The sequence below is a fragment of the Vreelandella indica genome, assembly GCF_037070225.1.
GTDB lineage: Bacteria > Pseudomonadota > Gammaproteobacteria > Pseudomonadales > Halomonadaceae > Vreelandella > Vreelandella arctica.
The window spans coordinates 57092-114762 of record NZ_JBANSO010000012.1 but is presented as its reverse complement, the minus strand read 5'-3'; the positions used below and the strand labels follow the sequence as shown (position 1 = coordinate 114762).

Below are 57671 nucleotides of genomic sequence, written 5' to 3'. Positions count from 1 at the left end.
CGGTAAAAATAGCCATACTGAGCAGTTGCCAGGGGAGCGTTAAACCTAACGCCGTAACGGCCGCCGTTAGCGCCGCGGCAATACCCAGTGCAAGCAGCACCATTGCGCCAGAGGATAGCTCTGCCAGACTTAATAGTAGGGCGAGTACCAGCCAGCTGTAAGCCGGGTTCCAATCCATAAACGCTCCAACTCCACAGTTAACCTAATAGGTCAGCGTAACCTAATCACGAGTATTTATCCCAACTGAGTAATGAGCGCCGGAGCCAGTGTTTTGGGGAAGAGTGTTATTCTTGGCGCCTTTATCGATAGCGAACATTAAGGAGAAGAGCGTGTCAGGTGTGGTCTATTGGCTGGATATGGCGGGTGTCATTGTGTTCGCGCTGTCGGGTGTGATGTTGGCGTGCAGGTCGCGCATGGACCCAATTGGCATGCTGGTGCTGGCGGCGGTGACCAGCATCGGTGGGGGCACACTGCGGGATTTAGTGCTAGGCGTAAAGCCGGTGTTCTGGGTGACCGACCCAACCTATTTATGGGTGATTTTAGCCACCGTAGGCGTCTCGCTGATGGGGTTTCACTATATCCACCGTCTCTCAAGGGGCTTCTTGCCGATTGCCGATGCGTTCGGGCTGGCGCTGTTCACCGTTATTGGCGCCCATAAAGCACTGCTGCTGGGCACGTCTGGCATGGTGGCGGTGTTGATGGGCATGATGACCGGCGTGGCGGGCGGCATGATCCGTGATGTGCTGGCGCAACGAGTGCCCATGGTATTGCGCGAAGAGATCTACGCCACCGCTGCGATGGCGGGAGGTATCGTTTACGTCGCGCTGCATGCGCTGGAGGCACCGCTTACACTGGCGATTGCCGCCTCGCTAAGCGTCACTCTTGGGCTTCGTTTGGCGGCCATTCATTGGCACTTGGCATTGCCGGTGTTTGCCTGGGTCACGGTGCCCGCCAAAACCCACGATGAGGCGGCGGCACCGCTCTCCACGCCGCAAAAAGCCAAAGAGCGGGTGAGGATGATTCGCCGTGAGCGCAAAAAACATTAGGCAACGTTTATGTGTATTACCTGCCATTGGCTTTTCGCCAGCGGTTAAACCAGCGGCGCGGTTGAATAACGTGCAAGGTTGGTTCGCTATCTTCAAGCTCAACGCCTATTCCAACCACTCCAAGGTGCGCATAGAGCGCGCCGTTGGCACTGCGGTCTGCCAGAGCGATGTCCGAAAGCAGTAGCAGCGGGCCACCGGTGAGCGTCAAGTCGCTAAGGCTAATAAGCTCGCCGTTGATCTCTAGTTGCGCCGTGCCCTCGATATCGTGAACATTCAGCAGGCGCCCGAGCCAGTCGCTATCCCTGGCGCGGGCGAGAAATAACCGGGCGAGTAATCCCGTGTCGCGCATCTCCAAACGTAGTTGGCTGGCTAGGCGAACAGGGTCTTCCCACGCTAACTGCGCATCAAACATTGAAAGTTGCACCCACCAACCCGCATCCGATGAGCCGTTTTCACTCTGAAGGTTAACGTTTTCCAGGCGTAGGAAAGAGTCATTAGCAGTAAAGCGGCGTGTATTCAGATCGCCGTCGGTGAGGTGCAAATACAAGTGCACATCGCCCCGTAGGCGCTGATCCAGTAGCGCCAGCTCGGCACCAAAGGCGCGCAGCGTTATTTCTCCTTGGGCGTTCAATCCTTCCAGCAGCCATTCGCTGGTTAGGCTGGCTTGCCCATCAAGCAAGGTGATACCCGCCCCTTCTGGCAGGTAGCGGTTGTAACGGGTGAAGTCGGGCACCTCGGTAATCGGTAGCGCAATACGCGTGGTGAAGTGCTCGGGCTGGGGGGATTCAAGCACTTCGCTAAACTGCTTGGTTTGCGTGGTGAGGGCAAAGTGGCGCCCCTGCACGTGTGGGCTGTCATCGTCTTGGCGCTTTAAGTCAAAGCGGGGAATGCCAAGCGAGAGCTGGGCCTGCTCGGCGCTATCCAACTGGGCGGTGAGTTCGCCGCGTCCGGTGGCGAGATAGTCTAAAAAAGTGACTTCTAACTGGTCGGCATTGACCCGCAATCGAGTCGGTGCCAGCAGGCGGTTATCGCGAAAGGCGCCCTGAGCAAAGAGCTGGCCTTCGCCAGCAATGGCCAAACCATGGGCGTCAGGCAAAAACGCATTTAAAAAGCCTAGCCGTTGCACACTACCTTCAAGTGCAAACTGACCACTAGGCACGCTATTGCGGCGCTGAAAACGTCCGTCGGTTAACACTAATACGCTCTCTAGGCGCTCGCTAGGTCGGTCGATATCGGCCACTTGCCAGCTCAGCCGGGTGCCGCTGATGTTCAACTCTGAACCATCCATCGCTACTTGCTGGAGTGGCAGGAATAGCTGCATATCACTGGTTAACGTGCCTGCCTGTTCGCCGTGCTGCCAGCGAGTCGCTAGCCCGTTTCCAGCTAAATGCACCTCACCGCTGAGTTGCTCTGACGTCATAGTGAGCTGGCCGTGACTCGTGGCTTGGCCGCTAAGCAACTGCAGAGGTGCAGGGGTGGGTAAAATAGCCGCTAAATAGCTCTGTAACACGCTAACATCGGGCAGGCGAGCCGCTTGCCAACTGAGCGTGGCAGAGGCTTCATCAGGCGCTTTTTGCGGATTAATAGGGCTTGTGGCGATAAGGTTGATGTCAGCGTCGTCAAGCAGCAGGCGCTCTTGGTGATGGAGCGTGGCATCGTTAAAGTTGAGCGTGGCTTCCATTATCTCTTGCGGTGTTAACCGTGCATTGAGTGAGCCGCTGCCTTGGGCGATAAAGCCGAGCGTATCGGCTGCCAGTTCCGGTGCTTGAATGTTCAGCTGGGCTTCAAAAGGGCGCGAATCGCGAATACTGGCTGAGGCATCCATTTGGCCATGGCCAGAAAGGCGGATGCCCTGTTCGTCAGCATACGCCGTAAGATAACGGTCAAGCATATCCAACCGAAGGATATCGCCCTGTAAGGCCAGGGTAGCCGCTGTGGGAAGGTCGAGCTGATCCAGGCGTTGATTGGGAATTTGGGTCGCAAGGCGAAGTTCAGCATGCTCTGCATAGGGGCGCTTCTCGGCCAGTTCTACTTCAGCCAGTTCTACATCGCTGAGCTGGGTCGAAAAATGCAGTTGATCGTTCTCAATCGCCAAGCGAACCTGGCCTTTACCGGTGGCGGTGTGACGTGGTGGTGGGTTGTCAGCGATTAGCCAGCGGGGCGAGTCGCTTGAAGCTCGTAAACGCTGCTCATCTACCGCTAAGCGTAACACTGGTGCGTCCAGCATTAATTCGCTACCGGGCTGTAACTTACCAGCGGTTAGCTCAAGTGTGCCGGTGAGTGCCCCGCGCCCCTCCAGGGTTAGCCAGGGCAGGGCGTCTAAATAGGGCATGAAGACATCCCAGGCATCCGCTTGGGCATTCAACTGAAGCTGTGCCGAAAGCGCCGCCAGCAGGTTGGGGTTAAGTTGGCCACTGGTGGCGTCGACGGGGGTTATCGTGTCGAGTGTCGCATCAGCGGTAAGATCAATATCGTGCACTAGGGTTGCTTGATCACTCAGGCGAACTAAACGACCATTAGTAATGGCGAGCGAAACATTAGGGATAGCTAGGGTGTCGCGACTCAGTGTGGTCTCCGCTACGTGTAGTTGGCCTTCCGCTTCCAGCGCGATATCACCGACGATCAGGCGGCGAATGCCCTCAGCATCGAGGGCATTAATATGTAGCTCGCCGCGTAGCAGAGCCAGCAAAGAGAGCGAAAGGGTCGCGCGTTTGGCTTCAATAGAGATGGGTAAGGCTTCATCTTCACGTGCGAGATACAGCCCCTCGACTTCCCAACGCCCAGGGTGTCGGCTGGCGCCTTGCTCCCAGCGGATGTCGATGCCTTCAAATTGGGAAATGCGTTTGGGTAGCCACTGACTATTAAGCAGCCAATAGCTGCCCGCTACCCAGGTCAGGATGATAAACAGTAAGCCAATCAACACCCTGGAAAGCAGGCGGGGTAGGCGATTTTTACGAGTGTTCGCGTCTGGCATAGTGGCTTCCCTGGCAGATTACTCCTGTTGGGGCGTGTTTTATGGCATTATGCGCGGCGTTGGGCAGTGACGGGTTTTCGATTTCAACGCTAGGCAGGCAACAAACGCCATGTTCAAGGATTTTTATACGCAGCGTGGAGAGTATGTGGTGATCTCCGCAGAGCAGGCCAGTCGCTTCGCCAAAGGCGTGGCGGGTGACTACAACCCTATTCATAATCCGGATGCACGCCGCTTTTGTGTGCCCGGTGATCTGCTGTTTGCATTGGTGCTCACAAAGTTTGGGTTGTCGCGGCAAATGGAATTTCGCTTTACCAACATGGTGGGCGCCGATACACCGCTAAAGTTCAGCGAAGAAGACGACGGTACACTGCATGTCTGTGATGAGAGCGGTAAAGGTTACTTGCAGGTGGTGCGCAGCGGTGACATTACCCATGATCCCGCTGTGGTGGAAGCCTTTGCACGCTGTTATGTGGCGTTTTCAGGCAAGAATTTCCCACACTATCTCAAACCACTCATGGAGCAGCATGGGGTCATGTTTAACCCTAAACGCCCGCTGGTGATCTACGATAGCATGGGATTTTCACTCAAGCGGTTGGATGGCTTTTCACCGGGCTTAACGCTGAATCACTCTTCGCTAGAAGTTAACGGCAAACGTGCCGATGCACGGCTGGAATTCTCGATAGAGTCCGCCGGTGAAGCGGTAGGGGTGGGCTCCAAAAAGCTCGTGGTGAGCGGCCTGTGCGATTATGACGCCGATGAAATGGCCGCTATTGTTGAAGAGTTTTATCGACTTAAAGCCGCTTACGAATCAGCCTGATGGCTATCAGGCATTAATAATTATTAATGTTTTAGCTCGCCAGCGGCATGACATCGACTTCAACTTCAAGACGATGCTCGCCGCCGCCGTTCATAACCCCTTTGAGCGGCGCGACATCTGCATAATCACGCCCCCAAGCCAGCACGGGGTGTTGTTCACCGGCCACTGAGCCATTGGTGGGGTCAAGCGCCAGCCAGCCCCATTCAGGGATCCAGGTCGCCAGCCACGCATGGGAAGCATCCGCGCCGATCAGGCGCGGCTGCCCGGGCGGTGGCTGGGTTTCCAGATAACCGCTGACGTAGCGTGCGGCGAGCCCTACCGAACGCAGTGCGCCAATCGCCAGGTGAGCAAAGTCCTGACAAACACCTCGCCGGTTGGCAAGTACCTCGCTTAACGGTGTCGCCAGCGTAGTAAAGCTGGGGTCGTATTCAAAGGTGCTATAAATCAACTCATTCAGCGCTAGCGCTGCTTCAATAAGTGGCCTGCCCGGGGTGAAGCAGCTGCGGGCAAAGGCCGCTAGCTCGTCGTTACGCCGGATAAACGGTGAGTCCAACCGGTAGAGTTGAACGTCAAAACTGTTGTCTTGGCTCAGCAGCTGGGCCACGTTTTCCCACGCTGGTGAAACAGTTGGCAGTGCGGTGAGCGGTTGAGTATTCAGTGGTGTTACCACGGTGACATCCAGCGTTTGATGTACCTCTTCCATGGCGAAATAGAGCACCCGGTTGCCGAATATATCGCAGCGCTCCTTTTGTACCTGCGGCGCAGGGCTAATATGTAATTCCGAAGCGCCACACTGCTGATGGGGCGTTTTGCGTGGAAGCACCCGCGCTTCACTATGGCACAACGTTACCGGAGCGCTGTAGTGGTAGCGGGTGGTATGCCGCAACGTATAGTTCATGCATCGGGCTCCATACTAACTAGCTGGCGAGGTCGTTCCACATGGCTGAAATGGCTCTGGCTAATGGCTTCAGAAAGCGCACTCAGGGGCTCAATCAGGGCGTCCAGCAGTTGTTCTAACGCCTCTTGCGCCTCGGGGGTATCCGCTAAATGGCTCAAACGATCAATATCCGCAAGATGGAGCGCTGCATTCGCCTGAATCAACAGCCTGCGTTCGGCGTTACGGTAGGGGGATGTAGTGCCTGGCAGTCGATCCATCTGACGCTCAATGCGCTTGAGCATATAGCCCACCGAGCGAGGGTTAGTCTCGTCGAACAGTAGTAGGTCAAGAATCGCCGCTGGATGAAGCTCGCTGCGGTAGCGGCGACGATAAGCAGTAAAGTTATCGGTGGTGGCAAGCACGACTTCCCACAGTGCCAAGCCCGGCGAATGCGGCGCATTAAGGGTAAGTTTAAGCAGCGAGAGCAAGCCCAACACACGATCCAGAAAGCGGCCGATATCCATAAACCGCCAGCCGTAATGATGCGGCATGGTTTCGTTGCAGAGTCCGAAAAACGCAGCCAGCTGGGCCGATAGTCCTTCGCAAGCGCGCCGCGCCGCGCTGGCTCCCAAGCTGGGGTTGAAGGTGGCCATGCGTTGGCGCAACTGGTGCACGACCCGCCAGGAGTCGTCGCCTAAATGGTCGCGCACGCTGCGTGCATTACGCATTAATTGCGAGAATAGTGGCTGCAGCGCTTGGGGCTCCACGTCATCGAACTGCGCCAATAGTGCCGCACGCTTCTGTTCAAAACCGATCAGTGGCGCTTGTAAGCGGTGCTCGTCGTCTTTGTTGAGCGTGGTGATATCCAGGGCTAGCAGTAGCTCATCCAGCAACTGGTCGGCGATCGCGTCCTGGTCGTACTCCATCAGCCTTAGCAGTGCTTCACGCAGCAAGCGGGCGCGGGTGTCTAATCGCTCACCGTAGCGGCCTAGCCAAAACAGGCTTTCAGCCACCCGGCTGGGTAAATCCGTCCCATCCCGTGTCGCCACCACCGGGCCGCGGGCCTGGCGCAGCTGGCTGACATGCGGCTGGGGTGAAGCTGCGGTGACCCATACATCTTTGACAATGCTGCTGCTCAGCGAGGGCGAACCCGGCGCACCGACCCAGGCCAAGCCGCCGGGCATCACCTGGTATTCGTCCGCCGTGCTGCGGTTGACGGTAGCCGTGCTGCGGTTGACGGTAGCCGGGGTGTGGGTCACAAAGCAGCGCAGGTTTAACGTAGTGGGCTCAAGTCGCTGCAGGTGGCTGTCAAATATCGGTGCGCTGGCCGGTTGCGTAGAGGCATCGGCGTTGGGTAGCAGCAGGGTCTCACCCAGTAAGTGTTCGCACAGTGCTGGCAAGTAGTCAGCTAATACCGGGGCTTCTAAAATGCCCACACCCAGTGCGTTCGATAACGCCACGCCGCCTGAACGCATAGCTTGTAACAGCCCCGGCACACCGAGCTGCGAATCGCCGCGCAGCTCCAGCGGGTCGCAGTAAGCGTCATCGCAATGGCGCAAGATCACATCGACCGGCTGCAAGCCGCCCAGGGTGCGCAGCCAAACCTGCGTATCGCGCACCACCAAATCCTGCCCTTCTACCAACGCGATATTGAGGTAATTAGCCAAATAGGCGTGCTCAAAATAGCGCGGGCTCGCCGGCCCCGGCGTTAATAGAATCAGGGTGGGGTTATCGCGGTGTTGGTAGGCCATGGCGATGAGCGTTCGGTGATGCAAATCCAGGAAACCCGCCAACCGCTTTAAGGGCGCGTTACGGTACATACCGGGGAGGGCGCGGGCCATCAATATGCGATTTTCAAGCGCAAAGCCCGTACCGGACGGTGCCTGTAGCCGGTCGGACATAACCCGCCATTGTCCTTGGGTGTCCTGAATAACATCCACACCGTGAAAACCGATCGGCGCACGGTCGTTGGGTAGTGAACGATGGCAGGGCAGCAAGAGAAGCGGTGACGCAAGCAGTTCCTGAGTCGGCAACAGACCTAGGTCAAAGAGTGTTTTGGGCCCGTATATGTCGTTATAAAGGGCGGTCAGCAGGCGGCTGCGCTGGGTAAGCCCCGCCTCCAGCGCTTGCCACTGCACTTCATCAATCACCCAGGGCAGCGGGTCGAGCCGCCACGAACGCCCTTGGGTTTCATCGTGCATATTAAAGATGACGCCGTTTTCGGCTAGCAGGCGCTGAATCTCTTCATGCTGCTGCAATCGCCCCGTGGGGCCCATGCCCTCCAACGAGCCCAGTAAGCTTTCCCAGCCAGGGCGTAACTGCCCTTGGCTATCGAGCATGGCGTCATACGTGCCGGGCTGTCCCTTGCCTAGCTGGTTCAAGTAATCCTCAACGAGCCCGTTAGCCACGGGCGCGAGAAGTGAGGGTGAGACAGGGGCCGTCATTATCCTTGTAATCCTGAGAGGTAAGGGGGCGGATTATCCAGCACTGGCTACTAAGAGAAAAGCATTAGCTTAGAAACCCGCTGATTAACTATTGCGCTTGGCCATACGGCGTTAAAAATCGCCTCAAAATGCTCATTTACACCCTGTAAATTCGCACGCGAATCCGATCCTTTTTTCGTTAATTTTTGCCTTGTCTGGCCTTCGCTCATTACGTTAATCAAGGGCTCCTTAGTTAAAAACATTAGCTAGGCGTCCAGCGCAGATCGAGCGTTTGTGGCAGTTCCAGGCTGGGGGTTTCCAGCTTGGGAGCTTGGTGGCCATGACTATGACCACTGGCACTAAAACGCCCCAGTCGACGGGCTTCGGCTTCAAACGCATTGACCGGGAAGGTATCGAAATTACGCCCGGTCGGATGCACTACGTAATAGGTACAACCTGCCACAGAGCGCTGGTTCCAGGTATCAATCACATCAAACACCAGAGGTGCATGAATAGGAATCTGCGGATGCAATGCCGAGGGCGGCTGCCAGGCGCGGTAGCGCACCCCGGCGACTGCTTCCCCGTTTCTGCCGGTGGCTGAAAGCGGCACCCGGCGCCCGTTGCAGGTCACCACGTAGCGGTCACCGCTCATGCCGCTGACTTTGACTTCCAGGCGCTCCACCGAGGAGTCCACATAGCGGGCTGTACCGCCAGCCGAAGCCTCTTCACCCAGCACATGCCAGGGTTCGATGGCTTGGCGTAGCTCGATATCCAGCATGGGCGTATGCAGGCGACCATGCAGCGGGAAGCGGAACTCCAGGAAGGGGGCGAACCACTCAAGATCAAAATCGAAGCCGTGGTGGCGTAGATCACTGAGCACATCGTCAAGATCATTCCACAAATAGTGAGGCAGCATCCAGCGATCTTGCAAGGCGCTGCCCCAGCGCACCGGTTTGGCCCGATAGGGTGATTTCCAGCAGCGCACGACAAGAGCGCGAATCAGCAGCATCTGCATCAGGCCCATGCGCGCATGGGGCGGCATCTCAAAGCCACGTAGCTCCAGTAAGCCGAGTCGGCCGCTGTCGCTATCCGGTGAGTAGAGTTTGTCGATACAGAACTCGGCGCGGTGAGTATTGCCGGTTAGGTCAGTTAACAGATGGCGCAGTAAGCGATCGACCAGCCAGGGTTGTACTACGTCACCTTCGGGCATTTGCTGTAACGCGATTTCCAATTCATAAAGTGCTTCGTGACGCGCTTCGTCTACCCGCGGCGCTTGGCTGGTCGGGCCAATAAAGAGACCCGAAAACAAATAAGAGAGGCTAGGGTGATGCTGCCAATAAGTCACTAAGCTGGCGAGCAGATCCGGGCGGCGTAAGAACGGCGAATCGTCAGGCGTCAGGCCACCTAGCGTGACGTGGTTGCCGCCGCCGGTGCCGGTGTGCCGACCGTCGAGCATGAATTTTTCGGTGCCCAGGCGAGTTTCTCGTGCCTCGGCGTAGAGCCGTTCGGTTTGCGCGACCAGGGTTTGCCAGCTGGCCGCAGGCATAATATTCACTTCGATCACGCCTGGGTCGGGGGTGATCATAAAGTTTTCCAGGCGCGGGTCTCTGGGTGGTGAGTAGCCCTCTACCATCACCGGGCAAGCGAGCTCTTTAGCACACTCTTCAACGGTACTGAGCAGGTCAAGGTAGTGCTCTAAGCTGGTGAGCGGCGGCAGGAAAACATGCAAACGGCCCTCTCGAGGCTCCACACATAGACTGGTGTGAATAATGCCACTCTCGCGGTCGTTTTCTGCCCGTTGCTGCTGCTGGACATCTTCGCCTTCAGGGTGCGATGGGCTGGGGTGGCTGGATCGCCCCAGGCGTTCGGCATCGCTGATATGCAGTTGTTCAGCGTTGCGGCGGGCGACTTCGCCGTGAATGTCGCCCAGTGCCGGGCGGGGAGCGAATAGCGATTCGGGCTGGGGCTGCTCTTCCGGGTCAGCCCAGGGCAACGCCGAAAGCGGTAAGCGCAGCCCCATGGGGGAGTCGCCGGGCACCAGGAAAAGATGGTCGCGCTTGAGTGGCCACCGGCCGCTTTCCCAGCGGTGGGCTTGGCTGATCGAGTGGCGCAGTGGCAGAGCGTAACCAACGACTTCGTCTAAGCCTTGTTCCAATAGGCGGGCTAAGCGGTGGCGCTCGGCATCGTCTTTGAGGTTGGCTTCGCGCGGGTCAACGTTGACCGGCAGAGACTGCTCTTTCCAAAGGTAGTAGTAGGCATCCTCAAACGCCGGAATCCAGTAACGTTCGGCCACACCCAGCCGCTCGCTGAGCGCCTTGGTAAAGCGTTGCGCCATGGTGTTATCCACGTGCACTTTCGGGGCAGCCTCCAGGCAGGCCAGCCACTGTGGGTCGCGCCATAGCGGCACGCCATCTTTACGCCAGTAGCAGGCCAGCGCCCAGCGGGGTAGCGGTTCGCCGGGGTACCACTTGCCCTGCTGCTGCTGAATCGCGCTGCCGGGGGCGTAGGCGGCCTGAAGGCGCGTCAGTAGTGCTTCGGCCCGCTCGCGCTTGTGCTCACCGAGCGCTTCGGTATTCCACTGCGGGCTTTCCATGTCGTCGACCGATACAAAGGTAGGTTCGCCACCCATGGTCAGGCGCACATCTTGCTGAAGAAGCTCGGCATCCACCTCGTCGCCGAGGTTGCAGATACGCTGCCACTGCTCATCGCTATACGGCTTGGTGACCCGTGGGTCTTCGTGAATACGCTCCACTTCCATGGTCACATCGAACGTGACTTCGCACTTATCCGAAAAACCGGTAATGGCGGCTGCGCTACCCGTGGTGGGGGTTGCGGCCAACGGGATATGGCCTTCGCCTGCAAACAGGCCCGAGGTGGGGTCAAGGCCTACCCAGCCTGCACCAGGTAGAAACACTTCGGTCCAGGCGTGTAAATCGGTGAAATCTACTTCTGTACCGCTGGGGCCATCGAGTGCTTTGACATCGGATTTAAGCTGAATCAAATAGCCCGATACAAAGCGTGCCGCGAGGCCTAGATGGCGAAAAATCTGTACCAGCAACCAGGCGCTATCGCGGCACGAGCCACTGGCCAGGGACAGGGTCTCTTCACAGCTTTGTACACCTGGCTCCAAGCGCACCAGGTAACCGATATCGTCTTGTAGGCGCTGGTTAAGTGCGACCAGGAAATCGACGGTGGTGGTCGGTTCGCGGGGCACGCCCTTGAGCCACTCCATCAAGCGCGGCCCGGACTCGGTGATTTCAAGATAAGGGCCCAGTTCCTGGCGCAGCGCTTCCGGGTAATCGAAGGGAATCTGTTGCGCAATGTCGTCCAGGAAGAAATCGAACGGATTAATCACCGTCATCGGGGCGATCAGCTCGACGGCGATGGTTAGCTCTTTACGCGGTTCTGGGAACACCACGCGGGCGTTGAAGTTGCCAAACGGGTCCTGTTGCCAATTTAAAAAGTGGTCATCACCTGAGAGCTTGAGCGAGTACGACTCAATATGGGTGCGGCAGTGGGGCGCCGGACGCAGCCGAATAACATGGGGTGATAGACGCACCGGGCGGTCAAAGTGGTAAGTCGTACGATGGTACAAGGCAACGCGAATGGTCATGGGCCACCCTCAAGAGAACCGTTATCAACCGGATAGTCGGCTGGGTTAGGGAATAACCGAACGTTTCGCAAGTATCGTTCCACTTTTACTTTTTTGCAGCCGCTATATTAAGTAAGGCGTTTAACTAAAGTGGAAATGGCGTTATGCACCAACTTGAAGCCAACTGGCCGCACCAAAATAAAGCGTAAAAGGGTTTTGTTGGGCGCTGATGCTCTGCCAAGTAATGTTTGAGTAGTGTTTAAGTAAGCGAACGTTGAAATATCGCAAAAGATGGTACGTATTTTGCTCTCAATTGTTTGATTGTTTTGCACGCGGCAGGCCTACACTGAGCATTGAGGAAGTTGCCGCTTCCACCCCAGCGCCAGGAGAGCGCCCATGAGCCAAGTGAATTGGAATAACTATGCGTGTCGTGATTTTTACGATGAGCTGATGGCCGCGCCCGGTCAGCCACGCGAGTCAGCGGGTGAATTGTGCAACATGTTGGCAAGGTTTAGCGCAGAAGAGTTAGCAGAGCGGAAAACGGCGGCGGAGATCGCTATCCGTACCATGGGAATTACTTTCACCGTTTATTCAGAAGGGGCAATGATCGACCGTGCCTGGCCGTTTGATATTGTGCCGCGCATTATTCCCGCCAATGAGTGGCGTAAAACCGAGGCGGGGCTCAAGCAGCGCGTGCAGGCGCTAAACTTATTTATTGATGATCTCTACCACGACCAAAAGGTGATCAAGGACAAAGTGTTACCCGCTGAGGTATTGGCGCAGTCGGTTAATTTTCGCCCTCAGTGTGTAGGCATTAATCCCCCTCACGGCGTGTGGGCGCATGTTTGCGGGTCAGACCTAGTGCGCGATGGGGATGGCACGCTCTATGTGTTGGAAGATAACTTACGCATTCCTTCCGGCGTCTCTTACATGCTTGAAAATCGCAATGTCACTAAGCGAGTGCTGCCGGAGTTATTCGCCTCAGGCAAGATTTTGCCGGTTGATGATTACGTGGCTCAGCTTTACGACATGCTAGCGTCGATGTCGCCGCGCCCCGGCGATGACCCGCAAATTGTGGTGCTGACCCCAGGGATTTATAACTCTGCCTACTTCGAGCACGCCTATCTTGCCCAGCAAATGGGTGTAGAACTGGTGCAGGGAAGTGACCTGTTAGTGGATGACGATGATGTGGTGTATATGCGCACCGTCGAGGGCATGCGCCGCGTGGATGTTATTTACCGCCGTGTTGATGATGAGTTTCTAGACCCGGAAGCGTTTAATCCTGAGTCAATGCTGGGTGTTGCGGGCCTGATGCGCGCTTGGCGGGCGGGTAAAGTCGCGCTGGCCAACGCGCCGGGCGCTGGGGTGGCGGATGACAAGGTGGTTTACGCTTTCGTACCTGCGCTGATTCGTTATTACCTCGATCAAGAGCCGCTGTTGCCCAACGTGCCGAGCTACCTGTGCATGTTTGAAGATGACCGCCGCTATGTGCTCGACCACCTGGATGAATTGGTAGTCAAGCCCGCCAATGAGTCGGGCGGCTACGGCATGTTGATTGGCCCGCGCTCAACCAAAGAGACCCGCGATGAGTTTGCGCAGTTGATCAAGGCAAATCCACGCAATTATATGGCCCAGCCCACCCTGGCGCTTTCTACTACGCCTACGCTAGCGAATGGGTTGCCGCAGCCGCGCCATGTGGATTTACGCCCTTTCATACTCTCAGGGCCTGAAATTCATGTCACGACCGGTGGTTTGACGCGGGTGGCTTTGATAGAAGGATCGCTGGTGGTGAACTCTTCACAAGGCGGCGGCAGTAAAGATACCTGGATTGTAGAAACCGACGATAAGGCGGCAGCGGCCGCGGTGAAAGGAGCCTAACGCCATGCTGTCACGCGTTGCTGAAAATCTTTACTGGATGGCGCGTTATATTGAACGAGCGGAAGATACCGCGCGCCTATTGAGCGTTAACAGCCACCTTATGCTGGATTTGCCGGGACGCTTGCCGTTAGGTTGGGCCCCACTTATCGAAATGACCGGCAGCCTGGAAGCCTTCACCGCACGCCATACAGACTTCGATGAGCGCAATGTCGTACATTTTTTATGTGCCGATACCGAGAATGATATTTCGATTATCTCCGCCCTCGCCAGTGCTCGCGAGAACCTCAGAACCACCCGGGATGTGGTGCCTCGGGAGATTTGGGAGGAGGTTAATCAGCTCTATCTGAGCGTCGTCGACCATGCTGAACATGGCGTTAGCCCGCGCCGCCGCGATAGCTTTCTCAAAAGCGTGATTCGTGGTTGCCAAGCGTTAACGGGGCTCATTGAGGGCACCTTGAGTCATGGCCCGGCGCGTACGTTTATTGAATTAGGGCGCCAGTTGGAGCGGGCGGATATGACGACGCGCATCGTGGACGTGCGCTCTGCCAGCTTGCTGCCGCAAAACCCTGAGGAGCTGCTGCCATTTGAAAACCTGCAGTGGATGAGTGTGCTTAAATCACTCACCGCGTATCAAATGTACCGTCAGCAGGTGCGTTTACGCGTACGGGGGCCGGATGTGCTGCGCTTTTTGCTCCAAGACCCCAACCTGCCACGTTCGATTGCCTGCAGCCTAGAAACGCTAGGCCATGAGCTTAACTTGCTACCCCGCCAAGACCGCCCCGCGGCCACGGTTTCGCTGGTTCGCGCGGACGTAGTCGATGCCGATATCCAAGCGCTTGCCCATTCGCCGAGCAAGCTGCATGCCTTTATCGACGAGCTGCAAATTGGCTTTGCTGCCATTCACGATACGCTTAGTGCGACCTACTTTGTGAATGACGACACTGTTCCCCGAGTGGCACAAACGCAAAACCAGACACAAAGCCAAAGCCACGCAGGGGACAACGACAACGATTGACGGGCTAGCGCTCAACAGGGCTGGCGGCTTGGATCAGTTGATGCAGGTACGCCAGTTTATCGCGCACGGCGGGGGCGAGCACCGTCGGCGAAAGGTCGAGTAGCCCCATATCCCGGTTGAGTTCGTTCACCGCCAAGCCGACCTGATGAAAAGCCATCAACATGCTGTCCAGGCTACCGTCATATTCGACATGGGTAATGCCCATGTGCAGTGCGGTATCCAGCACGGCCACCATATCCAAGTAATAGGCGAAGGTTTCGGCGAAGTCTTCCCAGGGGTGCATGGTGGCGTAGGCAGAGATAAAACGCGCAGGCCAGTCGCTGGGGGCGCCCTGCTGATAGTAACGCTCTAGCGCCTCGGCGTAGCTTGGTCGATGGTGGTTGCCAAATACCGCGCGGCAAGCCTCTTCATCGCGATCCTTTACCAGTACATCCCAATAATAGTGGCCAATTTCATGACGGAAGTGACCGATGAGCGTGCGGTGTGATTCGTTCATATCGACGCGCAAGCGTTCACGCTCAACGTCATCGGCTTCTTTGACGTTAATGGTGATATGGCCCGAGGCATGGCCGGTATAAACCTTCTCTTGCTTCGCGGTAGAGCGCCATAACCCCTGGTCGGGGAGGGCGTCGGCCATAAATGAAAAGCTTAGCGGCACGTTAATAGCATCGTCTTTGGTGCCGTGTGGCAGCTTGAGTAGATCGAGGGTATGAAATAGCCGCCGCTTCGCTGCTTCAAGCGCCGCCCAGCGTTCACGATGACCTTCAATATTGAGGTCGGGAATTACCTCGTTATAACGACAGCAATCGCATAGGGCATCCGCTTGGCCGTGTTCCATCACCACCATGCGGTTACAGACGTTCTCAACGGCGTAGTTGTGGCACTTCATCAGCGCTGTATCGCAACCAGGGTGGGCGCAGCGATAGCCACCGTTGTCCAGCGGCTCAATCGCGACAATATTGCTACAGACGGGGCACCAGCCGACGTCTGACTGGCAGGTAAGGCAGTGGGTGTTTTCATAGAAAAGTGGATTGCCACAGCGGCAGCTGAAGGTCTGCATCGTTAATTCCCTGTGCTTAAACACGTTATGCGTAGCGTTTGCCGTGAACGGTTTGAAAAGCCACGGCGCCCCTGATTAGCCGAAGCATAGCCAGCACGGCATAACAATGGAAAGGCTAATTGACGCCATACGGCAGATTTTGTTTACTCGTAGGATACTTGATTGACGTTAACGTCAACTTGCTGCTATACCCTGTGTTCTTGCTTACCGCGATGCGCAGGCAATCACTGCTTTATGACAGCAATCGCAGCCATAACAATTACAGCCATAGCCACAACCATCACAGCCACCACAACCAAAACTATAAACAGGAGCAACGTTATGTCCGTTCGCGAAATACCCATGTATATCAATGGTCAGCCCGTACCGTCGCAAAGTCAGGAATGGCGCGATGTGGTTAACCCCGCTACACAAGAGGTCGTTGCGCGGGTGCCGTTTTGCACCGCTGACGAAGTTGAGCATGCCATCAGTAATGCCAAGGAGGCTTTCAAGGAGTGGCGAAAAGTGCCGCTTGGCAAGCGAATGCGCATCATGCTTAAGCTTCAGGCGTTGATTCGTGACAATACTGCAGAGCTGGCGGCACTGATTACCGAAGAGCACGGCAAAACCCTGCCGGATGCGGAAGGTGAAGTAGGCCGTGGCCTGGAAGTGGTGGAGCACGCTTGCTCGATTACCTCGCTGCAACTGGGAGAGCTGGCTGAAAACGCTGCCAACGAGGTGGATGTTTACACCATGCATCAGCCATTGGGTGTGGGCGCAGGGATTACCGCGTTCAACTTCCCCATTATGTTGCCGTGCTTTATGTTTCCGCTGGCGATTGCCACCGGCAATACCTTTGTTCTCAAACCCTCAGAGCAAGATCCTAGCTCCACTATGCGCTTAGTCGAGCTGGCCCACGAAGCCGGTATCCCGCCCGGCGTGCTCAATGTGGTACACGGTGGTCCGGATGTGGCTAATCAAATTGCTGATCATCAGGATATCAAAGCGCTCTCGTTCATTGGCTCTACCCACGTGGGTTCGCTGTTGTATAACCGCGCCGCCGCAGCGGGCAAGCGGATGCAGGCGATGATGGGGGCCAAGAACCACTGCGTGGTGATGCCGGATGCTAACCGCAGTCAGGCGATTAACAACCTGTTGGGCTCAGCCTTTGGTGCGGCTGGCCAGCGCTGCATGGCCAACTCGGTGGTGGTGCTAGTCGGTGAGGCACGCGAATGGCTAAGCGACATTGTTGAGGCGGCGCGGGCAATGAAAGTGGGGCCGGGCATCCAGTTGGATGCCGATTTAGGGCCACTGGTATCGCCGGCTGCTCGTGATCGTGTGCTGCGTTTAATCGATGCAGGCGAAAAAGAGGGCGCCAAACTGATGGTCGATGGTCGCAATGTTCAAGTGGACGGCTACCCCAACGGTAACTTCGTGGGTCCCACTCTGTTTGCGGATGTGACTGCGGATATGACCATTTACCGCGAAGAGATTTTTGGGCCTGTACTGTGCGTGGTCAGTGTTGAAACCCTCGATGAAGCGATCGAATTTATCAACGCCAACCCCAACGGCAATGGCACCTCTATCTTTACTAACTCTGGTTGGATTGCTCGCCGTTTTGAAACCGATATCGATGTGGGCCAGATTGGTATTAACGTGCCCATCCCCGTGCCTGTTGCCTACTTCAGCTTCACCGGTTCGAGGGCATCAAAGCTGGGGGATTTAGGGCCTAACGGCAAACAGGCGATTGCCTTCTGGACGCAAACCAAAACCGTCACAGCGCGTTGGTTTGAACCAGAGAATGTTTCTAGTGGCATTAATAGTACGATTTCGCTTGGCTAAATGAAGCGCTATTAAATGCCTGTTGCTGGCCCCGCATTAAGCGGGGTCAATTGATAGCAGGCGAGGCCAAAGCCAAGCCGATGAACCGACATATCGTGATTTAAAAGTTATCAAACAACGGCAAGCTTTCTTCCAACAGTTGTTCAATGGGGCCAAGTTGGCTTTCATGCAGCACCAGCAGGGAGTGTTCGTTCATGAAGTCCTGGGCAGGCGGCACCAGCAGCGCGAACTCACCTTCTTCGAGGTGAAACTCATGTATTTCGCGCAAACCAAGCGGCGTCATGCATTGCGAGCAGCGGTAGGTGTCATCTTCGCCATAAATCAGGCGGTGGTACATTTTAAACAGCGTATAGAGTGCCAAGCCGCCTTCAAACGCTGGCCAGCGCGCTGGGGTATGACGAATGCCGTTGGTGAGGTCTTGGCCCTCGGCTTTCGCCTCTGCAATCGCATCGGCTAGCGGGGCAGCAAGAATGGCGGTTTGGTCAGCAGGTAAAGGCGTGTTGTGCTTGGAGGCGTCTTCAAAATCCTGCACTGCTCGTTTGAAGTCTGAAACGTCACTGAGGGTGTAGTCGACATGCTGCAGGTCGTCGGGCTCAAACCCACCATTTTCCCAGCCATGAATGACTCTCAAGGTCATTTGGCCCCGAGTCATTGGGCGGGCAAGTAACATATGTAGCATGATCCGAATATGTAGCTGGCGTTCATCCGTATCATTTTCAAACGCTTGGTAGGGGTCAGCAAACAGTTCGTTTAGACGACCGGAGATGTGTTCTTTTGCTTCGTTATGGCTCATGTCAGTGTCCCTTTGAACGAACTGATTATTAAGCGTTAGGCGCGCGGTTCGTTTATGCCAGCTATTGCAGGTCGTTACGTCAGTATGGCGAGCAGGGCCGCTAATTAAAAGTCACTTAAGTTAGCGTTTTGTTACGTAAAGGCTAAGCCGTTTTTATGAGATGGTTAAACTTAACAATAAAGAGGTGATTATGTCTGCTTCATTAAGCCGTTTTAAGGTACCAGAAACGTTAGATGATCTGCCCGACGATATTCGCCACGCTATTTTGGCCGTCCAGGAAAAGGCAGGGTTTGTGCCTAATGTATTTTTAATGTTGGCCCATCGTCCTGCTGAATTTCGTGCTTTCTTTGCCTACCACGATGCGCTCATGGAGCGTGAATCTGACTCGCTCACTAAAGCCGAGAAAGAGATGATTGTGGTCGCTACAAGTGCGCGGAATCGCTGCTTGTATTGCGTGGTGGCGCATGGGGCACTGGTGCGCATCTATAGCAAAGACCCGCTGCTTGCGGATCAGGTCGCCATCAACCATCGTGTGGCGCCGATTAGTGAGCGCCACCGCGCCATGCTCGACTTTGCCATGCACTGTGCCATTGATGTCGGTGAAATGACCGATGAGTGGTGCACACGCCTGCGGGAAGAAGGTTTTAGCCAAGAGGACTGCTGGGATATAGGCGCCATTGCGGCATTTTTTGGTTTGTCGAATCGACTGGTCACCCTGGCGGGTACGCCGCCCAATGAGGAGTTCTATCTGATGGGGCGAGTGCCCCGCGCTGAGGCTGTCAACACACCTTAAACTTTACTAAGACGCGTTTTTGGTTGACGATACCGTCTTCATTCACTGTCGCCAGGGGAGCCCTGCTTGCAAGGGCTGAGAATGCGCGCTGCGCAGACCCTGGAACCTGATCCGGTTCGTACCGGCGGAGGAAGTGCGACATGCTATATCTGACGTCAGCCGTGCTTGGCGCGGCGCTGTGCTGCTTTGCTTTTTTAGGCCTACGGGCTCGCTGGGTGGATGGTCCCGTTGATGACTATGTGACGGCCCGCAACTCACAAACGGCTTCAACCCTGGGCCTCTCCTTTCTTGCCTCCGGCATGGGGGCGTGGATACTCTTTGCCCCGCCTGAAATTGGCGCCTTTGTTGGCCCCCTCGCATTAGCAGGTTATGCGCTCGGGTCGGCACTGCCGTTTATTGTATTAGGACTCTACGGGCCAAAAATTCGCCGTGCGTTGCCGGAAGGGCGCAGTATCGCCGAGTTTGCAGAGGCGTGCTATGGCCCAGGCGTGCGGCGCTGGGTAACGTTGGTTTCGGTGGGCTATATGGCTTGCTTTCTAGCAGCGGAGCTCACCGCCATTGGGGCAATCACCGCGCTATTGTCAGATGTGCCGCCCGCGCTGGTGATTATTGGCGTTGCCCTCACCACCCTGGTGTATACCGCGGTTGGCGGGTTGCGTGCCAGCCTTGCCACAGACCGATGGCAGGCATGGCTGTTGCTAGCGCTTCTGTTGGCGGTGGGTAGCGTTACGTTATGGCGCCTACCCACAATGCCTAGCGAGGCAACGCTGCCTTCCATCCCCGTTACCAGCGCGCTAAGCGTTGCGTTAACGCTGGTCATCGCCGTCACCGCAGCGAACCTTTTCCATCAAGGGTATTGGCAGCGCGTTTGGGCGGCGAGGGATGATCAAAGCCTGGGCCGTGGCGCTTGGCTAGGCGGCGGTATGACCGTCGTCGTCGTGATGCTAATTGGTGGTTTGGGCATGCTGGCGACAATGAGTGGGGTTCCCCTTGGCGAGCCGCCGATGCCGTTTTTCGCCCTGCTAACGAAGGCCCCAGCTTGGCTGACGCTACCTGCCTTAGTGCTGGCAGTCACCTTGGTGGCCTCCAGTGTGGATACGTTACAAAATGGTATCGCTTCCCTGGTGGTGTCGCGCAGCGAACAGCGGGGTGTTTCCATCGCCGCTGCCCGCTGGGTCACGATTGCATTGATGATACCGGTGGTAGTGATTGCTTTGCAGGGGCTGTCGGTACTGCGGCTATTCCTGATTGCTGACTTACTGTGTGCTGCCATTGTGGTGCCTGTGCTGCTAGGTCTGTGGCAGCGCATGACCCCTTTTTCGGCTGTTGCGGGAGGCGTTGCAGGATTGCTGGGTGCCATTATTCCAGGGTGGTTCGGTCAGGGCAGTCTCATCGCGGGAGTGGTAGCTGCCAGTTTTCCAGGCAGTATTCCTACGCTGGGGCCGTTTGTCGGCGCGATAGTCGCCTCTACGCTGGTTAGTGTGTTGCTCGCGAGTATGAGTAAAAATAATAAGCAGTAAGCAGAAAAGTGCTGGTCGCGATATGCTGGTAGACCTACACCTCCCTGAATGGGTGACATGACAATGAGCTACCCCATAGCATCTAATGAAGAGGCGCGGTTAGCCGCTCTTTATGAGCTTGAACTATTAGATACCCCGGATGAACCGGCGTTTGATCGCGTCACCAGGTTGGTTACCCAGTTACTAAATGTGCCTATCTCAACGATCACGTTGATTGATGCTGAGCGTCAGTGGATTAAGTCGCGCGTGGGCGTGGAAACCCGCGAGACAGGGCGAGATGTGGCTTTTTGCGCTTATACAGTGACGGCCTCAGAGCCGTTAATTGTTGAAGATGCACGCAAGGATCCTAGATTTGCGCAAAACCCCCATGTGACCGCCCCGAATGGGATTCGCTTTTATGCGGGTATTCCGCTGTGCACCTCCAATGGACTTGCATTGGGATCCCTCTGCGCGATTGATATTAAACCTCGTACTCTTAGTGAGCAGGAACTGGCGGCTTTGAAAGATTTAGCGGCGATTGTGACTGATGAAATTCGCCTGCGTGAGCGGCTGATCCGAGAGAGAAAAAAAGCACAGGAATCTCAGCGAGCGTTGAGCGAGCTTCATTACAGTATGGAGTGCCAAATTGAACGGCGCACCAACGAGCTCAACCTGGTCATTGAATCCGCCTATGACGCCTATATCAGCGTTGATTCACAGGGCGTTATTCTGGATTGGAATCGAGCGGCTGAGCTAATGTTTGGTTGGCCACGCAAGGCGGTGCTGGCAAGGCCAATCACACAACTACTCTTTCCGAATGGCTTGCCAACTGAGAGTGATCAAGCCCCTATCACCTTTACAGCGCGGTGCCATGATGGCAAGGAACTGCCCGTCGAGGTCCGCATCAAGACATTGACCATTGATGGCCGCGAACGACGCAGTCTTTTTATCCATGATATTACCGAACGGCAGCAGCTAGAGCGCTTGCGCGATCAACAGGCCCGTGAAGACGTATTAACCAAACTGCCGAATCGACGCGCCCTGGATGAACGCCTGCCTGATGCGATGGCCCGCGCTCGGCGTACTCAAAAGCCCTTAGCAGTTTTATTCATGGACCTGGATGGTTTTAAAGCGATTAACGACACTCATGGCCATGCCATGGGGGATGAGCTGCTGCGTGTGATGGCTAAACGATTGGCGGGGGCCGTCCGTGAAACCGACTATATAGCGCGGTGGGCCGGAGACGAGTTTGTCTTGCTATTAGAAGGCAGTGAGTCCATGGCGATTGAGCCGTTGGCTAAAAAATTAATACAGGTGATTGAAGAGCCGTTTGCTGCTGGCAATGCGGCGCTGAATATCAGTGCAAGCATAGGTGTTGTCATGTACATGCCGACTAGTGCTGAAACGGCCAACGAGCTATTAAAGCGAGCCGATGTTGCCATGTATGATGCCAAGCGCTTGGGAAAAGCCCAAGTTCGTATAGTGCAGCCTTTGGATAGTGCTTCTTAGGCTTGGTACGAAAACTGCTTGCGCTCGCCCATACGTTGTTAAAAATCGGCTCAAAATACTCATTTACACTCTGTAAACTCCGTTTTTTCGCCTATTTTTGCCTAGTCTGGTCTTCGCTCAGCGACTTTTCGTACAAACCCCGAGACCGGAAATATTCAAGGACGATCATGATTCGAACTATTCTGACCACGCCTGAAGGCGAGACCCATGAGGGCGGTGAAAGCCTGATAGCTGTGTGGCGGGCTACGCCGGGAAGCCATATTTGGATTGATATGCAGGGGGAGACCCAGCAGAGCGAACGGTCGATTTTAGAGGCATTCGAATTTCACCCGATGGCGATTCAAGATGCCCATAAAGAGCGTCATCCGCCTAAAATAGAAGAGTTTGATAACCATACGCTGATTATTTATCGCGGCATCTCCTCATTCGATGCCGAGCTGAACTATTTGCCTCAACAGGTCTGTTTTTTTGTGGGCGAACGGTTTTTGGTTACGCTCCATCCTGGTGAAGCGTTAAGCATTGAGCGGCTATTTAACGAGCACGGAAGAGCACTTTTGGCGCATTCGCCGGAGCAGGTCGCGCTGCGCGTTATGTATATCTCAGCCGGATTTTATATCGATAGCCTGCTTGAGTTTGAAACTGAATTAAGCGATCTAGAGGATGAACTGTTAGAAGACGGCAACGATGTCTTGATGCGCAAAATCATTACTTATCGCTCTCGATTGGTCAAAATGCGCCGCATTTTTAGTTACCACAAAGGCATTACTCAAGAACTGACGGCTTATGACTACGAGCATCTGCCCCGAGAAGAGAGCGAAACCCTGCACGCTATTAACGATGTGGCGGACCGCTTTGAACGTCTCTATACCTTGACCCAAATGTACTATGACATTTGTGGTGACTTAGTCGATGGCTATATCTCTATTTCTTCTCATCAGCTAAATATCACCATGCGTGTTCTCACCGTTATTACCGCAATTTTTGTACCCCTGACATTTATTGCTGGGATTTACGGCATGAACTTCGAAAATATGCCCGAGCTGCGCTATGAGTACGGCTACTTTTTTGTATTGGGAGCAATGCTGGGCATCGGCGGCATATTGATTTGGTTATTTAAACGCAAACACTGGTTCTAAGCTCGTCAGTGAACGATTCGCCAGGAAACGAAAAGTTGACGCATGCATAGGTGGTTGAGGGGTGAGTGTGGCATCCTCTGCAGCGACCAAGACTATAAGGCATCAAGCCGTCGACTAGCATTTTCACTGGGAGCATTTTTCATGACCATTATGATCATCGGGCTGCTGATTTTTTTAGGCAGTCACTCTGTACGTATCTTCGCTGAAAATTGGCGTCAGCAGCAAATTGCCAAATTCGGCGAAACCACGTGGAAAATAGCCTACTCGGCAGTGTCTGTGATCGGTTTGGCAATTGCCATTTACGGCTTTGGCCAGATGCGCCTTGACCCCATTTATGTGTGGCAACCACCCATGGGAATGCGCCATGCGGTCGCGCTGCTCATGCTGCCTGCCTTTATTATGCTAGTGGCGGCTTATGTTCCCCATAATGCTATTAAGGCCAAGCTTGGCCACCCGATGATGCTGTCAGTGAAAATATGGGCGTTTGCTCACCTGCTAGCCAACGGCCGCTTAGGCGATATTATTTTTTTTGCAGCCTTTCTTATCTGGGCAATCCTGGCGTTTAAAGCTGCCAAAAAGCGTGGTCGTTTAACGCCAGCTGCGCCAGTTAGCACCACGAAAATGGCTACTATTTCTACCGTACTCATCGGGCTGGTGGCGTATGTCGTCTTTGCTTTTTACTTGCACACCGCGTTGATTGGTGTCCCTGTCTTTAGCTAATGCTTATGTTTAATTAATATCTGTATTGGCTAATATTAATAAGTGTGCTTTGTTCTTCTGGCGGCCTCGCAACCACGCGTTGCCGCCATTGCCGCTTATATGGCTTTTGAGACTCGGCAAGAGTTTGTTATTGTCATTTGAGCGCCAATATACCCATATTAAGGAGTCAGCTCATGGCCGAAACTGAACACACGGTGCCGCCGACGATGGCCGCCATGCTATTGACTGGACATGGCGGTATCGACAAATTGGAGTACCATCCGGATGTCGCTACACCTAAGCCCAAGGCGGGCGAAGTGCTGGTACAGGTGACTGCTACGGCAAAGAACAATACTGACCGAAAAGCGCGTGAAGGCCTTTACCCCACCAAAGATAAAGGTGATGTAACTTCCTTTGCCATGGGCGGCACCCCGACGCTTACCTTCCCGCGTATTCAAGGGGCCGATGTGGCAGGTCGTATCGTGGCGGTCGGAGAGGGGGTCGACGCAAAGCGCATTGGCCAGCGAGGGCTGCTCGATTTTAATATCTACGCCGACGAGCGCCGTGATATTAACCTCACCCCTGACTACTACGGCCATGGCGCCGACGGCGGTTTTGCTGAGTATATCGCTGTCCCTGCTGATCAGTTTTATCACGTGCCCAACCCTGAGCTGCACGATGCAGAGCTTGCCTCAATGGGCATGTGTTCGTATCAAACTGCTTACCACATGATGACCGCCGCCAAGGTGAGTGCTGGTGAGCGCGTGTTGGTCAGTGGTGCCAGCGGTGGCGTGGGGACCGCACTGATTCAGCTCTGCCGCGTTGTGGGCGCTATTCCCTATGCGGTAAGCCAGCTAGACAAAGCTGACGCACTCAAAGCACTAGGCGCAGAAGCGGTGATTGACCGTGGCGACTTGCCGACGTTTGTGGATCGCGTGCTGGAAACGACCAGCGGTAAACCGATCGATGCGGTGATGGATCTGGTCGGCGGTGAAATGACCAATCTATTTATCGACACCATGATTGTTGATATGCAGGGGCGCAAGAGCTACCCGCGCCTTTCCATTGCTGGTGCCAGCGGTGGCAATCTGAGCGAAATGATGTGGACGCGCGTTTATCTGTACCAAGTGCAGATTTTTGGCGTTTCCCACGGCACCCGTGAAGAGGCTGAACAGCTTGTGGCATGGATACGCAGCGGTGAATTAAAGCCTGTGCTTCATGCGGCATTTAAGCTTTCCAATCTGCATGCGGCCGAGCGCTATTTTGTTAATCGGGACAGCAACTATCTGGGTAAAATTGTGCTTGTTCCCGATGCCCAGTGGGCCTCTCATGGTGCTCCGTTCGCCCTCGAAAATTCCTCTTCTGACGCTCAGGAGCGCCACTAGTGCCTAACCTCCATACCATCCAGTTAATGGATACTCACGCCGGTGGCGATGTTAGCCGTATTGTCACCGGTGGCATCGATATTTTGCCTGGCGCCACTGTGCGCGAGCAGATGGAGTACCTGCGCGATGACGCCGACGGTTTACGTCGCTTGCTGCTTGAAGAGCCCTACGGCATTCCAGAAATGTCAGTCGATTTGTTAGTGCCTCCCAGCCACCCGGAAGCGGTCGCGGGATATATCATTATGGAAGTAATGGGCTATCCCATTTACTCTGGCTCTAACACCTTGTGTACCGCGACAGCTGTGCTGGAGAGCGGTATTGTGCCCAAGCAGGAAGGGATACAGCGCTTTAAGCTGGAAGCGCCGGCAGGCTTGGTGCAGATCGAAGCCAAAGTGCATAACGGCGTGGTGGAGTCAGTTACCTGTGGCGGCTTGCCCAGCTATATCGACACCTATCGCGATACGATTGATGTGCCGGGCATTGGTGATGTCACATACTCCATCGCCTACAGCGGTGGTTTTTATGCGTTAGTGGATGCCACTGAATTGGGCTTTAAACTGACGCGTGATGAAGAGCGTGCGCTATCCGAGTGTGCCTATAAAATCGTCGAAGCGATTAAAGCGCAGCGAGGCTTTTCCCACTACACGCTGGGTGACGTAGGGCCACTGCCGTTTTTGCACTTTATGGGACCTGAAGAGAAGGTAACGGAAGGTTATATACGTTCACGCTCAACCACCTATGTTCATCCTGGCGTTATTTGCCGTAGTACAACGGGTACTGGTACCTCGGCACGCCTGGCATTGATGAACTATGAAGGGCGTTTGAGTATAGGCGACAAACTAGAGACGGTTTCACTGCGTGAAACGGGGTTTATCGGCACCTTCATTGGCACGCATCAGGAAGGCGCTTACCAAGTGGTGGAAAATACCATTACCGGCCGCAGTTACGTGTTGTCGCGCTCGGATATTGTGATCAACTGTGATGACCCGATGGTGGCGTGCGGTGAGTTGCATCATATCTTGAGTGACCGTCATCAGCCTGCGGCATTGTCTTTAGAGTCGTAGTCTGTGAAAACTTAGTCTTTGGAAACGTAGTCTTTAGAAACATGGCCATCAGAGACATAGCCTTCGCTTTCCAAGCGTTCCCATACCGGGGCTTTTTCGGCCTCGGTCATGGCGCCCCAGACAGCAATTTCATCTAGCGTACGGCCGCAGCCATTGCACAATGAAGTGGATGGCTCGATCTGGCAGATCTGCACGCACGGCGAGAGTGGGCGGACGGTAGAATATGTGCTCATTAAGATAGGCTCTGAAGAACTGGCTGGCGCATTATGACGCCGACACTTTACCGCGCAATGACTTAATTTTTCCCTTACGGGTTTTGTGATCAACACGACGGCGCTGCGAGCCTTTGGTGGGCTTGGTGGGGCGGCGTACTTTTTGCTGCTTGGTGGCACTCTGAATCAGCTCTTTTAAACGTGCCAGCGCATCCTCTTTGTTGAGTTCAAGCTTTCGATGGCTCTGGGCTTTAATAATTACCACGCCCTCTTTGCTAATGCGCTGATCCGATAACGCCATTAAGCGCTCTTTATACAGAGGCGGCAGCGTAGAGCTCAGAATATCAAAGCGTAAATGTACTGCTGAAGCGACTTTATTGACGTTCTGGCCGCCAGCACCCTGGGCGCGAATTTGGCTGATATCAATCTCCCAATCAGCCAGGGTAACGTTATTAGAAATGGTGAGCATTAATGGCCCCTGTGTTACTTGTGAACCCATAAGGCTAGCACAATTGGCACAGAGACGGGGATGGTTAGCCTACTTAGCGCGCTCCGTTAGCCCGCTAAATTGTTAATCGGTTGACCATCCATGTAAGCTAGCAGGTTGCTAAAGGCATCGCCAAAATAGAGCTCATAGCTATCTTTTTCTACATAGCCAAGGTGAGGCGTGGCGACTAAATTAGGCAATGCCAGCAACGAGTTTTCAATGACCGGTTCCGCATCGAAGACATCCACCGCTGCCTGACCAGGGCGCCCAGCTATAAGCGCCTGCTCAAGCGCACCGGGCACCACTAACTGTGAACGACTAGTATTTACCAGCAGAGATGTAGGTTTCATCTGGGCGAGTGATTCATCAGTGACGATACCGCGGGTTTCGTCGTTCAAGCGAAGGTGCAGGCTTAGCACATCTGAGCGCTGAAACAACGCAGCTTGGCTTTCGGCTACTTCTAACCCGGCTTCAGCGGCGCGTTGGCGGGTGCCTTCCCGACCCCACACCAACACGTTCATTTCAAACGCCTGACCATAGCGTGCCACTAGGCTGCCGATTTTTCCGTAGCCAAAAATGCCTAGTGTGCGTCCTTTAAGGCCGGTACCTAACGTGCACTGCCAGCGGCCCGCTTTCAGGTTCTCAACTTCTGCCGGTATATGACGCATTGCCGCCAGGACTAAACCCCAGGTTAATTCTGCCGCTGCATAAGGCGATCCAGTGCCCGCCATGACAGTGACGCCATGGCGGCGACAAGCCGCCATATTCACATGCGCTGCACCGCCACCCGTTTGGCTAATGACTTTCAGGTTGGGCAAGCGCGCCAGTAGGGCTGCCGTGATAGGCGTGCGTTCACGAATCAGCACTAACGCCTCGGCGTCCTGGAACCGTTCACTCAGCCCGTCTAGGTCGGTTAATGTGTCGTGATACACCGTCACATCGTGGCCTTCTAGCTGCTTGAAGGCATCTAAACGGCGCACGCAGTCCTGGTAGTCATCGGCAATGACAATCTTCATAGAGAGGATTCCTTAAACTGGTCGCATCGGTAATAGTAAAACAGGGCCTAGTGGGCCTTGTTGTTATAAAGTGATACTAACCTGAACACTAACCGTCAAGGAGCCCAAAATGAGTAACTATCTGTTAGATGATTCCCCCCTAAGCCCCGGTGTTATTTACCGCTTGTTATCTGGCGTTGTTTGCCCAAGGCCCATTGCCTGGGTGTCTACCCAGGATAAGCAGGGAAATACTAATTTAGCACCGTTCTCCTTCTTCAATGTCGCTAGCGTCAACCCGCCGGTGCTGGCGTTTTCACCACTGCTCAATGGCAGCGGTGAGCTTAAAGATACGGTGCGTAATTTAAATGACGTTGCAGAATGCGTTGTGCATGTGGGGAGTGAAGCGTTAATTGAAGCGCTCAATACCACTAGTGCCAGCCTGCCGCCAGGAGAGGATGAGTTTACCCTGGCCGGGCTTGAAAAGGCTGCTATGCCGGGCGTGAGCGTTCCGCGGATTGCTAATGCGCCTGTGGCGTTTGGCTGCAAACTGTTCGATATGATTCGGTTCGGTGACCAACCCTTGGCAGGTACGTTAGTACTGGCGCAAGTGGTTTCTATTCATATTGATGACGCGCTATGGGACGGCCGCCATGTGGATATGGATCTTCTCAAACCAGTAGGTCGCCTAGCGGGCAGTGATTACATCCGCATTAGCGATCGTTTTGCGATAGAGCGTCCTGATTAGCAGCTGCTTAATTTACATAATATTATGATTTTTAATGTTATTTTTCTATTTTTTCCCATTATGTCAATGCAGTTACACAGTGGGTAATAATAATTACTTAGCAATTAACGATAACTAACCTTTAGTCGTATATTCTGCTGCCGATAGTAATAGGTAACAGATCGGTAATGTAGGAGGCATGCGATGGTTCCCATTGTCTGTTTTTCAACATGCCATTTATAGGGTGGAGAAGTGATCTAGCTAGCAAGGAGCAGATCAATGCAACGACTGGGAACGCTATTGTTAATAAAAAAATGTTTTAAAAAACAAATGATTAAAACGAGGTTGTTGAGGATAACGTTATTCGCTGGGCTGTTGGTTTCACCATTGACGCAGGCAGAGCTTACGTTTGGGATTGTCGCCCCTTCCAGCGGTGGCGCTGCGCCTTTAGGGCTGGGTATGCAAAAAGGTATCGAGACCTATTTTGCCGAGGTTAATGCAGCAGGCGGGGTGAATGGTGAAACACTTGCCTTGATCGCGCGCGATGATCAATACCAACCACTTAAAGCCGCCAGCAATACCCGCCAACTGATTCAAGAAGATGACGTGTTGGCGGCGATCGGCAACGTGGGTACGCCGACGGCCACCGTTACCATTCCCATCTATAACGAGTATGAAACGCTGCTTTATGGTGCGTTCACAGGTGCTGGCGTATTGCGCAAGACACCGCCCGACTGCTATGTGATCAATTACCGGGCCAGCTATGTGCAGGAAACCGCCGCGATGGTGGATGGGCTGCTGGAAGCGGGTGTTCTGCCCGAGGAAATTGCCTTTTTTACCCAGAACGATAGCTTTGGCGACGCAGGATACAATGGCGCTATCCAAGCGTTAACCTCCCATGGCGTTGAAAATACCGCTGCGCTGGCACATGGACGATTTACCCGTGGTACGCGCAATATTCACCAAGGGTTGGCAACCATTCTGCAAGCGCCGGTGACGCCTCGGGCGGTCATTATCGTGGGCACTTACGGGCCCGCGGCAGATTTCATTCGTGAAGCACGCAACGACCTACCAGATGCCGTGTTTCTGAACGTCTCTTTCGTTGGCAGCCAAGCGTTAATGGATGAACTTGGCGAATTGTCAGAAGGCGTGATTATTACCCAAGTCGTGCCGCCTCTGGATGCCGACCTACCCGCTGTAGAAGCCTACCGCCAGGCGCTAGCCACGCATTCACGGGGAAGTGAGCCTGACTTTATTTCCCTTGAAGGCTACCTGGCGGCGAAGCTGTTTGTGGAAGGTGTCAAGGCGGCGGGTGCAGAGCCAGATCGTGACGCTATTGTGGATGGCTTGCTTGGTCTGGGTAGCATCGATATTGGCTTGGAAGAGCCGCTCAGCCTTGGGCGTAATGATCACCAAGCCAGCGATGCAGTATGGCCAACCATTATCACAAACGGCCGTTTTGAGTCGGTGGAGTGGGCGAGCCTGTTACCGTAACAGCGTCCGCATTTAGGCTTAAGTTACCTGTAAGACCCTGACACAAGTGAAATCAGATAATGAAAAAAACGTTAAGTATTAGAGCCATGTTGATCAGCCTGTTCCTAGCGGCAGTGCTTGGCGCCGTGGTGCTAGCAGCAACAGGTTGGACTACCAACCAACGGCTCATCGACTCGCAGCGCTATATCACCGGTGAGGTATTACCGCTTCAGGATGCCAGCCGGGGCATGGTGCTCACCATGGGCGCGTTTGGTCAGCGCCATGCGGATCTACTTGCCGCTGAAAACGCAGCAGGCCTTGATGAAGTCACCACACAAACCGCATTGGATGAACGCTTTCATAACGCCCGCCAAGGGCTGAGCGGGGTTGATCACGCCGAGAGCCTGAGTGAGTTGGATAGTCATTATCAGGCGTTACTGGCTGGCGATACGGCGCTTGAGGCGATTCGCCGTGAAGAACTGAGTTTGCAAACGCAGATGGCTGAACGCATTAGTGCCATGCAAACGCTAGTCTCGCAGGTGATGCTTAGCGCTGAAGATATTGCCGGTCGTACGGCATTAGCCCAGGTGCGCAACGACCGTGAACAGCGTGAGTTAATGGAAGCTTGGCGTGAAGATGGTATGACCACGCTGCCTACTCAGCTACTTGACAATATGTTTACCGCGCAAGCAGATGTTGGACGCTTAAGCGGTAACGCGCGCATGGCATTAGCGCAGCTATCGGATCTTGGCCGCCAAATGATGCAAATAGAGAGCTCCGATGCGCTGGTCAATTTGCGTCATAATGAAATTGCCCAGCAGGTCGGGCTTGCTCGTCAGTCGTTGGCGGCAATCGCCAGCGCCCCCAGTACCGAAGTAGAGCAGCGTGCGCTAATTAATAACCTTGATGAGGTTATTGTCGAGCTGCAAGGGCTGATGGTGTCTGATGATAACGCTGTCTATGCGCTTCGTTTGCAGCAGCTTGCACTCCATGAACAAGTACAAGCGGCGCTCACCAATGTCGCTCAAGCCATGGCGCAGATGCGCTCGGCGTTAAGTGACGTTGAAGCGTATACCGTGGCACAGGCTGACAGTGCCGCGACCCAGGCGGAAACGTTAGCCAATGCTGGCCGTTCGTTACTGATTATGGTCACACTGATTGTGATTGCGCTGCTTGCTATCTTTGGCTGGCGCACAATGGTGCGTGTGTTGGGCCCGCTCGTGGCAATGCGCCGCCAGATGGAAAGCATCAGTGGCGCTGCTGGCGAGAACGCTGATCTTTCCAAGCGTCTTGAGCTTAAACGCAACGATGAAGTAGGCCAGACGGCTCAAGCGTTTAATAACATGATGGATACCTTTGAGAGCATGGTGGCGCAGATACGAGAAAGCGCCGAAGCTATCGCCACCAGCAGCCGTCAAATTGCAGCAGGTAATGAAAACCTCTCCCAGCGTACCGATCAACAGGCAGCGTCGCTGGCTGAAACGGCCTCAAGTCTTGAACAGATTACCGCTACCGTGAAGCAAACGGCTGAGTATGCTGACCAGGCGAAAGACGCCAGTGGCAACGTTGATCAACGTGCACGTGCCGCAGGGGATGTGTCAACGCGTACCACGGCAGCAATGGGCGATATCCGTGAGGCGAGTGAAAAAATCACCTCTATTATTAAAGCCATCGACGATATTGCCTTCCAAACTAACTTGTTGGCGCTAAATGCCTCCGTGGAAGCCGCCCGGGCTGGCGAGCAGGGGCGCGGGTTTGCTGTGGTGGCTCAGGAAGTACGTAAGTTAGCGGGACGCAGCGCTGAGGAGGCGGCCCAAATTCGTCATTTAGTAGACGACAGTGTTGCTAAGGTGAGCGAGGGCGAGCAACTCGTCAACGCATCCAGTAAGCACCTTCAGGAGATCATTGATAGCCTGGGTGAGGTGACGCGCTATGTTACCGAGATCGCTGGGGCGACCCACGAACAGTCGGCAGGCATTGACCAGATCAACCAAGCGATTTCGCAATTGGATCAGGTGACGCACCAAAATGCCCGCTTGGTACAAGAAGCCACGACAGCCAGTCATACACTGGATGATCGTGCCGGTGATATGCATTCACTGGTAGGGCGCTTTCGGGTAAGCGATACGGCAGGACAGCGTCATCTGTCACTCCCACAGAAGGAAGAAATTACAACGTAGTAAGCAATTACTACCTGCTGGTGGAAAGCGCTTGCTAGTCTCATCTCACACGCCTCGCGTGTGCTCACACACTCGATCAATAACCATAAGATAAATAGGTAAAAGGAGTACTGAGATGAGCAGCAAGCGTATTTTAATGATCACCGGCGATTTCACTGAAGACTATGAAACCATGGTGCCGTTTCAAGCACTTATGGCCGTCGGCCACCAGGTAGATGCTGTCTGCCCTGGTAAAGCCTCGGGCGATACTGTGGCAACCGCGATTCATGACTTTGAAGGTGATCAAACCTATTCTGAAAAGCCTGGGCACCGCTTCGCACTGAATGCTGATTTCGCCAGCACTAACCCTGCCGATTACGATGCCCTGGTTGTACCGGGTGGCCGCGCACCGGAATATCTTCGTCTCAACAAGGAAGTCCTGACGATGGTTCAGCACTTTTTTGAGACCAACAAGCCCGTGGCGGCCATCTGCCATGGTGCGCAGCTATTGGCTGCTGCAAAAGTGCTTGAGGGCCGGCAGTGCTCCGCTTACCCGGCCTGCCAGCCGGAGGTAGAACTTGCTGGTGGTCACTTCGCCAATTTGGAAGTGACGGATGCGGTGACCGATGGCAACCTGGTCACCGCTCCCGCGTGGCCTGCCCACCCGGCATGGCTGGCGCAATTTATGGCACTGTTAAATAAGTAAAGCTAGCCGCACTATCATAATTACCTTTGCGCCCAGCCCCGGCTGGGCGCGCTATGTTTTTCCCCGCTATGCTTGTAGTTTGAACACACGTTTGAACAGATTACGCTGAGAGGCAACACCCATGTGTAAACTCTTTATTCAAGCTAACCCCGAGCTGTGGCGCAGTGCGACGCACTCGCTGCGTATAGATGGCATGGTCACCAGTGTGCGGATGGAAAACTATTTCTGGCACATTCTCGAAGAGATCGCCCAGCGAGATGGAATGAATACCGCCCAAATGATTACTCGGCTGTATCATGAATCGATCGATGCTGGGCACGATTTGGGTAACTTCACCTCGTTTTTACGCGTTTGCGCCCTGCGTTACCAAGCGCTTCAATTGAGCGGCGATATTCCAATCCAGCACCAGGTACCCATCGCCACCCTGGACGCGGAGCAAATTTTAGCGCGTGAAACTTGCAACAGGCAGGACTCCTTACATTAAAAACGGCGGCTGATAAGGGGGCTGGAAAAGAAGTAGAGCCGTTATTCGAGCCGTGCTTCCAGCGCACTTAAAAATTCTTCAATACGTGCTGCATTGGTGCCCACATCGCTTGCGCCCAGGCGTGATGCCGAGCGCATATCGACCTGCACACCATTGTCCAGCTCGGTTAAGCGAATAACCACGTCATCCTCAAAGCCAAACCAGCGCGTGGTTGCGGTGGCCTCTATGTGATTGTCGGTAATTCTGGCGATACGCCAGCCAGACTCTTCCGCTGCTGCTTGGGCAGCTGCCAGTACGGTTTGCGGAGAGTCATCTACGATTATCGGCTTGAGGTGAGGGTAGGCTGCTCGCTGTTGCTGGGCGGTTGCCTCACCAGGGTAATCGACCGCGTTAGGGGCAGCACGCCGTGCGTTGGCTAAGGCTTCAAAAGCAGGTGGATTCTGGGTGTCGGTGGTGATGTCGTGAATGGCCGGTACCTCTTGAGCACGTTGCCAGTGCTGCCAAGGCACAAAAAGCAGCGCCGCCGCAGCGATAATGACCAGCGAGGCCATCAAGGCTGATGTGAAGCGACGAGCCAGTATGCTCAGCAGCAGCGTAACGATGCTGACTGCCACCGCTCCACCCGCCGCATAGACGCCGTTACGTAGTAAGTTAAACGCCTCGCCCAGGCTGATAAGTTCGCCCCGATAAGCCGGGCCAGCGCCCGCCATCATCAGTACCGCCACTACAAGCAGCAGAATGGCTAAACCTGCCAGTATACCTGGCCAGCGGCCACCGCGTGGGTGTGACGCTTTCAGTTGCATTGCCATGTTCTCTCCTTGTCACATCGTATTCAGCGATTCTTTTGAGCTATCCTTTCCAGCTATTCTTAGCACAAATACAACGCCAATTGGCAATCTGAACGTTTAATACCTGACGATAGGATATACATGACCGATCACGTAACCGCTTTACGTCAGTTGCTTCTCAGCGCACCGCAAGAAGCCCTGCCAATGACCTACCAGCAGGTGGCCACCGAGCTGGGGCTGACGCCGCCGCGCACCATTGGGCAAGTTACCCAAGCGCTTGAGCAGTTAATGCGTGAAGACGCCGCGCAACAAACACCTTTTATCGCCGCCTTAGTCGTCAGCCGCCGGGGCGATGGGTTACCCGCTACGGGCTTCTTTGAGTTAGCTGTCGCTTTAGGCCGTTTTCCCAAAGACCCGACCCTCCACGAGTCGGCTTACCGGGCTGAGTTTCAGAGCGCCCTCAACGAGCGCGAAGATTGCCAACGTTAAGTTTCGCCGCGCTGGCTGGGCGTTTTACGCAGTGGGTCAAGCAACGGGCCAAGCCCGTTGTGATCGATTTCATGCATTAGATGAAGCAGCTGGCCAATCTCGCCAGAAGGAAATCCTTCCCGGGCAAACCAGTTTAAATAGGGGCCGGGGAGGTCGGCGATCAGGCGGCCCTCATACTTGCCAAAGGGCATGGTACGGGTGACTAGCTTTTCCAGATCCTCTGGTTTCATGCATTAACTCCTGTGGCTTTGATTGCGTGCTAAACACAATTATCAGGTTGTTCTGCCGTTTCGCCAATCAATTGGGCAAGCGCTCGGGCGGGTTCGCTCAAATGACCACTGGTAGGATGGATCAGCCCTATATCACGATGAAAGGTACGCTCGCCTAAATCAATCGCACGCACGCCGGTTGGCCAGCGTGAATGGGCGATGGCCTCGGGAACCAGCGCCACGCCTACCTCCTTGGCGACCAGCTTAATGATCGCTTCCAGTTCGTCGACTTCGCATACCTCGCGCACATTGCAGTGGTTATCACGTAGAAAGCGCTCTACCTGTCTGCCCCCAAAAGAGGCACGGTCATAGCGGATAAACGGTTGGTTGGAGAGCAGTTCCCGCCACTGGTCGCCGTTGATATTCGGCGGCACGATTAACCGAAAAGGCTCGTGAGCTAGGGGTGTCCAGCGCAAATCACTGTGTAGCGAAAAGGGCGGGCGAATTATCACTGCCATATCCAGTTCGCCAGCGTCGACCTGATTGACCAGTTCCATGGAAAGCCCCGGTACCACGTGGGTACAGCAATCGTGATAAGCGTGATGAAAGCGCGCGAGTGCATCAGGCAGTAGCGAGCGCTGGATGGAGGCGATGGCGCCGATATTGATCCGTTGTGTGGCTGGCTGGCCTGACATGGATACGCCCAGCGTGCTATAGAGCGTCAGCAGGGCGTGGGCTTGCTTCAACGTCTCTTGCCCTCGCTGGGTCAATATGGCGGCACGCCCTTTGCGTTCAAACAGGGCAAGGCCTAGTTCTCCCTCAAGGCGTTTCATCTGCGCACTGACCGCTGCTTGAGTCAGGCCAATTTTGTTACCCGCTGCGGCAAAGGTGCCTTCCTGGGCAACCGCGATCAGCGTCTTTAGCTCACGGATCATTGATAAATCCTTTTTGTGAATCAGCCAAATAGTTATTGATTTTATTTTCCCATGCGTCGCCCTAGGATGAATACAGCGTGGCAGCACAAAGTGTCACTCAATCCCCATAAACCGACTTAAGCTGGAGATGACGATGAGCCTTTCACCTTTCCATTTGGCGATTCCTGTTTACGATGTTGCGCTGGCACGGGCATTCTATAATGACGTTTTTGGCCTGGAAGAGGGGCGTTCCAGTGAGCAGTGGGTCGACTTTAATTTCTTCGGCCATCAGTTAGTCATTCACGAGCAACCCAAAACGCCGGGACAAGAGAGCGCTCATACCAATCCCGTGGACGGTCACAACGTTCCAGTACCGCATTTCGGCGTGATTTTGCAGTGGGATGAGTGGGAAGCCCTGGCCGAGCGACTGAAAGCGCGGGATACACAATTTGTGATTGAGCCTTACGTACGTTTCAAAGGCGAAGTGGGCGAACAGGCCACTATGTTCCTGCTCGACCCTTGCGGAAACGCCCTGGAGTTCAAGGCGTTCAAAGATATGAGCCAGATCTTTGCAAAATAGACTTTGCCAAGTAATCAGTAATGACTGTAAAACGCTATGGCGCCCCGATGTCCGGCCTGTAACGCCTGTTCCTGTCGACGGTGTTGAAGCGGAGGCTCGCCAAAATAGCGCTTATAGTCGCGGCTAAACTGAGGCACGCTGCGGTAGCCAACCGCCGCAGCGGCCTGATTGACGTTGTGGTTGTCCTGCAAAAGTAACTGCTGGGCTTTGATTAAGCGCAGCCGCTTTAAGTACTGAGCCGGTGACGCACGGGTAATTTGCTTAAAGTGCTGGTGAAATGTCGACGGACTCATATTGGCCTGGGCTGCCAGCTGTTCAATGCTAAAGTCTTCAGCAAAATTGGCATGAAGCCTCGAAAGCACCTGCACGATGCGCGAATAGTTGCCATGCCCCAATACCAACGCCCTTAGCGCTTGGCCTTGCTCCCCCTTTAATGCCTCGAATACCACGTCACGAATACGCGCCGTGCCCATCGTTTTGCATTCAACAGGCGCATGCAGTGTGCGCGCCAAACGCTGTACGGCGTCTTGCATACCATCGTTCATGGCGACTGATGCCATTGGCAGTGGCGTTTGGTTCTGTTGTACCGCCTCGCCCATGGCGGTCACCATCTCACTCAACAGTGCCGGATCCAGGCGTACCGATATACCCAGCAACGGGGCTTCCGGTGAACCGTAAGTTTCGCACTCAAACGGCATGGGCAGCGTTTGAACTAAATAGTGGCCGGGGTCGTAGTGGATTTCACGATCGCCCAGATACCCCATCTTTTGCCCCTGGGCAATAATGGTCAGGCTTGGTTCATAGAGAAGCGGCGTACGCACTTGGTGGCGGCTTAAACAGAGTAACGATACGCCGGGCAGAGTCGTTTGACTGATACCGTCGCTTTTAATGAGTGGTGCAATAACAGCAGCCAGCGCATTGCCAGCCTGAGCGGTGGAGGCCATGGGGTTCTCTCTGGTTTCTGGTGGCTTTTGCATAATCATAGCGATTTTAAGCTATTTTTTGTTATTTTATTACGTGCTATCGGAGTAATTGGCAAAAATGGCGTAGCTTCGTTCATCGCTATCCTTACGGATTAGGCCAATACTGTCGGCATACCTCGCACGCGAGGAAATGTCTGCTGATTTTGAAAGTTGGTTTTGAAAAAAACAGCTTTTAAGTCTAGTTGCGAAGTCAAGATGGAGCCCCACCGATGAGCCAAGCCAAATCCTATGCAGCATTTGCTGCGGACAAACCGTTAGCACCGTTCAGTTTTGACCGTCGCCAGCCGCGCCCGGACGACGTGGCGATTGAAATTCTCTACTGTGGCGTGTGCCACAGCGACCTTCACTTTGCCCGCAATGACTGGGGAATGAGCCAGTACCCTGTCGTCCCCGGCCATGAAATTGTCGGCCGCGTGACCTCGGTCGGCGATAAGGTTTCACGTTTTAAAGCCGGTGATTTAGTCGGTGTTGGCTGCATGGTGGATTCGTGCCGTACCTGTGCCGCCTGTAAAGATGGCGTAGAGCAGTACTGCCTGGAAGGCTTCACCATGACCTATGGTAGCGAAGACCGCCAAGACGGCACCATAACCCAGGGTGGCTACTCCGACGCCATCGTAGTGAGTGAGCACTTTGTACTGCAGATGCCTGATGGTATCGATCTAGCCTCAGCAGCGCCGATTCTTTGTGCCGGTGTGACGACCTATTCACCGCTCAAGCACCATGGCGTCGGTCAAGGCCATAAAGTTGGTGTGATTGGTATGGGTGGCTTAGGCCATATGGGCGTTAAACTGGCTAAGGCGTTGGGTGCGGAAGTCACCGTATTCACCCGCTCAGATGCCAAGGTTGAAGAAGCTAAGCGCAACGGTGCTGACCACGTGGTGGTTTCCAGCGACCAGGCGCAGATGGATGCCGTGGCTGATACCTTCGACTTTATGCTCGACACCGTACCCGTACAGCATGACCTTAACCCTTACCTGAAGTCGCTGAAGTACGACGGTACGCACATTATTGTCGGTTTGCTTGAACCTATTGAGCCAGCCATTGAAGCCTTTAACTTGGTCTTCAAACGCCGTGTGGTTGCCGGTTCGCTGATTGGCGGCATTGCCGAGACCGAAGAGCTGCTCAAGCTGTGTGCTGACCAAGGCATTACCTGTGATATCGAGATGTTGGATATCAACAACATCAACGAAGGCTTTGAGCGCATGGAAAAAGGCGATGTACGCTATCGCTTTGTGATTGATATGGCGACGTTGAAAAACAGCGCTGCCTAATCTTTTGGCATTCACTTGCCCATAGCGCTAGCTTGAAACAACGAAATGGCCCGCGTCCTACAAAGGACGCGGGCCATTTTGCTACGGGCGAGTACTATGTATCAGATTTTTTACGTATCAGCTTTTTACGTCACGTTTGCTGCGCGCGGCAACGACGCCGGGTAAAAGCAACAAGCCTGCTAGCAGCCAAGCGGGCCAACTGCCTGTGCGGGTAAACGGTGTCAAACCTTCCATGGCGTAGAACTCACCGGTTATCAGTGTGGTTTCGAACTGCGGGGCGCGCTCCACGATATGGCCTTCGGGGTCGATAATCGCCGTAATACCGTTGCTGGTAGCGCGGACCACATAGCGGCCATTCTCTAGCGCTCGCAGACGGGCCATCTGCAAATGCTGGTGGGGGCCGATTGAGGCACCAAACCAGGTGTCGTTGGAGACCGTCATGATGACACCGCTGTCTTGCGCGCGGCGGGCAACTAACTGCGGGTAGATAATTTCATAGCAGATCGCATTGCCTATATTTATCCCCGCGGCCTGCATGGGTGTTTGCTCGTGCTCGCCTTTGGTAAAGGTCGACATTGGAAGGTCAAAGAAATCGATCGCCCCGCGGAGTACGCTTTCCAGCGGCAAGTACTCACCAAAAGGCACTAAGTGCTCTTTCTGGTAGCTGCCCTCTACATTGCCTACGCCAATGACGCTATTGAAATAGCGCTCTTGGTCGTCGCGCTGAACGATGCCGGTGAGCAGGGCGACATCGGGCGGTAGGTTAGATTGCACTCGTTCCAGCACTGGGCGGGCCTGGGTTTCCATCATCGGCAGAGCGGTTTCAGGCCAGATAATCAGGTCAACGTCGTCGGCAACTTCGCGAGTTAGTTCGCTGTAGGTGTTAGCGGCCTCCCGTTGCCCTTCAGGGGTCCACTTCAACAGCTGCGGCAGATTACCTTGTAACAGGGCGACACGAGTGGGCTCATCTACTGGCGTGGTCCACTGCTGAGGCAATGCCAACGGGACTAGCCAAATCGCTGCCAGTGGTGCGAGTGCCCACCACCGACGGCGCAGCAGTAGTTCAGCACCAAGCGCACCGCTAAGTGCTACTAATAGAGAAAGCAGATAGACGCCACCAACGGGTGCCCAGGCGGCTAGTGGCGAATCGACATAGCCAGAGCCCAGTAGCAGCCAGGGAAAGCCGGTAAACAGGTAGGTTCGTAGCACCTCGCCCAATACCCAGGCGCCCGCAAAGCTGATAAACGCGAGCCGAGCGGATGTGAAGCGGCGATAGAGCCAGAAGGTGCCGGCAAAAAACAGCGCCAAAATCGTCACGAACAGCACAGTTAGGAAAACGGCCAGTGGTACACCGGTATAGCCATAATCGTGAATAGAGACATACACCCACGAAGTGCCGCTGGCGAAGAGCGCCACGCCATATAGCCACCCCTTTAGAGCCGCCTGGGCGGGGGTTAACGTGTGCAGGCCCGTGTAAAGTAAACCAATCGCTACCGGGCCAAGCCACCACAGTTCAAACGGTGAGGCCGTTAGGGTGGTGAATCCACCAGCAACCAGGGCGGCAAGCAGCTGTAACAAAAACGCGGGGGGTAAACCCATAGCGATAACCTATCTACGGTAAAGTGCGAGAAAGCGGATAGAGAGCAGAGTGACGATCAGCGACTAGGCTGGCTTGTTCTCCTGGTCATCGTCTTCTTCGTCATCACGACGCGTGTCACGGTAGGCTTCGAGTAGACGAATGCGCCGGGTGTCAGCATTGAGGATCACAAATCGCCAGCCACCAAGAATGGTATGTTCTCCGCGCCGAGGCAGATGGCCGAACTGCTGCATTACCAGGCCGCCAACCGTATCGAACTCATCGTCGGAGAACTCAGTGTCAAAGCGTTCGTTGAAGTCTTCGATGGGGGTTAGCGCGCGAATGGCAAAACGGCCATTTTCGATCTCGCGGATATCATCCTCTTCGTCGGTATCGTGTTCATCTTCGATGTCGCCGACAATCTGCTCAAGGATATCCTCAATGGTGATAATGCCCGCAGTGCCGCCGTATTCGTCAACGACGATGGCCATGTGATTATGGGTATCACGAAACTCTTTGAGCAGGCTGTTAAGGCGTTTTGACTCAGGAATAAACATCGCCGGTCGCAAGATATCATCAAGCTTGAAAGCGTCACGCTGGGCCTGCGTTTGGGAGAGTAGCGGTAACAGATCCTTTACCAGCAGAATACCTTTCACATCATCCAGGTTTTCACCAATCACCGGGTAGCGGGAGTGGCCGGTTTCCTGAATGAGGGGTAGGTAGCCGTCGCTGGTTTGATCCAGCGCGATGGCGGACACCTGGGAACGCGGTATCAGCACTTCGCGTACTTGCTGGTCGCTGATTTCAAGCGCGCCTTCGATGATCATGATGGCGTCTTGATCCAGCTTTAGTTTTCCTGCGGTATGGCGTAAAAACGTCATCAGCTCATCGCGTGAGCTGGGTTCGTCATTGTCTCCGGAAAGGGCGCCAAAGATTTTCTCGAGCCAGGATTTTTGATTGGGGTTGCTCGATCGGTCTTCGCTCATGCGTCAATTCTCTCGTTTGCGGGCAGACAGTTGCTATCTTATTTACGGCGTTGTCAGGTAGCTGTTTTATCACCGATGCGGGGGATAGTACCAGATTCGTTGTTACCTGAATTAACGCACCCACTATCAAATAATAAAAACCCAAAGCGTTTAGCCATTAATGCCATCGGAGGTAGTGTCAGCATATGGGTCGGGAATGTGCAGCTCAGCCAATAGTTCGCGCTCGAACTGCTCCATTTCTTCTGCTTCCTGATCATCAATATGATCGTAGCCCATTAAATGCAAGATGCCATGCACGACCATATGAGCATAGTGATGCTCAAGCGGTTTACGCTGCTCGCGAGCTTCCTGAGCCACCACGGCGTGACAAATCACGAGATCACCCAGTAGCGGTAATTCAACCCCGGGCGGGCTCTCAAAGGGAAACGACAGCACGTTAGTGGTTTTGTCTTTGCCCCGGTAGTCGCGGTTAAGCGTCTGGCTCTCGCTCTCATCCACAAAGCGGATAGTCACTTCCCGACGCTGGTCATCCGGGTGGTGCGCAAAAACACAGCCCACCCAGTGGGTGAGCTGTGTCAGAGAGGGTAGCAGGGGTTCGTTGATCGCTGCCTGACGATCAATTATTAGCTCATCAATCGTAGGCTCGTTCATCGCGAACTATCCCAGGAGCCTTCTCGCGATTGCATGCGGGCATCACGTTCTTGCTGGCGCACTTCACGGCGAGCACGCTCTTCCACTTCTTGCTGAGACTCGAACATGTCGTAGGCTTCGATAATGCGCTGAACCAACGGGTGGCGAACCACATCCTTGGCGGCAAAGTGGGTAACGCCAATGCCTGGGGTGTCTTTCAATACGTCGAGCACCTGAATCAGCCCTGACCGCTGCCCCTTGGGTAAATCGACCTGGGTCACATCGCCGGTAATGACGGCGGTAGAACCAAAACCAATCCGGGTTAGGAACATTTTCATCTGTTCTGGCGTAGTGTTCTGGCTCTCATCCAGAATGATATAGGAATTATTAAGCGTGCGGCCACGCATGTAGGCCAGCGGGGCAATCTCAATTACCTGACGCTCAATCAGTTTGGCCACCTGTTCAAAACCGATCATCTCGTACAGAGCGTCATAAAGAGGACGTAAGTAGGGGTCGATTTTTTGGGCCAGGTCGCCGGGTAGAAAGCCAAGTTTCTCACCCGCTTCAACGGCAGGGCGCACAAGCAGAATGCGGCGTACTTCCTGTTGATTGAGCGCTTCAACCGCCGCAGCGACCGCTAGATAAGTTTTGCCTGTGCCCGCAGGGCCAACACCAAAATTGATATCGTGTTCGCGGATGCTGGACACATAGCGCTGCTGATTAAGGCCACGCGGTTTGATCATGGTGCGCGGCGTGCGCATGATCACTTCGTCGCTGCTACCGCTACCATCTTCTTCATCTTCTATCGCTTCAAGCCCCGATTCCTGTAGGAATAAGTGGACGGTATCGGCTTCAAGTTCGCTGGATGCCGTTTCGCGGTAGAGATGTTCCAGTACGTTTGCCGCTGCTTTAATGCGATTGGCGGGGCCCGCCAGTTGGAACACATTGCCTCGGTTGCGCAGCGTCACGTCCAGGCGGCTTTCAATCAGCTTTAAATGCTCGTCCTGCTGGCCGCAAAGGCTAGCAAGGCGCTGCGGATCATTGGGTTCAAGGCTTAAGGTGATGATGCGATTGGCCTGAGGTGTTGGCTGGCTCAAGAGTGGGGAACCCCTCGTTAGTGTGTGTATCGTTCAGCTTACTGCCCCGCCTGAAGCGGGGCAATGACCTGTGTTAATGGCGGTGCAAAGGGAACGTTTAATAGCGCTCGGGTGAGGCCAGTTCACCGCGCAGCGAATTGGGGAAGGCCTCGGTGATCTCCACATCGACAAAGTAGCCGATTAGCTCGGTGGGGTTGGCGGCACGGAAGTTCACCACGCGGTTGTTCTCGGTACGCCCTGAGAGTTGGCCGGGGTCGCGGGGCGAAAAGCCGTTAACCAGTACACGCTGCGTGCTGCCGACCATACGGCGGCTAATTTGCGCGGTTTGCTGAATAATCCGCTCCTGCAGAATTGCCAGGCGCTGCTTTTTCACGCTTTCCGGTGTTTCATCCGGCAGGCCAGAAGCAGGTGTGCCGGGGCGGGCGGAGTAAACAAAGCTGAACGAGTGGTCGAAGCCAATCTGGTGAATCAGGTTCATCGTCGCTTCAAAATCTTCTTCCGTTTCGCCGGGGAAACCGATAATGAAGTCTGAAGAGAAGCTGATATCCGGGCGGTTGGCGCGGATACGCTCCATCTTTTCAATGTACTCCGCCGCCGTATGACCACGCTTCATAGCGTTAAGAATGCGGTCTGAACCTGACTGTACCGGCAGGTGTAGGTGGCTCACCAGCTCTGGGATATCGGCGAAGGCTTCTACGAGACTGTCGGTAAACTCAACCGGGTGCGAGGTGGTGAAGCGGACGCGATCGATCCCGTCTACAGCCGCCACACAGGCAATCAGCTCGGCCAGGTCGATCTCGTCGCCAAGCTGATTTTCACCGCGATAGGCATTCACGTTTTGGCCCAGCAGATTGATCTCACGCACGCCCTGATCGGAAAGGTGGATGACTTCATCCATAACTGCTTCAAAGGGGCGTGAAACTTCTTCGCCACGGGTGTAAGGAACCACGCAGAAGGTGCAGTACTTGGAGCAGCCTTCCATGATCGATACGAATGCAGTGGCGCCATCGGAGGAGGGCTTGGGCAGATGGTCAAACTTTTCAATTTCAGGAAAAGTGACATCCACAGCGGCAATCTGATTATTGCTGCGGGCATCCAGCATCGAAGGAACGCGGTGGAGGGTTTGTGGCCCAAATACCATGTCCACATGCGGTGCGCGCTTGCGAATGGCTTCGCCTTCTTGGCTGGCCACGCAGCCACCTACGCCAATCACTAGATCGGGGTTGGCATCTTTAAGTTTTTTCCAGCGGCCCAGCTGATGAAAAACTTTCTCCTGCGCTTTCTCGCGAATCGAGCAGGTGTTTAACAGAATGACATCGGCTTCACGCTCATTATCAGTGAGTTCGAGCTGGTGAGATTCGCCGAGTAGATCCGCCATGCGGGAGGAGTCGTACTCGTTCATTTGGCAGCCGTGCGTTTTGATGAAGAGCTTCTTCGCCATCGGTACCTGTCATCTATGAGTCGTCAAGGGACGAGGATGAATGGAGTGTCGGATAGTGGGCCATGCCACTTTTAGATATCCCCATTATACGGGCACAAGAAACCTGGGGCTAGCATTCGGCCATAATCGATACTTGACCATCACATTTCAATGGGTATACTACGCACCGTGTTTGAGCAGTTCCTCGATAGCTCAGTTGGTAGAGCAAATGACTGTTAATCATTGGGTCGCAGGTTCGAGTCCTGCTCGAGGAGCCAATCTTCGCTACCGCTTTAAAGCGAAGGGCTTTGCTTAAAACACGACAACTTATGATGTTCCTCGATAGCTCAGTTGGTAGAGCAAATGACTGTTAATCATTGGGTCGCAGGTTCGAGTCCTGCTCGAGGAGCCAAGTTGTAATATCGTTAGTACCTCTTTAGCTGCCTTTTTACGGCGTATCGTTCTGGGTAGTGCATGATTCCTCGATAGCTCAGTTGGTAGAGCAAATGACTGTTAATCATTGGGTCGCAGGTTCGAGTCCTGCTCGAGGAGCCAATTAATTCCCCCTGCTTATTTGCTTTTCATTAGCGCCTAGTTTTCTCTGCGTTGACTGAAAGCGTTCATTTCTAGTGTTTCCTTTTCTCTTTTGCTATACCCACTGCCAGCTAATGTATAGGCGGTTTTGTTGTGTCTGGCGTGTGAGCTGGTTCACCATTAGAACTATCGGTGCTTACCGTCAACCGATTTAGTGACGTAAACTACATTGATAATCCATTAGTTTAGGAAGTTTATGGTGGGCAACGTGACTGCGCCCCAGGCGCTGCAAGTATTTAAGTGTTTAAGCGATGAAACGCGTTTGATGCTGGTGCTGCTAATTGCTCAAGAGCAGGAGCTGTGCGTGTGTGAAATGACCCATGCGCTGCAGGAATCGCAGCCCAAAGTATCACGGCACTTGGCTCAGTTACGTCAATGTGGGTTGCTTAGCGATCAGCGCGAGGGGCAGTGGGTCTATTACCGCCTTGCCTCTCAATTACCTGCCTGGGTCCACGATATTGTTCAGGCGGGCACCCAAGGCAGCGCTGTGCAATTAGCGGCACTCACGCAGCGCTTAACGCGAATGGGTGATCGGCCTGCCCGCCGAGCGGCGCTGTGTTAACGCGATGCTGAGGCAGGCTAGGTGATTAAAATAGCGTAATAAAAACGCCGACCCTTATAAAGGGGTCGGCGTTTTTTCTCAGCGTGCTTTAACCGTGCGTGTTAACGCTTAGCCGCTAACCGCTGAGAATCCTGCAAATGGACGTAATCGAGAAGTATCTCTGCTGATTCCAACACGTAGGCGCGATCGACGGCCAGTGCTTCATCCTCTTCGCTTTCGCTCTCTTGTGAGGCAGCAGCATCATCACTCTCTTCGCCGCCTATTCCTGCCGTGGCGTCTGTCCGAGCGTCCATCCACTCATCCAGCTCTTCCATGCCCAGCGCACGGCGGCGTTGGTTTTCCAATGAGAGCTGTTCGGCTTCCTGGGCTTCCATTTCACGCTCGCGCTGTTCGCGGTTTAAGCTCACGCTGGTGTGCTGTTCGCGTAGCTGACGAGCAAGTGTGGACTGGCGTTCAAGATAGCGGAAATTGGCATTATCCTGCGCACGTGCATCATGTTGGGCAATGAGTTGCTCCAGCATGTTTTCAGGTTCGCCATAGCGGCGATACTGAACGTTCTGAACGGTATCCCACGCTAATGCGTTATCCAAGCTGCTTTCACCAATACGCTCGGGGTCAATCAGGCTGGGGAAGTCGATATCCGGCTCTACGCCGCGGTTCTGGGTGCTATCGCCAGAAATACGGTAGAACTTGGCGCGAGTTAGCTTGATCTGGCCATGGCTCAGATCATTAAGCGTTTGCACGGTGCCTTTGCCGAACGTAGGCGTACCGAGCACTAGGCCGCGACCGTAATCCTGAATAGCGCCAGCGAAAATTTCCGATGCAGAGGCAGAGAGGCGGTTCACTAATACGCCTAACGGGCCGTCATAGAGCGTGCCTGCTTCGCTGTCGCCGTAGAGCTGGATGCGGCCCTGGGCGTCGCGTACCTGTACGGTGGGGCCGCGGTCGATAAACAAGCCGATCAATGAATTGGCTTCCTGCAGGGCACCACCGCCATTGTTGCGCAGATCAAGCACGATACCTTCTACGCCCTCTTCTTTAAGGCGTTCGACTTCTTTGGCAACATCGCGTGTGGTACTGCGGTACTCCTCTTCACCGGCTTGCCAAGCGTCGAAATCAACGTAGAACGTGGGCACGTTAATGACCCCAAGGCGGTGCGGCTCGCCGTTGCGCTCGACTTCAATGATTTCGCTACTGGCAGCTTGATCTTCAAGGCTGACGGTATCGCGGGTAATTTCAACGATCTGCGAGCGAGTCATATCGACTGCTTGGGCAGGTACCACATCTAAGCGAACGATGGAGCCTTTAGGACCACGAATTAAGTCAACCACGTTATCCAGACGCATACCGACGACATTAACCATCTCGCCTTCTTCCTGGCCAACAGCGATGATGCGGTCTGCTGGTTCCAAAACGCCTGCGCGCTCTGCTGGGCCACCGGGTACTAGGCTTGCAACCTTGACGTACTCGCCGTCCGATTGAAGCAGGGCGCCGATCCCTTCAAGCGAGAGGCTCATCTGAATATCAAACGACTCACCCTGGCGGGGGGAGAGGTAGCCGGTGTGCGGGTCGATGCTGCCCGTGACCGCTGCCATGAGTACGCCAAACACGTCTTCAGGCTCGGTTTGCTCCAGGCGGGTCAGTTGGCCTTCATAGCGCTGACGCAGATTGGTTTCAATCTGTTCGCTGTCCTGGTCGGTTAAGGCCAGGGTTAAAGCGTCATTTTTGAGCCGTTTGCGCCATAGCTCGTCGAGTTCGCTTTGCCGGGAGGCCCAGGGGGCATCTTCACGATCAATCTCTAAGCGTTCATTGCTTTCAAAGTTAAAATCAAGGCCTTCGTCGAGCTGAGTAAGTAGCGACTCAACGCGAGTGCGTTGACGTTCACTAAACGCGTTATACAGATTAAAAGCGTCGTCTAGATCGCCATTAAAAATGGCGTCTGCCATGCTGGTTTCTAGATGGCGATAGGCTTCGATATCACTGCGCAGTAGGTAAGCGCGCTGACCGTCAAGAATGTCCAAATAGCGTTGGAATGTGTCTTGCGACCATGCTTCGTCAAAATTTACGTCAGCATAGTGTCCGTAGCGGAGCGAGTCCGCAATTTCCACCGCCGCCTGGCGTTGTTCGTCGGTCGGCTCGAGTTGCGCCAAGGCGGCTGGGCTGGAAACAACCAGCATGACAGCCAGGGCGACCGAACGCGAAAGCGTTGCAAACAAGCTCATCAGTCAAGCTCTCCCGGATTTGTGTACACTCATTCTTCCCTAGACACGCAATGTGACCCATGAGTTGCGTAGGTCGAGGGAGTATTGTAGCAGGTCGCCTGCACTATGAGACTCAATCATTACTGTTAAGAGGATTTCCATGTCCGAGACTTTCAACGCTGATCGTTTAACACGTCTCTGTGACTTTCTGCGTCAATCACCGACACCCTGGCATGCTGCAGGCAATATGGCCTCGCGATTGGAGCAAGCCGGTTTTCAGCGGCTGGAAGAAAAGGCGAATTGGCAGCTAACGCCGGGCAAACGCTACTACGTTACCCGTAACGACTCAGCCATTATTGCGTTTCAATTACCTGAGTCTAGATTAACCGAATTGCGCATGATTGGTGCGCATACTGATAGCCCCGGCCTGCATTTAAAGCCCAACGCCACGCAGCGTTCTGCGGGTTGGCTGCAGTTAGGCGTGCAGGTATACGGCGGTGTGCTGATGGCGCCTTGGTTTGACCGTGACCTAGGGTTGGCAGGGCGCGTACATGTGCGCCACGCTGATGGGCGCTTGGAAAGCGTACTCCTCAATGTCGACCGTGCTATTGCCACCATACCGAGTTTAGCGATCCACCTTGATCGAGACGTGAACAGCGGCCGCCCGATAAATCCGCAGACACAAATGGCGCCGGTATTGATGCAAAGTGAGGCAGCCACGTTAGCCGAATTGGTGGCGCAGTGGCTAGAGCAGCAGCACGGTCTGAGTGCCGTAGAAGTGGTTGACTTTGAACTGGGTTTTTACGATGTACAGCCGCCATCGTTGGTGGGCGTCAAGCAGGAGCTAGTGGCTAGCGCTCGGTTGGATAATCTGCTTTCCTGCTTTATGGGGTTGGAAGCGCTATTAGGCAGCGATGGTCGTCAGGGCGCCCTGTTAGTAGCCAATGATCACGAGGAAGTGGGCAGTGCCAGCGCCAGCGGCGCTCAAGGTCCTTTTCTGGCGGATGTGCTAAAGCGCATTAATGGTCAGCTGGGAGGCAAGGGAGGTGAGAAGGGCAGTGATGAGTCACTGATTCAGCTGATTCAGTCGTCGCTGATGATCTCTTGCGATAACGCCCATGCGCTGCATCCCAATTTTCGCGACAAGCACGATGAGCGCCACGGCCCGGCGATTAATGGCGGCCCGGTGATCAAGGTTAATGCGAGCCAGCGCTACGCCACTAATAGCGTTACCGGCGCGCTGTTTCGTGATGTGTGTCGTGAAGCGGATGTCCCGGTGCAGTCGTTTGTGACCCGGGCAGATATGGGTTGCGGCAGCACGATTGGGCCGATTACCGCGACCGAGTTAGGCGTACCCACTATTGATGTTGGTATCCCGCAGTGGGCGATGCACTCCATTCGAGAAACTGCAGGTACTAAAGATGTGGAGTACCTTACTCGCGCGCTGACGCAATTTTTAAACCGCACCACGTTGAGTTGATCGTGTTGCGCCCATAGCCACAGCCGAGTTAAAGCAAAAAAAAGCCCGCTGACAGAATCAGCGGGCTTTTCAATAAGCTTTGGTGGCTACGCCCTGATTTGAACAGGGGACCCCATCATTATGAGTGATGTGCTCTAACCAGCTGAGCTACGTAGCCTTTCAACGGGGGCGAATGATACTGATAACACTGATTTTAGTCAATGTTTTATTGCTGAGAATGTTGGCGCGGCCGTTTATACGTTAAAACGAAAGTGCACTACGTCGCCATCTTTAACAATGTACTCTTTGCCTTCCAGGCGCCACTTGCCGGCATCTTTAGCGCCTTGCTCGCCACCCAGTGAAACAAAATCGTCATAAGCGACGACTTCGGCACGAATAAAGCCTTTCTGGAAATCGGTGTGAATGACGCCTGCTGCTTCTGGGGCTGTTGCGCCTTCTTTCACTGTCCAGGCGCGAACTTCTTTAACACCAGCTGTGAAGTAGGTTTGCAGACCTAGCAGGGAGTAACCCGCACGAATCACGCGATCAAGGCCCGGCTCGTCCATGCCCATCTCGCTCAAGAACATGGAGCGCTCTTCATCGTCCAGCTCAGCGATTTCGGCTTCCAGCTGATTGCACACCGGCACTACCAACGCGCCTTCTTCGGCGGCAATCTCGTTAACAATATCCAGGTAAGGATTGTTCTCGAAACCGTCTTCGTTGACGTTGGCGATGTACATGGTCGGCTTCAGGGTTAAAAAGCCGAAGCTTTTCACCTGACGCTGCTCTTCTTCGCTCAAACCAAAACTGCGCAGCGGCAAGCCTTCCGCAACGTGGGGCTGAATACGGTCAAGAATCGCCTTGGTGGCAATGGCGTCTTTATCACCCCCTTTCACCGAACGAACCAAGCGTTGGCTAGCTTTTTCGACAGTATCCAGGTCGGCCAGCGCCAATTCTAAATTGATCGTTTCGATATCGGCACGAGGATCGACTTGATTTGCCACGTGGATAACATTGTCGTTATCGAAGCAGCGCACCACATGGGCAATCGCCTGGGTTTCACGGATGTTGGCCAGGAATTTGTTGCCCAGCCCTTCGCCTTTGGAAGCCCCGGCGACTAGGCCAGCAATGTCGACGAACTCCATGGTGGTCGGCAGTACCTTTTGCGGCTTGACGATCTCGGCGAGCTTATCAAGACGCGGGTCCGGCATCGGAACGATACCGACGTTTGGCTCAATGGTGCAGAAAGGGAAGTTTTCTGCATCAATGCCTGACTTCGTCAGTGCATTAAATAGCGTGGACTTGCCGACGTTAGGCAGACCGACGATGCCGCAATTGAAACCCATAAAATATTCCTGAAAATAAGGTGGTAGGGCGTAAATATAATCGCCATTCTACGAGATGCACTAGCCGTCAGCTACCGGCGTCACTAGCCAGTTTTCGACAGCGTTTATTCTGACTTAAGGCTGTGTAACTGGTTCATCGCTTTGGCCCAGTCTCCCGCTAGCGCTAATGGCAGCGTGGTGATGCACTCATCAATGGCACGAGTGATCGCTTCTTGTTCGGCCTTGCCGGGCCGCCCTAGTACATAATTAGTGACTTGGCGTGCCTCCCCAGGATGGCCAATGCCGATACGTACCCGGTGAAACTGCTTTTGATCGCCTAGCGCGCTAATGATATCGCGTAGGCCATTATGGCCGCCGTGCCCGCCGCCAGTTTTGTAGCGTGCCTGCCCAGGCGGAAGGTCAAGTTCGTCGTGGGCGACCAGCAAATTGTCGGGCGTCAGTTTGAAAAATTGGCTTAAGGCCGCTACTGCGGCACCACTGCGATTCATAAAGGTGGCGGGGTTGAGTAGGTGCAGCTCATGGTCGCCTAGGCGGACTTTGGCGTAGTGGCCAAAAAACTTCTTTTCCGGGCGCAACTCTGCATGGGCGCTGCGCGCAATTGCATCGACCAACCAGAAGCCAGCGTTATGGCGAGTGGCGTCATACTCCGCGCCGGGGTTTCCTAATCCAATAATGGCCGTTACCTGGCTCATATTCCCACCTCATACCCATTTCTAGGAGAAATTTTTGACATCGCGCCAGCGTCAGCCCTAAAAAAAATCAAGCGCCGAGGCGCTTGATTCTAACATCATGTCAGCATCATGAGGGCCATGCAGGCATGGCCCTCATAGGATGCTTAACGGGTATTTACTCGGCGCTGGAATCTTCTTCGCCTTCGCTTTCACCGTCTTCATCTTCTTCAACACGGACTTTCACTTTGGTGATGCTGAGTACTGCATTGTCGTGCTCTTCACCGTGGGACAGGTCAACAGAGGTGACGCCAGCCGGCAGGGTAAGGTCAGACAGGTGCAGCGTAGTGCCGAGTTCAAGTGCGCTAATGTCGACTTCAAGATAGTCAGGCAGGTCTTTCGGCAAGCAGCTGATCGCCACTTCGTTGGCCAGTACGTGCAGTTCACCGCCTTGGTCTTTAATGCCTACACACGTTTCTTCGCCGGTCACGTGCAGCGGCACGTTCATGGTGATTTCGTGGGTAGCGTCAACGCGCAGGAAGTCGGCGTGAGTTAGCAACGGCTTGAACGGGTGACGCTGCAGGTCACGAACAACCACTTGCTCTTCTTTGCCTTCGATCATCAGTTTGATGACCGAGGAGAAGAAGGACTCGTCTTCAATCGCTTTGTAGAACGCGGTTTTTTCTACGGAGATAGACTGCGCGCCTTTTTCGCCACCGTATACAACGGCAGGTACTTGCTGGTTCGCACGACGCAGGCGGCGGCTCGCACCTTTCCCCAGGTCGTTACGAACGCTGGCTTTCAGGATAAAATCAGACATGGAATTGCCTCTTGGTTTAAGTAAGGAAGACGCCATCGACCGCGACCAGACGATGGCGTTTCCGTGGCCCCAAAAGGGGGCTATATCGTCAGGCGTTTAGTGGAACATCGCGCTGACAGATTCTTCGTTGCTGACCCGACGAATCGCTTCCGCGATAAGGCCGGCAACGCTCAACTGGCGAATTTTTCCGCTTCGACGAGCAACGTCAGAGAGCGGGATGGTGTCGGTCACCACCACTTCATCCAGTACGGAGTTGGTAATATTATCAACCGCTGGGCCGGATAAAATCGGGTGCGTTGCATAAGCCACGACGCGCTTGGCGCCGTGATCTTTGAGCGCTTCACCGGCTTTACATAGCGTGCCTGCGGTATCGATCATATCGTCGACCACGACACAGGTACGGCCTTCAATCTCACCGATAATGTGCATCACCTGGGCTTGATTAGCCTGGGGGCGACGCTTATCAATAATGGCGAGATCGGCGTTCAGCTGTTTGGCGATGGCGCGTGCACGAACCACACCACCCACATCGGGGGAGACTACAACGAGGTCGCTATAATTCTGACGCTCGATGTCATCCAGCAAAATGGGTGAGCCGTAGACGTTGTCGACCGGGACATCAAAGAAACCCTGGATCTGATCAGCATGTAGATCCATGGTCATCACACGGTCAACGCCTGCCTTGACCATCATGTCGGCAACCACTTTGGCGGAAATAGGCACACGTGCGGAACGCACACGGCGATCCTGGCGTGCATAGCCAAAGTAGGGCAAAACAGCGGTGATACGAGTTGCCGAGGCGCGACGCAGTGCGTCGACCATCAGGATCAACTCCATCAGATTGTCGTTTGTCGGTGCACAGGTGGATTGCAGGATGAAGACATCCTTACCGCGCACGTTCTCATTGATCTCGACTGCAATTTCGCCGTCGCTGAATTGACCCACCGTCGCGTTACCCATACGGCTGTCTAAGCTCTCGGCTATTTTTTGAGCGAGTGCGGGATTAGCATTCCCGGCGAAAACCATCAATTTTGACACGCGCAGCCACCTTTGCAGTGTTGGGAATCAGGGGTAAAAACGCAGGCCATTGTTGGGTTGGCTGGGGTACCAGGATTCGAACCTGGGAATGCCGCTACCAAAAAGCGGTGCCTTACCACTTGGCGATACCCCAGCAATAACCTAACGCGCTGACCGGGCGCTTTTAACTGCCCAGAGCGGGGCTGTAATAGCCCAGAGCGGGACTATAAACTGCCCAGAGCGGGGTTATAAATAGCCCAGAGCATCATGTAGGGGAGAGGTGTTGAGCCCGCGTGCTACCCATGTCGGCCAACGTTGACCCGCTAATTGCGCGATTGCCTGTGCTGCTTGCTGCGTCTCAAAAGCAGCAAACAAACAAGCGCCCGTGCCGGTCAACCGACTAGGTGCGTGCTGTTCGAGCCAATCAAGGGCTTCCGCAATTGGCGGATAGCGTTCCTTTACGACGGCTTCACAGTCGTTGCGCCACTCCGGCGCTCCCCCCTGCAGTGCGCGCGCCATAGTAATGGGGCGGCTGTCACGTGTCAATTGCGGGTCTTGAAAGACGTCAAGTGTGGACACACTTATGCCGGGATGAATAATGGCGAACCAAGGGGTATCCAGCGTCACTGCGGTAAGCTGCTCGCCTACCCCTTCAGCCCAGGCACTATGGCCGTGCACAAAGACAGGCACGTCGGCCCCCAGCTGCAGGCCTAAGCGTGCCAATTCGTCTAACGATAGATGAAGCTGCCAGAGGTGATTGAGCCCCACTAGCGTGGTAGCCGCGTTGGAACTGCCGCCACCCAAGCCGCCGCCCATAGGCAGCTGTTTTTCAATAGAAAGGGTCGCCCCTAGTCGAGTGCCGCTGTGACGCTGCAATAAACGGGCGGCACGCACAATCAGATTGTCATCGTGGTTTACGCCGCTGACCTCATGGGTTAGATGGATCTCTCCATTATCGCGGGCAGCCAGCGTAAGGTGATCATTAAGATCAATAAATTGAAATAGCGTTTGCAGTGTGTGGTAACCGTCTTTACGACGGCCCACGATATGCAGCATGCGGTTAAGCTTGGCCGGGGCGGGTAAAGTAAGTTGCGCGTTCATTTAAACGGTTTACTCGTCGCTGGCTTGCCACTGATTAACGACCAGCGTGATGCGTACATCGTCGTAGTTCATGATTAACCGGCGTGGCAGCCACATGCCTTCAAACTGTTCCCAGTCGCGGTAGTCAATTTCCCAACCGTCTTGTGTCAAGTGGCTGGGGAAGCCGAGTTCATCGGTTTCCATCTGATAGTTGTCATTTTCGCCGGGTAGGCCGCGTACCCAGTCAGGCATTGCGCTAACGGGCAGTGACCAGCCAAGCTGTTCTTCCATTAAGGCTTCCGGCGTTTCTGCTTCAAAGCGTCCGTCACTATTGGAGAGTGAGAAGCGACCTTCACGACCCTCAAGCACATTGCGCCCGCCACCAAACGGCCCGCTGATCAGCATACGGAAATAGTAAGGGGTCTGATTCCAGTCCAGGTTGGCGCTGACGTTCTCTTGGGGGGTGCGCAGTCCGGCTTTGCCGACAAGTGTCCAAGTCTCGAATGCTGCTACATCACCCTGTTGACGCTCCCACTGACCCGCTTGTCTGCCGCTTTCATCCACTGGGCTCTGTGAGGCACACCCTGCTAAGAACAAGAGGGCAAGGCCCAATACCCACAAGCGCGTATAGGCAGGGAAAGAAGGTGAGCGTAGCGGAAAGGACATCAGTGTCGGCATAAACGGGCTCCATGTTGGGTAATGACGGCGCAAGCGTAACATGATGGGGCGCCGTCGGGTGACGTAGCGTTAGGGTGCCACCGGCGGTGTTAGTTCAGGATAGCGCTCAAGCAAGTTGTCGATCTGAGGATGCAGGTTGGTGCGCTGCATAATCTGTTGGATCAGGCGGCGTGCCTCTTCTTCACGCCCCAGCGCCTGCAATACCTCGGCTAAATGGGCAGCGACCTCTTGGTCGGGTAGTTGGGTATAAGCGCTTTCAAGCCAGAGAAGCGCTTCTTCGGGCTGGCCCAAGCGGAAGTACACCCAGCCCATGCTATCGAGCACGGCGGGGTTGTCAGGGTCGGCTTCGTAAGCGCGCTCAATGAGGTCAAACGCCTCTTGCAGGCGCCCAGGCAGGTTAAGGTCTGCCAGCGTATAACCTAGCGCATTGAGCGCTTCGGCATTGTTTGGGTCGGTGCGCAGCACTTGGCGTAAATCCCGCTCCATACCCTCAATGTCACCTGCTTCCCAGCGGCGCATGGCACGCACATAAAGCAGAGCGGCATCGTCAGGTGTGCGGGTGATTTCACGATCCAGTAAGGCGTTGGCGTCGGTAGGCTGGTTCATTTCGTCCAGTAACTGGACTTCGAGCATCACCAGTTCAGTAAAATAGTTGTCAAAGCGCATCCGCTCAATGCGCAGAAAGGCACGGGCATCAAGCAGACGATCTTCTTCAATCAGCATTTGCGCCGCAGCCGCGCGAGCGGGCACAAATTCATCCCCCTCGCTGACTTGGCGGTAATAAAGTAGCGCGTTGTCGGTATCGCCTTGGGTCTGGGTAATCGCCCCGAGCAGGTAATAGGCTAGATTCGGCACCTCTGGCTGGCCAATCAGCGGCTGCAGCAGGCGTTGGGCGGGTTCGGGGTGCCCCTCTTCCAGATACAGCTGTGCCAGCGATAAACGTAGATCCTGGTTGCCGCCATGGCTCTCCAGCAGTGCGTTAGTTTGTGTCTCGGCCGCACTGATGTTGTTGAGGCGAATCTCGGCCTGGGCCAGTAGCAAAATAAATCGCACATCGTCAGGCGCGAGTTCCAAGCCCTGTTGTGCCGCCCGCTGAGCAGTCGAGTAGTCTTCCGTCTCTAGCGCAAGGCGTGCTCTTACCAACCATAACGCCGCTGATTCAGGGTCCAGCAGCGCGACTTGATCAAGCCGCCGCTGGGCAACAGCGGTGTCGCCAAGGGCGGCTTCAATCAGTGCTGTGCCCAGCAGTACATCGCTGTGATGTTCTAACTGGTCAGCGTTGGGCTGGGCTAGGTGCGCACGCAACTGCTGAGCAATTAAGGTAAGCGGCGCTTCTTCCGCCACCGCAATTTCTGCAAAGGCAGCCAAATCTCCGTGGCCGCCAGCTTCGACAACATCAATACGTTGCTCAAGGCTGTCGAGCCAATCACCGCGCTGTAATGAAAAAGCCGCCAATAAGCGATTAGGTGCTTCTGCCTGTGGGGCCAGCTCACGCCAACGTAGCGCAGAAGCCTCGATTAAAGAGGCCTCGTTGCCAAAGCGGGCGGCGAACGTCGCACGCTCGGCAAGTGCAGGCTCGCGATAGCGCTGCGCCGCTTCAAGATAGCCCTGGCTTGCCGAACGGTAATCGCCTCGCTGGCCAGCCAGTTCAGCCCCCAGCAGCGTGCTAAGCCCTGCGGCATCTAGCCCTCGCGTTATAGGCGGGGCCTCGCGCATTGGGTCATCGGCCCATGTGCCCAGCGGGCCATTCTGCTGGCTGGACGTCGATTGGCAGCCGCCCAGGAGTAACGCTGCGGCGGCCACTGGTAGCAGCGACGAACGCCGTACAGCAGCGCTTGGAAAAGCAAAGCGCAAAAATGAAAAGCTCAGAACAGTAGAGCCGAGAAGTGTAGAGCGAGGTCGCATGCGTCTCTCGATTAAGTGGCCGAATGCTCAGCATAGCGGCTTGCCTGCCTGCGGCAAAGTGGTGTGGGCCAGATGATAGCCTGCTGTGATAGAATGTTCCTCCTTGAAAAAGTGGTCAGCAATCTTTATGCCTATTTTATAGGCAGCGCTTGAACCACGCCAAAGACTTGTTTGAGCAAGCCCTAATTGACGGTGCGGCCGCTTTAAGACCGGCGGTCGGCGAAAGTCCGACACACTAGCGAAGACGCATAACGCATGACGCTTCTTGCCCTGGGAATAAATCATCGTACCGCCAGCGTGGCCGTGCGTGAGCAGGTGGCTTTTTCGCCCGCGCAGCTTGACATTGCGTTGGCTGAATTGCGAAATCTGCCACAAATTAGTGAAGCGGCGGTGCTATCGACCTGCAACCGCACGGAGCTTTACTGTGTCACGGATGCGGCTGGCGAGCAGGCGGTACTCAATTGGCTCGGACGCTTTCATAACTTACGCGTCGATGAGCTGACCCGCTGTGCCTACCACTATCTAGACAACGATGCGGCGCGCCATTTAATGCGCGTAGCGGTTGGTCTGGATTCTATGGTGCTGGGCGAACCGCAGATTCTTGGCCAGTTGAAAGATGCCTATCAACAGGCGCGTGAGTCTAAAGGGTTGGGCGGTGAGCTTGAGCGCCTGTTCCAGCACACCTTTGCGGTGGCCAAACAGGTACGTACCGAAACAGGTATTGGCAAAAACCCTGTCTCAGTGGCCTACGCGGCGGTCAGTATGGCCAGCCGCATT

The 57671-nt window shown here is 54.7% G+C and carries 50 protein-coding genes, 5 tRNA genes and 1 riboswitch (2 of these 56 running past the window's edge); of the genes, 26 read left to right on the top strand and 29 right to left on the bottom strand.

The features are described 5' to 3' along the window. Positions 1–178, bottom strand: the 5' end (the start) of a protein-coding gene (locus tag V8L71_RS10445) for a nodulation efficiency, NfeD-like protein (RefSeq protein WP_336274073.1). Its footprint begins 317 nt before the window's first position; 178 of the gene's 495 nt are visible here — the first part of the coding sequence; the start codon lies at positions 176–178; its stop codon lies beyond the left edge, outside the window. 151 nt (positions 179–329) lie between these two features. On the opposite strand from V8L71_RS10445, the gene V8L71_RS10440 reads away from it, so the two are divergent. Next, positions 330–1046: a trimeric intracellular cation channel family protein gene (locus V8L71_RS10440; protein WP_336274072.1), complete on the top strand. Its 717-nt coding sequence runs from the start codon at positions 330–332 to the stop codon at positions 1044–1046. Positions 1047–1062: 16 nt separating this feature from the next. On the opposite strand, the gene V8L71_RS10435 is transcribed toward V8L71_RS10440, so the two are convergent. Beyond that, a complete protein-coding gene (locus V8L71_RS10435) occupies positions 1063–4020 on the bottom strand; it encodes a translocation/assembly module TamB domain-containing protein (RefSeq protein ID WP_336274071.1) in 2958 nt (985 codons plus the stop codon). 109 nt (positions 4021–4129) lie between these two features. Between V8L71_RS10435 and V8L71_RS10430 the strand changes: the two genes are divergently transcribed. Beyond that, entirely contained in the window at positions 4130–4837 is a 708-nt protein-coding gene (locus tag V8L71_RS10430; protein WP_336274070.1) for a DUF3581 family protein, read from the top strand. Between the two features lie 31 nt (positions 4838–4868). On the opposite strand, the gene V8L71_RS10425 is transcribed toward V8L71_RS10430, so the two are convergent. The 3 genes from V8L71_RS10425 to V8L71_RS10415 all read right to left on the bottom strand — a co-directional run bounded on the left by V8L71_RS10425 (position 4869) and on the right by V8L71_RS10415 (position 11750). Then, positions 4869–5735, bottom strand: coding sequence for a transglutaminase family protein (locus V8L71_RS10425; protein WP_336274069.1), 867 nt, complete (start codon positions 5733–5735; stop codon positions 4869–4871). Further along, positions 5732–8158: a circularly permuted type 2 ATP-grasp protein gene (locus V8L71_RS10420; protein ID WP_336274068.1), complete on the bottom strand. Its 2427-nt coding sequence runs from the start codon at positions 8156–8158 to the stop codon at positions 5732–5734. The genes V8L71_RS10425 and V8L71_RS10420 overlap by 4 nt, the downstream gene beginning before the upstream one ends. Positions 8159–8399: 241 nt before the next feature. Next, positions 8400–11750, bottom strand: a complete 3351-nt coding sequence (locus tag V8L71_RS10415) for a transglutaminase family protein (RefSeq protein WP_336274067.1) — start codon at positions 11748–11750, stop codon at positions 8400–8402. A 375-nt stretch (positions 11751–12125) separates the two neighbouring features. Between V8L71_RS10415 and V8L71_RS10410 the strand changes: the two genes are divergently transcribed. Further along, positions 12126–13607 (top strand): circularly permuted type 2 ATP-grasp protein, encoded by a 1482-nt coding sequence (locus tag V8L71_RS10410; protein WP_101145667.1) that lies wholly within the window; start codon positions 12126–12128, stop codon positions 13605–13607. A 4-nt stretch (positions 13608–13611) separates the two neighbouring features. Next, positions 13612–14622, top strand: a complete 1011-nt coding sequence (locus V8L71_RS10405) for an alpha-E domain-containing protein (RefSeq protein ID WP_336274066.1) — start codon at positions 13612–13614, stop codon at positions 14620–14622. Positions 14623–14626: 4 nt separating this feature from the next. On the opposite strand, the gene V8L71_RS10400 is transcribed toward V8L71_RS10405, so the two are convergent. Next, positions 14627–15682: a zinc-binding metallopeptidase family protein gene (locus tag V8L71_RS10400; RefSeq protein WP_101145666.1), complete on the bottom strand. Its 1056-nt coding sequence runs from the start codon at positions 15680–15682 to the stop codon at positions 14627–14629. Positions 15683–16003: 321 nt separating this feature from the next. On the opposite strand from V8L71_RS10400, the gene V8L71_RS10395 reads away from it, so the two are divergent. Beyond that, positions 16004–17503, top strand: coding sequence for a CoA-acylating methylmalonate-semialdehyde dehydrogenase (locus tag V8L71_RS10395; RefSeq protein ID WP_336274065.1), 1500 nt, complete (start codon positions 16004–16006; stop codon positions 17501–17503). A gap of 100 nt (positions 17504–17603) precedes the next feature. Here V8L71_RS10395 and V8L71_RS10390 read toward each other — a convergent pair whose 3' ends face one another. Beyond that, complete coding sequence (locus V8L71_RS10390) at positions 17604–18296, bottom strand: hypothetical protein (RefSeq protein WP_176301914.1); 693 nt, start codon at positions 18294–18296, stop codon at positions 17604–17606. A 190-nt stretch (positions 18297–18486) separates the two neighbouring features. Here V8L71_RS10390 and V8L71_RS10385 point away from each other — a divergent pair, with 190 nt between their 5' ends. The 7 genes from V8L71_RS10385 to V8L71_RS10355 all read left to right on the top strand — a co-directional run bounded on the left by V8L71_RS10385 (position 18487) and on the right by V8L71_RS10355 (position 26381). Continuing rightward, entirely contained in the window at positions 18487–19089 is a 603-nt protein-coding gene (locus V8L71_RS10385) for a peroxidase-related enzyme (protein WP_336274064.1), read from the top strand. 43 nt (positions 19090–19132) lie between these two features. Next, positions 19133–19240: riboswitch (TPP riboswitch) on the top strand. Continuing rightward, positions 19230–20609, top strand: a complete 1380-nt coding sequence (locus V8L71_RS10380) for an SLC5/6 family protein (RefSeq protein WP_336274063.1) — start codon at positions 19230–19232, stop codon at positions 20607–20609. It overlaps the preceding riboswitch by 11 nt. Positions 20610–20672: 63 nt before the next feature. Further along, positions 20673–22097 carry a sensor domain-containing diguanylate cyclase gene (locus tag V8L71_RS10375; RefSeq protein WP_336268536.1) on the top strand — a complete coding sequence of 475 codons (1425 nt, stop codon included), beginning with the start codon at positions 20673–20675 and terminating at the stop codon, positions 22095–22097. Between the two features lie 167 nt (positions 22098–22264). Continuing rightward, positions 22265–23233, top strand: coding sequence for a magnesium transporter CorA family protein (locus V8L71_RS10370; protein ID WP_336268537.1), 969 nt, complete (start codon positions 22265–22267; stop codon positions 23231–23233). 141 nt (positions 23234–23374) lie between these two features. Further along, positions 23375–23953 (top strand): NnrU family protein, encoded by a 579-nt coding sequence (locus tag V8L71_RS10365; protein WP_336268538.1) that lies wholly within the window; start codon positions 23375–23377, stop codon positions 23951–23953. 173 nt (positions 23954–24126) lie between these two features. Continuing rightward, positions 24127–25317 (top strand): alcohol dehydrogenase catalytic domain-containing protein, encoded by a 1191-nt coding sequence (locus V8L71_RS10360; protein WP_336268539.1) that lies wholly within the window; start codon positions 24127–24129, stop codon positions 25315–25317. After that, positions 25317–26381, top strand: a complete 1065-nt coding sequence (locus V8L71_RS10355) for a proline racemase family protein (protein WP_176301921.1) — start codon at positions 25317–25319, stop codon at positions 26379–26381. Before V8L71_RS10360 ends, V8L71_RS10355 begins: the two co-directional genes overlap by 1 nt. 11 nt (positions 26382–26392) lie before the next feature. Here V8L71_RS10355 and V8L71_RS10350 read toward each other — a convergent pair whose 3' ends face one another. The 3 genes from V8L71_RS10350 to V8L71_RS10340 form a co-directional block, all read right to left on the bottom strand. After that, positions 26393–26614, bottom strand: a complete 222-nt coding sequence (locus tag V8L71_RS10350; protein ID WP_336268540.1) for a DUF1289 domain-containing protein — start codon at positions 26612–26614, stop codon at positions 26393–26395. 31 nt (positions 26615–26645) lie between these two features. Further along, a complete protein-coding gene (arfB, locus tag V8L71_RS10345; protein WP_101145656.1) occupies positions 26646–27062 on the bottom strand; it encodes an alternative ribosome rescue aminoacyl-tRNA hydrolase ArfB in 417 nt (138 codons plus the stop codon). A gap of 86 nt (positions 27063–27148) precedes the next feature. Further along, on the bottom strand, positions 27149–28096 hold the full coding sequence (locus tag V8L71_RS10340; RefSeq protein WP_336268541.1) for a D-2-hydroxyacid dehydrogenase family protein: 948 nt from the start codon (positions 28094–28096) through the stop codon (positions 27149–27151). 109 nt (positions 28097–28205) lie between these two features. On the opposite strand from V8L71_RS10340, the gene V8L71_RS10335 reads away from it, so the two are divergent. The 5 genes from V8L71_RS10335 (at position 28206) to V8L71_RS10315 (ending at position 33621) form a co-directional block, all read left to right on the top strand. Continuing rightward, a complete protein-coding gene (locus V8L71_RS10335; RefSeq protein WP_008957365.1) occupies positions 28206–28820 on the top strand; it encodes a flavin reductase family protein in 615 nt (204 codons plus the stop codon). A gap of 327 nt (positions 28821–29147) precedes the next feature. Then, on the top strand, positions 29148–30293 hold the full coding sequence (locus V8L71_RS10330) for an ABC transporter substrate-binding protein (protein ID WP_336274062.1): 1146 nt from the start codon (positions 29148–29150) through the stop codon (positions 30291–30293). A gap of 59 nt (positions 30294–30352) precedes the next feature. Then, a complete protein-coding gene (locus tag V8L71_RS10325) occupies positions 30353–32452 on the top strand; it encodes a methyl-accepting chemotaxis protein (protein ID WP_336274061.1) in 2100 nt (699 codons plus the stop codon). A gap of 115 nt (positions 32453–32567) precedes the next feature. Then, positions 32568–33137, top strand: coding sequence for a DJ-1/PfpI family protein (locus tag V8L71_RS10320; protein WP_008957362.1), 570 nt, complete (start codon positions 32568–32570; stop codon positions 33135–33137). 121 nt (positions 33138–33258) lie between these two features. Beyond that, positions 33259–33621 carry a ribbon-helix-helix domain-containing protein gene (locus V8L71_RS10315; RefSeq protein WP_101145647.1) on the top strand — a complete coding sequence of 121 codons (363 nt, stop codon included), beginning with the start codon at positions 33259–33261 and terminating at the stop codon, positions 33619–33621. A gap of 41 nt (positions 33622–33662) precedes the next feature. On the opposite strand, the gene V8L71_RS10310 is transcribed toward V8L71_RS10315, so the two are convergent. After that, positions 33663–34430: a DUF1499 domain-containing protein gene (locus V8L71_RS10310; RefSeq protein WP_336274060.1), complete on the bottom strand. Its 768-nt coding sequence runs from the start codon at positions 34428–34430 to the stop codon at positions 33663–33665. A gap of 120 nt (positions 34431–34550) precedes the next feature. On the opposite strand from V8L71_RS10310, the gene V8L71_RS10305 reads away from it, so the two are divergent. Continuing rightward, complete coding sequence (locus tag V8L71_RS10305; protein WP_336268545.1) at positions 34551–34898, top strand: hypothetical protein; 348 nt, start codon at positions 34551–34553, stop codon at positions 34896–34898. Here the strand turns inward: V8L71_RS10305 and V8L71_RS10300 are convergent. Further along, entirely contained in the window at positions 34895–35128 is a 234-nt protein-coding gene (locus V8L71_RS10300; RefSeq protein WP_022522550.1) for a DUF3820 family protein, read from the bottom strand. The genes V8L71_RS10305 and V8L71_RS10300 overlap by 4 nt on opposite strands. A gap of 29 nt (positions 35129–35157) precedes the next feature. Continuing rightward, on the bottom strand, positions 35158–36042 hold the full coding sequence (locus V8L71_RS10295) for a LysR family transcriptional regulator (protein WP_336268552.1): 885 nt from the start codon (positions 36040–36042) through the stop codon (positions 35158–35160). A 133-nt stretch (positions 36043–36175) separates the two neighbouring features. Between V8L71_RS10295 and V8L71_RS10290 the strand changes: the two genes are divergently transcribed. After that, on the top strand, positions 36176–36601 hold the full coding sequence (locus V8L71_RS10290) for a VOC family protein (protein ID WP_336268553.1): 426 nt from the start codon (positions 36176–36178) through the stop codon (positions 36599–36601). A 14-nt stretch (positions 36602–36615) separates the two neighbouring features. Here V8L71_RS10290 and V8L71_RS10285 read toward each other — a convergent pair whose 3' ends face one another. Next, positions 36616–37545 carry an AraC family transcriptional regulator gene (locus V8L71_RS10285; RefSeq protein WP_336268554.1) on the bottom strand — a complete coding sequence of 310 codons (930 nt, stop codon included), beginning with the start codon at positions 37543–37545 and terminating at the stop codon, positions 36616–36618. 248 nt (positions 37546–37793) lie between these two features. Here V8L71_RS10285 and V8L71_RS10280 point away from each other — a divergent pair, with 248 nt between their 5' ends. Continuing rightward, complete coding sequence (locus tag V8L71_RS10280; protein ID WP_336268555.1) at positions 37794–38855, top strand: NAD(P)-dependent alcohol dehydrogenase; 1062 nt, start codon at positions 37794–37796, stop codon at positions 38853–38855. 117 nt (positions 38856–38972) lie between these two features. On the opposite strand, the gene lnt is transcribed toward V8L71_RS10280, so the two are convergent. The 5 genes from lnt to miaB form a co-directional block, all read right to left on the bottom strand. Further along, positions 38973–40454 carry an apolipoprotein N-acyltransferase gene (gene lnt, locus V8L71_RS10275; RefSeq protein ID WP_336268556.1) on the bottom strand — a complete coding sequence of 494 codons (1482 nt, stop codon included), beginning with the start codon at positions 40452–40454 and terminating at the stop codon, positions 38973–38975. A 63-nt stretch (positions 40455–40517) separates the two neighbouring features. Next, positions 40518–41417 carry a CorC family transporter gene (locus V8L71_RS10270; RefSeq protein ID WP_101145639.1) on the bottom strand — a complete coding sequence of 300 codons (900 nt, stop codon included), beginning with the start codon at positions 41415–41417 and terminating at the stop codon, positions 40518–40520. Positions 41418–41567: 150 nt separating this feature from the next. After that, the gene (gene ybeY, locus V8L71_RS10265; protein WP_101145638.1) at positions 41568–42068 is read right to left on the bottom strand and encodes an rRNA maturation RNase YbeY; all 501 of its coding nucleotides are present in this window, start codon (positions 42066–42068) and stop codon (positions 41568–41570) included. Further along, on the bottom strand, positions 42065–43144 hold the full coding sequence (locus V8L71_RS10260; protein ID WP_101145637.1) for a PhoH family protein: 1080 nt from the start codon (positions 43142–43144) through the stop codon (positions 42065–42067). Before V8L71_RS10260 ends, ybeY begins: the two co-directional genes overlap by 4 nt. Positions 43145–43241: 97 nt before the next feature. Next, a complete protein-coding gene (gene miaB / locus V8L71_RS10255; protein ID WP_336268557.1) occupies positions 43242–44585 on the bottom strand; it encodes a tRNA (N6-isopentenyl adenosine(37)-C2)-methylthiotransferase MiaB in 1344 nt (447 codons plus the stop codon). A gap of 181 nt (positions 44586–44766) precedes the next feature. Between miaB and V8L71_RS10250 the strand changes: the two genes are divergently transcribed. The 4 genes from V8L71_RS10250 (at position 44767) to V8L71_RS10235 (ending at position 45720) form a co-directional block, all read left to right on the top strand. Beyond that, a tRNA-Asn gene (locus V8L71_RS10250) sits at positions 44767–44842 on the top strand. Between the two features lie 58 nt (positions 44843–44900). Beyond that, positions 44901–44976: transfer RNA gene (locus V8L71_RS10245), tRNA-Asn, on the top strand. Between the two features lie 67 nt (positions 44977–45043). Next, positions 45044–45119, top strand: a tRNA-Asn gene (locus V8L71_RS10240). A 235-nt stretch (positions 45120–45354) separates the two neighbouring features. Next, positions 45355–45720, top strand: coding sequence for a metalloregulator ArsR/SmtB family transcription factor (locus tag V8L71_RS10235; RefSeq protein ID WP_336268558.1), 366 nt, complete (start codon positions 45355–45357; stop codon positions 45718–45720). Between the two features lie 101 nt (positions 45721–45821). Here V8L71_RS10235 and V8L71_RS10230 read toward each other — a convergent pair whose 3' ends face one another. Then, positions 45822–47942, bottom strand: a complete 2121-nt coding sequence (locus tag V8L71_RS10230) for a carboxy terminal-processing peptidase (protein WP_336268559.1) — start codon at positions 47940–47942, stop codon at positions 45822–45824. 139 nt (positions 47943–48081) lie between these two features. On the opposite strand from V8L71_RS10230, the gene V8L71_RS10225 reads away from it, so the two are divergent. Then, positions 48082–49401, top strand: a complete 1320-nt coding sequence (locus V8L71_RS10225) for a M18 family aminopeptidase (RefSeq protein ID WP_101145635.1) — start codon at positions 48082–48084, stop codon at positions 49399–49401. Positions 49402–49481: 80 nt separating this feature from the next. On the opposite strand, the gene V8L71_RS10220 is transcribed toward V8L71_RS10225, so the two are convergent. From V8L71_RS10220 to V8L71_RS10180, 9 genes are all read right to left on the bottom strand, one after another. After that, positions 49482–49558: transfer RNA gene (locus V8L71_RS10220), tRNA-Met, on the bottom strand. 76 nt (positions 49559–49634) lie between these two features. After that, positions 49635–50726, bottom strand: a complete 1092-nt coding sequence (gene ychF, locus V8L71_RS10215; protein WP_007113453.1) for a redox-regulated ATPase YchF — start codon at positions 50724–50726, stop codon at positions 49635–49637. A 104-nt stretch (positions 50727–50830) separates the two neighbouring features. Continuing rightward, positions 50831–51418, bottom strand: coding sequence for an aminoacyl-tRNA hydrolase (gene pth / locus V8L71_RS10210; RefSeq protein WP_101145634.1), 588 nt, complete (start codon positions 51416–51418; stop codon positions 50831–50833). A 154-nt stretch (positions 51419–51572) separates the two neighbouring features. Further along, positions 51573–52214: a 50S ribosomal protein L25/general stress protein Ctc gene (locus V8L71_RS10205; RefSeq protein ID WP_101145633.1), complete on the bottom strand. Its 642-nt coding sequence runs from the start codon at positions 52212–52214 to the stop codon at positions 51573–51575. A gap of 96 nt (positions 52215–52310) precedes the next feature. Next, positions 52311–53252, bottom strand: a complete 942-nt coding sequence (locus V8L71_RS10200; RefSeq protein WP_009287569.1) for a ribose-phosphate pyrophosphokinase — start codon at positions 53250–53252, stop codon at positions 52311–52313. Between the two features lie 58 nt (positions 53253–53310). Further along, positions 53311–53385, bottom strand: a tRNA-Gln gene (locus V8L71_RS10195). Positions 53386–53477: 92 nt separating this feature from the next. Next, positions 53478–54332 (bottom strand): 4-(cytidine 5'-diphospho)-2-C-methyl-D-erythritol kinase, encoded by an 855-nt coding sequence (gene ispE / locus V8L71_RS10190; protein WP_101145632.1) that lies wholly within the window; start codon positions 54330–54332, stop codon positions 53478–53480. Positions 54333–54341: 9 nt separating this feature from the next. Next, positions 54342–54989, bottom strand: a complete 648-nt coding sequence (gene lolB / locus V8L71_RS10185; protein WP_101145631.1) for a lipoprotein insertase outer membrane protein LolB — start codon at positions 54987–54989, stop codon at positions 54342–54344. A gap of 69 nt (positions 54990–55058) precedes the next feature. Next, positions 55059–56894 (bottom strand): tetratricopeptide repeat protein, encoded by a 1836-nt coding sequence (locus V8L71_RS10180; RefSeq protein ID WP_336268562.1) that lies wholly within the window; start codon positions 56892–56894, stop codon positions 55059–55061. Positions 56895–57149: 255 nt separating this feature from the next. Between V8L71_RS10180 and hemA the strand changes: the two genes are divergently transcribed. Next, positions 57150–57671, top strand: the 5' portion of a protein-coding gene (hemA, locus tag V8L71_RS10175) for a glutamyl-tRNA reductase (RefSeq protein WP_336268563.1). 792 nt of this gene lie beyond the right edge of the window; 522 of the gene's 1314 nt are visible here — the first part of the coding sequence; it begins with the start codon at positions 57150–57152; the stop codon falls past the right edge of the window.

Bases quoted from the DNA above. Each gene is read 5' to 3' on its own strand.
- V8L71_RS10435 (WP_336274071.1), bottom strand. From the start codon at position 4,020: ATGCCAGACGCGAACACTCGTAAAAATCGCCTACCCCGCCTGCTTTCC.
- V8L71_RS10430 (WP_336274070.1), top strand. From the start codon at position 4,130: ATGTTCAAGGATTTTTATACGCAGCGTGGAGAGTATGTGGTGATCTCC.
- V8L71_RS10425 (WP_336274069.1), bottom strand. From the start codon at position 5,735: ATGAACTATACGTTGCGGCATACCACCCGCTACCACTACAGCGCTCCG.
- V8L71_RS10420 (WP_336274068.1), bottom strand. From the start codon at position 8,158: ATGACGGCCCCTGTCTCACCCTCACTTCTCGCGCCCGTGGCTAACGGG.
- V8L71_RS10415 (WP_336274067.1), bottom strand. From the start codon at position 11,750: ATGACCATTCGCGTTGCCTTGTACCATCGTACGACTTACCACTTTGAC.
- V8L71_RS10410 (WP_101145667.1), top strand. From the start codon at position 12,126: ATGAGCCAAGTGAATTGGAATAACTATGCGTGTCGTGATTTTTACGAT.
- V8L71_RS10405 (WP_336274066.1), top strand. From the start codon at position 13,612: ATGCTGTCACGCGTTGCTGAAAATCTTTACTGGATGGCGCGTTATATT.
- V8L71_RS10400 (WP_101145666.1), bottom strand. From the start codon at position 15,682: ATGCAGACCTTCAGCTGCCGCTGTGGCAATCCACTTTTCTATGAAAAC.
- V8L71_RS10395 (WP_336274065.1), top strand. From the start codon at position 16,004: ATGTCCGTTCGCGAAATACCCATGTATATCAATGGTCAGCCCGTACCG.
- V8L71_RS10390 (WP_176301914.1), bottom strand. From the start codon at position 18,296: ATGAGCCATAACGAAGCAAAAGAACACATCTCCGGTCGTCTAAACGAA.
- V8L71_RS10385 (WP_336274064.1), top strand. From the start codon at position 18,487: ATGTCTGCTTCATTAAGCCGTTTTAAGGTACCAGAAACGTTAGATGAT.
- V8L71_RS10380 (WP_336274063.1), top strand. From the start codon at position 19,230: ATGCTATATCTGACGTCAGCCGTGCTTGGCGCGGCGCTGTGCTGCTTT.
- V8L71_RS10375 (WP_336268536.1), top strand. From the start codon at position 20,673: ATGAGCTACCCCATAGCATCTAATGAAGAGGCGCGGTTAGCCGCTCTT.
- V8L71_RS10370 (WP_336268537.1), top strand. From the start codon at position 22,265: ATGATTCGAACTATTCTGACCACGCCTGAAGGCGAGACCCATGAGGGC.
- V8L71_RS10365 (WP_336268538.1), top strand. From the start codon at position 23,375: ATGACCATTATGATCATCGGGCTGCTGATTTTTTTAGGCAGTCACTCT.
- V8L71_RS10360 (WP_336268539.1), top strand. From the start codon at position 24,127: ATGGCCGAAACTGAACACACGGTGCCGCCGACGATGGCCGCCATGCTA.
- V8L71_RS10350 (WP_336268540.1), bottom strand. From the start codon at position 26,614: ATGAGCACATATTCTACCGTCCGCCCACTCTCGCCGTGCGTGCAGATC.
- arfB (WP_101145656.1), bottom strand. From the start codon at position 27,062: ATGCTCACCATTTCTAATAACGTTACCCTGGCTGATTGGGAGATTGAT.
- V8L71_RS10340 (WP_336268541.1), bottom strand. From the start codon at position 28,096: ATGAAGATTGTCATTGCCGATGACTACCAGGACTGCGTGCGCCGTTTA.
- V8L71_RS10335 (WP_008957365.1), top strand. From the start codon at position 28,206: ATGAGTAACTATCTGTTAGATGATTCCCCCCTAAGCCCCGGTGTTATT.
- V8L71_RS10325 (WP_336274061.1), top strand. From the start codon at position 30,353: ATGAAAAAAACGTTAAGTATTAGAGCCATGTTGATCAGCCTGTTCCTA.
- V8L71_RS10320 (WP_008957362.1), top strand. From the start codon at position 32,568: ATGAGCAGCAAGCGTATTTTAATGATCACCGGCGATTTCACTGAAGAC.
- V8L71_RS10315 (WP_101145647.1), top strand. From the start codon at position 33,259: ATGTGTAAACTCTTTATTCAAGCTAACCCCGAGCTGTGGCGCAGTGCG.
- V8L71_RS10310 (WP_336274060.1), bottom strand. From the start codon at position 34,430: ATGGCAATGCAACTGAAAGCGTCACACCCACGCGGTGGCCGCTGGCCA.
- V8L71_RS10305 (WP_336268545.1), top strand. From the start codon at position 34,551: ATGACCGATCACGTAACCGCTTTACGTCAGTTGCTTCTCAGCGCACCG.
- V8L71_RS10300 (WP_022522550.1), bottom strand. From the start codon at position 35,128: ATGAAACCAGAGGATCTGGAAAAGCTAGTCACCCGTACCATGCCCTTT.
- V8L71_RS10295 (WP_336268552.1), bottom strand. From the start codon at position 36,042: ATGATCCGTGAGCTAAAGACGCTGATCGCGGTTGCCCAGGAAGGCACC.
- V8L71_RS10290 (WP_336268553.1), top strand. From the start codon at position 36,176: ATGAGCCTTTCACCTTTCCATTTGGCGATTCCTGTTTACGATGTTGCG.
- V8L71_RS10285 (WP_336268554.1), bottom strand. From the start codon at position 37,545: ATGGCCTCCACCGCTCAGGCTGGCAATGCGCTGGCTGCTGTTATTGCA.
- V8L71_RS10280 (WP_336268555.1), top strand. From the start codon at position 37,794: ATGAGCCAAGCCAAATCCTATGCAGCATTTGCTGCGGACAAACCGTTA.
- lnt (WP_336268556.1), bottom strand. From the start codon at position 40,454: ATGGGTTTACCCCCCGCGTTTTTGTTACAGCTGCTTGCCGCCCTGGTT.
- V8L71_RS10270 (WP_101145639.1), bottom strand. From the start codon at position 41,417: ATGAGCGAAGACCGATCGAGCAACCCCAATCAAAAATCCTGGCTCGAG.
- ybeY (WP_101145638.1), bottom strand. From the start codon at position 42,068: ATGAACGAGCCTACGATTGATGAGCTAATAATTGATCGTCAGGCAGCG.
- miaB (WP_336268557.1), bottom strand. From the start codon at position 44,585: ATGGCGAAGAAGCTCTTCATCAAAACGCACGGCTGCCAAATGAACGAG.
- V8L71_RS10235 (WP_336268558.1), top strand. From the start codon at position 45,355: ATGGTGGGCAACGTGACTGCGCCCCAGGCGCTGCAAGTATTTAAGTGT.
- V8L71_RS10230 (WP_336268559.1), bottom strand. From the start codon at position 47,942: ATGAGCTTGTTTGCAACGCTTTCGCGTTCGGTCGCCCTGGCTGTCATG.
- V8L71_RS10225 (WP_101145635.1), top strand. From the start codon at position 48,082: ATGTCCGAGACTTTCAACGCTGATCGTTTAACACGTCTCTGTGACTTT.
- ychF (WP_007113453.1), bottom strand. From the start codon at position 50,726: ATGGGTTTCAATTGCGGCATCGTCGGTCTGCCTAACGTCGGCAAGTCC.
- pth (WP_101145634.1), bottom strand. From the start codon at position 51,418: ATGAGCCAGGTAACGGCCATTATTGGATTAGGAAACCCCGGCGCGGAG.
- V8L71_RS10205 (WP_101145633.1), bottom strand. From the start codon at position 52,214: ATGTCTGATTTTATCCTGAAAGCCAGCGTTCGTAACGACCTGGGGAAA.
- ispE (WP_101145632.1), bottom strand. From the start codon at position 54,332: ATGAACGCGCAACTTACTTTACCCGCCCCGGCCAAGCTTAACCGCATG.
- lolB (WP_101145631.1), bottom strand. From the start codon at position 54,989: ATGCCGACACTGATGTCCTTTCCGCTACGCTCACCTTCTTTCCCTGCC.
- V8L71_RS10180 (WP_336268562.1), bottom strand. From the start codon at position 56,894: ATGCGACCTCGCTCTACACTTCTCGGCTCTACTGTTCTGAGCTTTTCA.